The following is a 42,016-nucleotide window of genomic DNA, read 5'->3' as shown; positions in this document are numbered from 1 at the left end:
CCGAAGGGCCCCTTTTTTCGCCGCGACTTGGCCCATTATTGCTCTGCGATTGACAATGTCTTTGTGTCGAGGGGTGAATATGAAAGCAACCCAGTTTAAACTTATCCTGCAAGCGGATGTGAAGGCTTGGCTTGAAGAGGAAGCAGTGCGGAACCTGCGTTCGCAAGGCGCGCAGGTTGTGACCTGTCTAAGAGCCGCAATGTCGCGACAAGAGACGCTGCGCGAGGGGGCTGAGAAATGAGCCTGAGCCAAATCCAACTGATTCCGACGCCGGAACTGGCGCTTTTGTTTGGATACAATGAACCAAGCGCGTCATTCTACGATTTCTGCCGCCGGACGGGCATCGCCCCCGTACCTGGACGACGGGGTTGGTATGATCCGAAACTCATTCGGGCGCGATTGGATGCTGTTCAGGGCATAAGCGCCGCCGAGCGAGAGGCAACTACGCAGCCGAGCCTTGTTGCACAACGGAGAGCGCGCCATGCCCAGAAGTAACCTACCCAAAGGGGTTCACCGTGTTCGGCGCAAAGTCGTGTCTGGTGTTCGATACCATTTTTATGCTTGGCGAGGTGGTCCCAAGTTTTGGGAAGGGACAGAGCCGAATCCTAAAGAGCCAGAATTTTTCCATGCCTTTTCACAGTGCGGCATGCCGATCAGTCCTGCCGAATATCTGACGACCCATTTGGTTGATGATTTTCTCTCCAGTGCGTCTTTGCCTAAAGCCGAGCGCTCCAAAGCAGATATTAGAAAGTGGTTGGAGTTTTTTCGCGAGGAGTTCGGGGCGGATCCTATTGCAATGTTCGAAGAGCGCGCTTCAAGGGGCGAAGTGAACAGTTGGCGCAAGAAATGGCTTCATTCGCCCAAGCAGCACGGCATGGCGGGCACACATGCGACTCGCGTTTTGAATTGGGCGGTGGAGGAGGGGAAGCTTAAAGAGCACCACTGCCATAAGCTCAAGAAGCTCTATCAATCGAACCGGACCGAAATCATTTGGACGAGCGGCGATTTCGCTCAGTTCAAAAGATATGCGCCCGAGTGGGTCCAGAGAATCTTAACCGCAGGATGTGAAACGGGTTTGCGGGCGGCCGATCTGGTTCAGGTCAAGATGGACCAGTTCGAAGACACACCCCACGGTAAACGACTTCGCTTTCGCACCAGTAAGCGCGGGCAAATCGCATATATCCCAGCTACTGCAGCCCTTGAGAAACTAATAGTCGAAACGCCAGAAGATCAGGAAATGCTGCTTGTTTCTGAGTTGGGTCGGCCTTTGACGGCTCGTTGGGCTTCGAACCAAATCACGAAGTGGCGGCGCGAAGCGCAGATACCTCCGTGGATTGATGGTTGTGAAAAAACTCTGTCCGACACACGAGGGACAGCTGCGACAAGACTGCTGAATGCAGATCTGTCTCTGCGCCAAATAGCAGTTCTGATGGGGTGGTCCGTGCGCTACGCCGCGCAGGTTATCGAACATTATGCGCAGGTTAGCCCCGACGAAAGCGATGCCGTTTTGCGCAAGCTGAATCGGGCAAAATCACTGTCTCAAGACACCAAAATGTAAACGCCCCTGTAAACGGTGGGCCCCAAGCATGGGAAGGAATACTCTAAGTGTTTGATTTTATATGGAGGCGAGTAGGAGAATCGAACTCCTGTACACGGATTTGCAATCCGCTGCGTAACCACTCCGCCAACTCGCCGAAGCCACGGGTGTATTAAGGGCTACGCGGCGAAGCTGCAAGGGGGTAAAAAGCGGGTTCTTGCTCTGGGGGCAACTTTCTTGGCTTCTTTACATTACTATGTGTTGGGCCCGTCATTCAGTCGGTTTGTCAGGAGGCTCCAGAAGGGGGCGGGGTTGTGAAGGCGGTTGTGCCCGGCCGCTCGGCACGGTTTGTGAGCAATTAATAGGTAAGCAGGACGCAGTATAGTTGCTTTGTGCTCACAGGTGCAGGGTCTGTTGGCGCTGTGGCAGTATGCGGCGTTGCTGCCCCTTGCGTGTTGTGGCACATTGCCCCGAACAGAATTCTGCAAAGACGAGCATTCCCCCATGACTGATTTTTATAAAAGGCGCACTATGATGGTCGACACTCAGGTGCGCCCTTCGGATGTGACCAAGTTCCCCATTATCGAAGCGATGCTTCATGTCGCGCGCGAAGATTTTGTGCCGGTAGCGCAGCGTGAAGCGGCATATGTTGGAGAGAACATTGATCTGGGGCAGGGGCGTGCGCTGCTGGAACCGCGCAGTTTGGCCAAAATGTTGGATGCACTCGCGATCGACGGCGATGAGCTGGTTCTCGATGTGGGTTGTGGCCTTGGCTATTCTACGGCAGTTATCGCGCGTATGGCTCAGGCCGTTGTGGCGGTAGAGCAGGATGAGGATATGGCACGCGAAGCGCAGGATGCCCTGATGGCAGCTGGTGCTGATAACGCAGTGGTGCATGAAGGTCCCCTGACCGAGGGCGCGCCGCAACATGGCCCCTATGATGTGATCGTTGTGCAAGGTGGTGTTTCGGATGTGCCGGCCTCGCTGACAGACCAGCTTAAGGAAGGTGGCCGGATCGCGGCTTTATTCATGGACAATGCGATTGGCGAAGTCCGTGTAGGTTACAAACGCGAGGGTAAGATCAGCTGGCGTCTGGCGTTTAATGCGAGCGGCCCGGTGCTGCCCGGCTTTGAAAAAGAACTAACGTTCACTTTGTGAACGCCTCCACGCCGCTGCTCGGTGTGAATAGGTATAACTAAAAATGGATCTGCGCGTTTTGTGTCATGATCGGAGGCAATAAGATGATATTGAGTAAGATCAGGAAAACTGCCGAAAAATCCATACGTGTCAGCGGCTTCGCTGCGGTGGTTCTAGTGTCTTTGGGCGGAGTTGCACGAGCTGATACTTTGGCCGATGCACTCGTCAGCGCTTACAAGCACTCGGGCCTGCTGGAGCAGAACCGTGCATTGCTGCGTGCGGCGGATGAAGATGTGGCGGCTGCGGGCGCTGCTTTGGAACCTGTGCTGCGTTGGACGGCTAGCGTCACCCAGTCTTGGGGCCGAACACGCAGCGCAATATCTGGTGGGGCGCAGGATGTTGATAGTCTGGTGGCCAGTGGTCAGTTGATCGCTGAGCTGTTGCTATATGATGGTGGTGCGACGTCGCTGGGTATTGAAGTGGCGAAGGAAACAGTTTTGGCCACGCGCCAGACGCTGATTGTAATCGAACAGCAGGTGATGCTGCGCGGTGTGACAGCGTACATGGGCGTTATCGAGGCCACTGAGTTTGTGCAGCTCCGCCAGAACAACATGCGCGTCCTGACGCAGGAATTGAGCGCTGCACAGAACCGGTTCGAAGTCGGAGAAGTGACGCGCACTGACGTTGCCTTGGCAGAAGCGCAGTTGGCGCAGGCCCGCAGTGGCCTCGCCACGGCTGAGGGCAACCTTGAAATTGCTATTGAAGAATACCGTAACGTGATCGGGCGCAAACCAGGCAGCCTGTCAGCGCCGCCGAATTTGCCAAAGCTGAGCGGTGATATCAATGCGGCCAAAGGGCTTGCTGTGCGCCTGCACCCAAGCATGAAATCGGTTCAGCACCGTGTGGCTGCAGCGGATCTGTCGGTCAAGCGCGCTGAAGCGCTCAAGCGCCCCAATGTGGTCGCGCAGGGCGCACTGACGCTCAGCGATAACCTCGACAGCAGCAATTTCAGCACAGGTGCTAGCGTTGGCATCAACGCAGGTGGCACGATTTATCAAGGTGGCGCGCGGTCATCTGTGGTGCGTGCCGCACAAGCACGGCGTGATGCCGAGCGTGGTAACCTGCATATCGTCCGTAACGATATTCAGCAAAACGTCGGCATCGCCTATGCACAGCTTAGCTCTGCACGGGCTTCCCTCTCTGCGTCCGATGGCCAGATTCGCGCTGCTCGCATCGCCTTCCAGGGTGTGCGGGAGGAAGCGACCCTTGGCGCGCGGACAACGCTGGATGTGCTCGACGCAGAGCAGTCACTGCTGGACGCCGAAGCAGCACGCATCTCTGCGCAGTCTCAGCTGTATAACGCCGCTTACGGTGTTCTGGCCGCTACCGGTAGGCTGACAGCCACTGGCCTGCGTCTGCCGGTCCAGCAATATGATGTGAACGAATACTATAATCTGGTCAAAAACAGCCCCACTTCGACGTCCAAGCAGGGCGCGCAGCTGGATCGGGTTCTCAAGCGGCTGCAGAAAAACTGAAGCATCGCCTGGTTTGTGACGTGCATCGGGCCGCCCTACAGGGGTGGCCCTTTTTGCAACCGCGGCCAAGGACTGCGTGAAGGCAACAGGCTAGTTTTATAATTATTAACGATTTTCCTACCATTGTGAGAATCTGATCTGCACGCTATATTTGCGACTGAGTAGAGAGTGGTGAACAATGTCAAAGCCCGTCACAAACGAAGATGTCGAAGATGTCTTGTCTTCGATCCGCCGGTTGGTATCCGAAGACAAGCGCCCGCTCGCGGGTCTTTCCCGCGCGCCACGAGAGGTGGTGACGCCGACTACAGCCGAGACAAAGCCGGAAGCGGCATCTGGTCGTTTGGTGTTGACCCCGGCCTTACGTGTAGCCGAGGCTCCCCAACAAAAACCTGAACCCGAGACAGCCCCCCTTGATTTGGGTTCTGTTGCGCGCAGAACGTGGATGCAGCCGGATGAGCCTGCGGACACGCCAGACGTTGCCGAAGATCACATCACATCCAAGATAGCCGAGCCAGTCGAGCGTAACGCAGAGCCGGATGCGGCGATGGACGCGCTTGACGCATTGGTGCACGAGACGCTTGAGACACAGAAGCCAGAAGATGACGAACCGCTTGAAGATGGCAATTACAGCGACGAAACCTATTGGAAGGCCGACGATGCTGGGCCTCGGCCAGGTGAGGCTACCGTTGAAGCGCAGTTAGACGCGCATGAGGATGAGGCGCCAATGGCGGAACTCGTCGAAGATCATCACGATGATTATGGTGATGACGTCGATTGGGATGACGGCCTTGAAGCGGAAACCGAACGGTCAGACGCAGCGGAAAAATCGGTCCCGGCCGGGAATACCGCGACCGGCCAGCAGTTTTTTCAGCCGGATCAAGATGATCAGGACACACAGAACATCAATTTCGGGGACCTGCGCGCAGCAAGTATCCCCCTCAAGGCAACAATCGCGGCTTTGGGCGCGGCTATTGGGAAGACCCCTCAGGACTGGGAGCCGGACGGCGAAGAGGGCGATGAGCTTTCAGCGGCCGACGACTCAACCATGGCATGGGAAGATGATCTGGAACTGGATGCTAAAGGCGAGCCGCTGGATTCAAGCGAAGCTGACGCTGCAGACGAAGCCATTACGGCGAAGCCAGAAGCACGCTCCGAAACGCCGATTGGCGCGGCATTTGGGGCCGATGATCAGGTGATGGACGAAGAAGCCTTGCGCGATCTGGTCAGCGAGATCGTCCGCTCCGAGTTGCAAGGCGCTTTGGGCGAGCGGATCACGCGAAACGTGCGCAAACTTGTGCGCCGCGAAATCCACCGTGCTTTGACCGCGCAGGAAATGGAATAAGTCTATTCGATCTCGACTGCCTCATTTAGCAGTTTGTCGAGATCGAAATATGTCTCAATATGCGCAGCCAGCGCATCAAGGGTTTCTTCCACCTGATCTTCGAAAATAACTGATGTAGAAGCACCCAGCGCGCCCAAATAGGTCGCGCGAAAGGCGTCTGATGCGAAGATGCCGTGCAGATAACAGCCCTTAACATGTCCGTCGCGGCTGGCCGCGCCATCATCCACATTGCCAAGTCGCAACCACGGGCGTGCGCAGTCCGGCCCATCCGTCCGGCCCATATGGATCTCATATCCAGCGAGGGGGGCGTCGCTCTCCAGATGGGTTCCTTCGCGCAGCAGCAGATTTTTTACGGGTTCTAATATGGTGTGCACGTCCAAGTGGCCAAGGCCTTCCACCGTGCCGACCGGACCTTCGATGCCGTCCGCATCTGTGATTGTGTGTCCCAGCATCTGGTAACCGCCGCACAGCCCCATGACATGTCCCCCGCGCCGGATGTGGGCCGCGATATCAATGTCCCAGCCCGCAGCGCGCAATGCGGCCAGATCGGCGATGGTGGATTTACTACCCACCAACAGCACCAGATCGGTCTCGGCTGGAATCGCCATGCCGGGGGTTATCATGCGCAAGTCTACAGCAGGCTCGGCTGCGAGAGGATCAAGATCGTCAAAATTGGCTATACGGGGGAGCTGGGGGACAGCAACCACCAATCCTGTTCCCCCGGAACGCGCCCTTGCAGGCAGGTCCATCACGTCTTCGGCTGGCAGGCGGGCAGCTTGGTCAAACCAGGGCAGGACCCCAAGGCTCGGCCAGCCAGTCCGCGTCGCTATGTCATCGCGGCCCGCGTCGAACAGGCTACGATCGCCGCGGAACTTGTTGACGCAAAAGCCTTTGATCAGGGCGTTGTCTTCGGGGCTCAATACGGCTTGGGTCCCTACGATCTGTGCGATCACGCCGCCACGGTCGATATCCCCCATCAGGATCACAGGCACCCCCGCAGCACGGGCGAAACCCATGTTGGCAATGTCGCCAGCCCGCAGGTTCGTCTCTGCGGGGGAACCTGCGCCCTCGATCACTATGAGATCGCACTCACTAGCAAGCCGCCGAAAGCTCTCCAGAACAGCCCGCATGAGGGTCTGTTTATTACGGCCAAAGTCGCGGGCTTCTTGATGACCCGCGACTTGTCCCTGCACGATAACTTGTGCGCCAGTGGCTGTTTGAGGCTTGAGCAGGATCGGGTTCATGTCGGTATGAGGGGCAACGCCGCAAGCGCGCGCCTGTAGAGCCTGTGCGCGCCCGATCTCGCCCCCGTCGGAGGTAACGGCAGCATTGTTTGACATGTTCTGCGGCTTGAACGGGCGGACCTTGATGCCGCGCGCACGAGCGGCGCGCAGAATGCCTGCAACAATCATTGATTTGCCAACATTGCTGCCGGTGCCCTGGATCATGATCGCTTTTGCCATTCTCGGCCCTTCATGTTGATTGGGGGCAAAGTGGCGCAAACGGCCGCCAAGGAAAAGGGCCATTCAACGCCTACATCAAAGCGTTGACCTTATCCATCAGACGAAAAAAAACGCAGCCCGAAAGCTGCGTCTTTTTTTAATCAAACCGTAAGTCGCTTATGCGGCTTCGGCCTGCTGTGCTGCATTGCGGCGCTCGGATTCTTCGCGCGACAGGGCTACGGAAGTTCGTACACCTTTTCCGACAAAATCCATCAGGCCGGTTACAACACGTTCGTTCGGGTCGATCCCAGCGCAGCTGAGAACTTCACGACCATCGCGCGAACGCGCCCAACGGGCGATCTGCTCGGGGCCGTTACCATATTTCTTGTCATCTGCGATTGCATCATCGAGAGCAGCCAGTACTACGGCTGCAAAAAGTTTACGGGCACGGTTGCCTTGTTCGTTATTAAAAGCTGTGCCATCAACGAAATCTTTCAACTCGTCGTCCTCCCTTTATTCTTGCTCTTGTCATTTTCGGCGTTCGCCTCTTCTGACAGATTAAGAGTGATTCGGATACCCCGTTTTCGCATAGCTGCTATGTTCAATTTGCATGGCTTTGTATGCGTGATGAACTAAACTGGGCAGCTTGCTTGTGCATTGTACTCAAGATATAGGGCGGGTCATGATTTGATCAACCTTTTGTCAGAGTTTTGCCACATGCCCAAAATCAACGGAAATGAGATTCGTCCAGGAAACGTACTGGAACATAACGGCGGTTTGTGGGCGGCGGTAAAAGTCGACCACGTCAAACCGGGTAAAGGCGGTGCCTTCGCCCAAGTCGAGATGAAGAACCTGCGTAACGGCTCCAAGCTGAACGAACGCTTCCGCAGCGCCGACAAAGTAGAGCGCGTGCGTCTTGAGCAAAAAGACCAGCAGTTTCTCTATGAGGACGACGGCATGCTGGTGCTGATGGATACAGACACCTACGAGCAGGTGCAGCTTGCTGCCGATTTGCTGGGTGAGCGCCGCCCGTTCTTGCAGGACGGCATGATGATCGTGGTCGAATACCACGAGGCTGAGGCGATCAACGCCGCGTTGCCGCAGAAGGTTACTTGTAAGGTTGTTGAGACGGAGCCAGTGGTCAAAGGCCAGACAGCTGCAAACTCGTTCAAGCCTGCCATCCTAGATAACGGTGTGAAAGTCTCTGTTCCGCCCTTCGTCGGGCAAGATGAAGATATCATCGTGAACACCGAGACAATGGAATACGTTGAACGCGCCTAATGCGTCCGTATTGTCGAAATTCAAAACGCAGCCTTTCGGGGCTGCGTTTTTCGTTCAGGTCATACGTTTTACGTCTGCGCCATCCGCCAGCATAGCACCTTTGGCGCGGTCAAAACGCAGATAGGCCAAAGCTTCGTCACCGGCGCGAGTCAGCAAAGTACCTGCCGGTTTGCCTTCTGCCGTTATCTCGGTGCCAGTGGGGGCGGGGCCTGTGACGTGAACCTTGGCCAACCCTTTGCGCAGCTCCGTCTTATGTTTCATGCGCGCGGTCACTTCTTGACCTACGTAGCAACCTTTGCGGAAATCGACACCGTTTAGATGCTCGAACCCCATTTCCAGAATGAAACTGTCCGGCGTCAGCTCGACCCCGCTTTGCGGGATGAGGTTGGCAACATAAAGCGCGTTCCAATCGGTAGTGTCATCCTCTTGCGGCGCATCGCGATATGTGCGCCAGCCAAGATCTGCGTTTCTCGGATCGCGCAGCGCATCTGCAGGGGCCGGACCCGTTCCGCGGTGCAGGTGAAGATTGGTCTCAGCGATCGAGACATCTGCCCGCAGCTTGTACATCGTGAGGCGTTGGATAAGCATAGCGGCCTGATCTGCATCCGCATCCAGCAGAACCGCATCGCCATCAGCCTTGAGAAAAAAATCTGCCATGTATTTGCCTTGTGGGGTCAAGATCGCGGCATAGACCAATTCCGCATCAATGCGGCCGATATCATTGGTGATCAGACCCTGCAGGAAGCTACGGGTGTCTGCGCCACTTAGGCTCAGGATGCGACGGGAAGATGCGGTCATCGGGGTGTCCTTCTGATGTTGGGTTACATATAACAATTCTGGCTCCGCTTTACAGGGGCGTGACGGGGAGAACGCGATGCCGGCGCAAATTTCAGTGGTGGTACCCACTCTCAATGCCGAGCCCGCGCTTGGCCCCTGCTTTGGTGCGCTGATGGAAGGGCTTGAACTTGGCCTTATCCGCGAGCTGATAGTGAGTGACGGAGGTTCCGAAGACTCCACCAGCGCTCTGGCCCAAGCTTGGGGAGCAGAGGTGCTGCATGGCCCCGCCTCTCGCGGTGGTCAGCTGCAGCGCGGTGTTGTGGCAGCGCGTGGCGAATGGCTGCTAATCCTCCATGCGGACACTGTATTGCGTGCGGGCTGGACGGAGGCAGTGCGCAAACATCTCGAACACCCGCAAGCAGCAGGCTGGTTCCGGCTGTCATTTGATCAAAGCGGGATTGCGGCGGCAATCGTGGCCAGCTGGGCAAACCTGCGTAGCAAGCTTGGGCTGCCTTACGGCGATCAGGGGCTGCTGATACACCGTGATCTTTATCATGCTGTGGGCGGCTTTCCCGATCAACCGCTGATGGAGGATGTCGCACTGGCGCGCGCGCTGCGCGGCAAGCTGGTAGCGCTGGATGCTGTAGCGGTGACCTCTGCTGCAAAATACCGGCGGCAGGGGTGGCTGCGCCGAGGCGGACTTAACCTATGGACGTTGTTGCGCTACGCGACAGGCACCCCGCCAGAGCGGTTGGCGCGGGCCTACAACCGCTAGATATCAGCTTCCAAAAAAGTGCTGGCCGATGCGTTGGAGCAGGTTTGGTTGTTGTTCCGGAAGAGGTGCGTCACGGCGACCAAGAATGCCGCGCCGACGGTCGGATACGGTTTTGCCATCCCTGAATTGAAGCCGGTAGAGATCGGCATAGATGCCGCCACGGGCCAACAGCTCCTCATGGGTGCCCTGATCAACGGCGCGGCCACGGTCCATCACGATAATCTTATCCGCGTTGCGGATGGTGCTGAGGCGGTGCGCGATGACCAGCGTTGTACGGCCCTCTGACAGGCTGTCCAATGCGTCCTGCACCACCTGCTCGGATTGCACGTCCAGCGCGCTCGTTGCTTCGTCCAGCAGCAAAATCGGCGTGTCACGCAGCAGCGCCCGCGCGATCACCACGCGCTGGCGTTGACCACCCGATAAGGCAGAGCCTCGCGGCCCCACATGCGTATCCAGTCCATTTTCAAGCTGTGGCAGAAAGTCAGAGACGAAGGCCGCATCAAGCACCTGTTTAAGCCGCTCTTCGCTAACATCGGTGCGGCCCAGAACAATATTCTCGCGCAAGGTCTCGTCAAACAACAACGCTTCTTGGCTGACCACAGAGAAGAGCGTGCGCAGATCGGGAATTGCCATCTCGGTTGTGGCGACGCCACCAACGCGGACGTGGCCGCTTGTCGGGTCAAGCAGGCGGGTCAGAAGGTTGAAGATCGTAGATTTGCCCGCACCGGATGCCCCGACTAACGCGGTCGTTTGTCCCGCCTGGGCCGTGAGTGACAGGCCATGCAGCACTTCGGTATCGCCAAAGGACAAGGTCACGTCTTCAAGCGTGATATCGGCATCCACTCGCGGCGCGGCTTTCGGTTTTTCTGGCGATGTCAGGCGCAGAGGCGCGTCCATCAATTCCTTGATCCGCTCTAGGGCTGCTGCCGCAACCTGCCACTGGCCACTAATCGATCCAAGACGGCGCAGCGGATTGAAGGTAAAACCCATCGCCGTGAAGAAAGTCATGAACTCGCCAATTGTCTTGTCGCCCGAGATGATCTCGGACCCGCCATAGAGGATGACAGCCATGAACCCGATGCCCGAAATAATGTCGATCATCGCAGGGATGGCGGAGCTGCCAAAGGCTGTGCGCACCTCGGTTGAGACGAACTGCTTTGTGATGTCGCGGTACTGACGCGCCTGGTAGCTTTCCAGCGCGTTAAGCTTGATCTGAACGATGCCATGAAAGACTTCGTCCAGACGGGTAGAAAGTGAAGCGCCCAGATCGCGGGCTTCGCGTGCGCGGCGCCGCACAAAACGTTGTGCAAAGGCGGCGGGCAGCACCATTACCGGAATACCAATGCAAGCCAGCAGCGCCCATACCGGATCAATCGAAATCGCCACTCCCAACAGCACCAGAAGACCAATAAAATCACGCCCTGCGCCGGTGATGATCGCGCGCCAGACGTCGCCCACAGCGTTCACGTCAGATTGGACACGCTGGACCAGAAAGCCCGGCGGGTGGGTTTGGTGAAACGCACCGTCCTGCTGCATCATGCGATCCAGCAGATCAATGCGCATATCCGCGGCAGAGCGTTGGGCGATCCGCGTTAACAGTACCTTTTGCGCAACGCCGGAAATGGCGCGCAACACGAAAATCCCCATCAGCACAAGGCCGACGATCAATAGCCAAGATTGCTCTCCTGCCACAAAGACGCGGTCGAACATCGGTTCCATCAGCTTGGCCATTGCGCCAAGGGTGGACCCTTCTATCACCATGAAAAATACAGCCAGTGCCAGCTTGCCCAAGTGGCGGCGCAGATAGTCATGCCAAAGCCAGCGCATTAATGCGCCCGAAGTATAGGTCTGTCCGCTGCTCATGGGTGTTCCGGCTTTCTGGCTTGGGCGATTGCACGTCCGCCAAGCCTTAATCGTCGCAGGGTGGAGGAGCAAGCAAGAGCCGCAATTGACGGCCCGCGCGCGATGGCTATGGTTTCCGCAGAAACTGGTGGTTTAGCCGCCTGATATACAGGAAAAAGACATATGACACATCGGCCAAACCTGTCCCACGGTCGCGGATATCTTGCCATTCCGGGCCCGTCAGTGATGCCGGATGCAGTTTTGCAGGCCATGCACCGCCCCGCGCCTAACATTTATGCAGGTGAGCTAGTCGACATGATGCCGGGGTTGATGGCTGATCTCAAACGGGTGGCCCGCACAGAGCATTACGCTTCTATTTATATTGGCAATGGCCATGCCGCTTGGGAAGCGGCGCTGAGCAATGTCGTTGCACCCGGAGATCACGTTCTGGTGCCTGCCACGGGGCGGTTTGGCCACGGCTGGGGCGATGTGGCAACCGGTCTGGGCGCGCACGCGCAGGTAATCGATTTCGGTAACGCATCGCCCATGGATTTGGAGCGGATTGCGCAGGCGCTGGCTGAAGACAAGGACCACCGCATCAAGGCAGTGCTGGCGGTGCATGTGGACACGTCAAGCTCTGTGCTGAATGATATCAAGGGGGTACGTGACGCTCTGGATGCAGCCGGGCACCCGGCGCTACTGATGGCGGATTGCATTGCCTCGCTGGGCTGTGACCGTTTTGAGATGGACGATTGGGGTGTCGATGTCATGGTCACGGGCTGCCAGAAGGGGTTGATGGTGCCGCCCGGGTGCAGCTTTGTTTTCTTCAATGATCGCGCGCAATCAGTACGCGATGCGATGCCTCGTGTGAGCCGCTATTGGGACTGGACGCCGCGCAGTACCGCCACCGAATTCTGGCAGTACTTCAACGGGACTGCGCCGACCCACCACCTTTACGGTCTGCGCGTGGCGCTGGATATGATCCATGACGAAGGGATCGAGCAGGTCTGGGCGCGTCACGGCGTTCTGGCGCGTGCGGTCTGGGCGGCCTGTGACGCGTGGGCCGAAGGCGGTGATCTGCGGCTGAATATCTCTGATCCCGCGTGCCGGAGCACGGCTGTGACCTCGCTGCGCCTCGGTCGCAACGGCGGTACCCGTCTTCGCGACTGGGTCGAAACGGAGCTGGGTCTGACGCTGGGCATCGGCCTTGGCATGGCAGAGCCGGGTGACCCCGCACGGGACGCATATTTCAGGTTGGGGCATATGGGCCATGTGAACGGTCAGATGATTATGGGGTTGCTGGGCGGCATGCAGGCAGGGATGCATAATCTAGGTATCGCTCACGGACGCGGGGCGCTGGATGCCGCAGCAGAGGTGATCAGCGGGGCCTAACCGCGCCGCGCCTCAACATAGCTGATCGCGCGGTTGACGCACCATCCGGTGGCGGCCACGGCGATCAGCCCCCATAGGGACCAGAGCACCACGAAAATCCATGCGATATTGACGCCGAACATCACAATACATGCTTTGGTGAAGTCAGGTGCACTGCCTCTTGCGTTGTTCATCTGCTACCTCTTGAGCTGAGACACCAAAGTTAGCGCGCAAACTCGTTACGTCAGCCTTTTTCTGCGTTGGCCAGCGCGCCGGGCAAGGCTGCGGCCAGTACATCCAGCATCTCGGGTGTGCCGCAGCTGATGCGGATGCAGCGGTTTTGTGGTGCAACGAATGGCATGCGCACAAAGATGCCGCGCGTGATCAGCCCGTCTAGGACGGCCTTGGCAAACGTACTGTCGCGGCCGCAGTCTATGGTCACAAAATTCGCTGCCGAGGGCAGAGGCATGAGGCCGTTGTCCTGAGCGATCTGTGCTATCCGCGTGCGGGCTTGCGCGATCTGCTGCTGAATATTCTTCAGGTAAGTCTGATCTCCAAGAGCCGCTAAAGCACCGGCCTGCGCCGCGCGGTTCATGCCGAAATGGTTGCGAACCTTGTGGAAAGACTCGATCAGGTCTGGGTGCCCGATGGCATAGCCCACACGCGCGCCAGCCAGCCCGTAGACCTTGGAGAACGTGCGCATCCGCACCACGCGCGGATCATCTGCTGGCAGCGGAAGAGCCGTCCCTTCGGGCGCGCACTCCACGTAGGCTTCGTCGAGAACCAACAGTGTGCTTTCGGGCAATAATTCCATCGCAGCCGCAATATAGGCACCGCGATGATGGCTGCCCATCGGATTGTCAGGATTGGCCAGATATACCAGCTTGGCGTCCACTTCGGCAGCCTTGGCAAAAAGACTTGCAGGGTCTTCGTGGTCATTCACATAGGGAACCGTATGCAGTGTGCCACCAAATCCGGCCACATGGTAATTGAAGGTCGGGTATGCGCCCGCCGAGGTGACAACCGCATCACCGCTTTGCACCGTGAGCCGCACCAGATAGCCCAAAAGCCCGTCGATACCTTCGCCGACCATAATACTGGCAGGCGTGCAGCGATGATGCGCGGCAAGTGCGGTGCGCAAATCATGGCTCTCCGGGTCGCCGTACATCCATTGCGGGGTCTCTGCCATTGCCTGCACGGCACGGGGCGAGGGGCCAAAGACGTTCTCGTTTGCCCCCAGTCGTGCATCGAACGCCTGACCTCGCACGCGTTCTTGGTTTTCCGGCCCGACGAAAGGGACTGTTGCGGGCAACGATTGGGCGAGCGGGGTGAGGCGTACATGTGTCATGAAGCTCAGTTAATGCAGGGCCTACGGGGAGGGCAAGCCTTGTAAATGCATCAATTTCTAGATATATAAGAATGGTTCTCATAAATGAGAGGCTGACCATGGCCAAACTCACACGACGTGGTTTTATCGGAACGGCAGCAGCCGCAGGGGCACTGCGTGGTGCAGGGGTTTCAGTAGCGCGGCCGCAAATGCGCCGCATCCTAACGCTGGTCTATGACAAGAGCCTTGGTATGATGCGCGCGGTCGAACGGCTTGTCCCGAAGTAAGTAAGTGCCGCCACGTTTTTGTGGCAGGTAGGGCAGGCATCTGTTTGGCTATGCGCAAAGCATACCGGAGGAAAGCCCATGTCCCGCGTTTCAGTTACCTACAAAGACCACATTGCCCACGTGCGCCTGACCCGCGCGGATAAAATGAACGCAGTGGATCAGGATATGATCAGCGCCATCATTGCGGCGGGCGAGGAGGTTGCTGCCTCAAAAGCGCGCGCCGTGATCGTATCGGGCGAGGGCAAGGCGTTTTGCGCAGGTATCGATATTTCCGGCCTTTCCGGCATGATCGGCAAAAATCCTGCCGAGTTGTTGATGCCGCGCACCCATGGCGATGGTACTACAAATCAGTGGCAAGAAGTGGCGATGATATGGTCGCGGATGGACATTCCTGTGATCGCCGCGGTGCATGGCGTGTGCTTCGGCGCGGGCCTTCAGATCGCACTGGGCGCGGATATTCGTATTGCTTCACCGGATGCGCAGTTTGCTGTGATGGAAATGAAGTGGGGCATCTTGCCTGATATGGGTGGCATGGTTTTGCTACCGAAACTGGTGCGCACGGATGTGCTACGCAAGCTGACCTACACAGCGGCGCCGATCAGCGCCGAGCAGGCAGAGCGTTGGGGTCTGGTGACAGAATTGGCTGACGATCCGTTTGCCGCAGCACAGACTTTGGCCGAGACGATTGCGGGCAAAAGCCCGTCCGCTATCTGTGCGGCGAAGCGTTTGATTGCGGTGGCCGAAACCGCAGATGCAAAGACCGTGCTGGATGCAGAATCGCGTGAGCAGGTGGATCTGCTTGGTAAACCACATCAAATGGAAGTTATTGCCGCAAGCTTTGCCAAGCGCCCAGCCGTCTTCGACTAACGAATGCGTTGCGGGGCAGGGGCAAACCCTGCCGCTGCGTAGCTTAGCGCAGGAATTTGCGGCGCGCTTCTACGGCGATATTGTAGCGCAACTCAAGGCTGCTGACCGTTGCCATCTGCTTGGCACGGACCTCTTCGGTCTTGAGGGTTGCGTAGATTTTGAGCGCGGCATCCAGCTCTTTGCGGATCGCGAATTCTTCCGGCACCACGCCCGCTTCAGCCATGATCCGCATCCCGGTTGAGAGGGCGGCTTGCTCGCCCGTCTCGATCGCTTGTTCGGGAAGCGGTTTGCCTTCCCCCCTCAGCCCAGACAGAACGCCAGAGGCACGGGCCTTGGCGATCTGGGATTCAATGAGGCGGGCAAAACTACGCATTCCTTAGTTTAGCCGATTTCTGCCAGCCGGTCCAAAGCGGCCTGCAATTGGCCCGCCTCTTCCTGCCGAGCGGCCAGACTGGCTTGGGCTTCCTCAACAACTTCCGGCGGGGCGGAGGCCGCGAATTTGGGGTTGTTTAAACGCCCGTTCAGACCACCAATTTCCTTGGCCAGCTTATCGAGCGATTTTTGCAGGCGGGCTTTTTCCTCTGCAATGTCGATCAAGCCTTCAAGGGGCAGACCAAAGGTCGCGCCAGCTGCAGCAATGGCCACGGTGCCTTTCGGGAAGCCATCCGCCTTTTCAAGGCTGTCCACCCGTGCAAGGCGCTTGATCATCGTCTCGTTGTTGTCCCAAGCGGCCTGCGCAGCGGCATCCATGCCTGTCACTATCATTGGCACTTTGAGGCCCGCGGGCACATGCATCTGGGCACGCGCAGAGCGGATGTTTTCGATCAATGAGATTACCCAGTTCAGTTCGCGGTCGGCAGCTTCGTCCATTAGATCGGCCGTGGTGTATGTGGGCCAGTCAGCATGGATAAGCTGTTTGCCGCGTGTGGCGGTCTCGCCCCAAAGCTCTTCGGTGATGAAGGGCATGATGGGGTGCAGCAGGATCAGACATTGATCTAGCACCCAAGCCATTGTTTCGCGCGTCTCAGTCGCGACAGGGCCTTTGCCGTCATCGTCTTGCAACAGTGGCTTGGACAGCTCTACGTACCAGTCACAGACCTTGCCCCACACAAAAGCATAGAGAGCGCTGGCGGCATCATTAAAACGGTAGGTGTCGAGGGCGGCATCGACTTCTTCGCGCACCCGTGCGGTTTCACCGATGATCCATTTGTTAAGCGTTGCTTTGGGCGCGGGCATAGCTGCGGGTGTGTCCTGGAACACGCCATTCATTTCGGCGAAACGGTGCGCGTTCCAGATTTTGGTCCCGAAATTGCGGTAACCTGCAATCCGTGCCGCATCCAGTTTCAGCGCTCCACCAAGCGACGCCATCGCCGCATTGGTAAATCGCAGCGCATCCGCACCGTATTCGTCAATGATCTCAAGCGGATCAATCACATTACCTACAGATTTCGACATCTTCTTGCCCTTGGCATCGCGCACGAGGCCGTGAAGGTAGACTGTATCGAAGGGGATTTTGCCCGTAGTATCGAGCTGCATCATCATCATCCGCGCCACCCAGAAGAACAGGATGTCTTGACCGGTGATCAGATCGGAGGTCGGGAAGTACTTGTTCAGCGCGTCCGTCTCTTCAGGCCAGCCAAGCGTACCGATGGGCCAGAGGCCAGAAGAGAACCACGTGTCGAGCACGTCGGGATCACGCCAGACGGGGAAGACGATTTCGGTCGGGTCCTGGCTGAAGGAGTATTTGCCAAGGCTCTCGGACAGTGCGTGCATCGCTTCGGCGCGGGTCGACACTTCGATCACGCGCGCATGGTTGAGCGGCGTGGGCAGGGCAGCGGTGAAATCACTAAAACCGTCACTGGCCGCGTCAAAGTTGGCCGCACATTGCACGTGATCGCCGCCTTCAGGCAGGGATTGATCCATCAAAAGGCGCGAGATTTCGACGAGATCCATCGCTCCGTCGCCTTCGTCATCGACATAGCCGGCAGCTTTGAGGTCCAGACCGTACCAAACCGGGATTTGGTGGCCCCACCAAAGCTGGCGCGAGATGCACCAAGGCTCGATGTTGTCGAGCCAGTTGTAGTACACTTTCTCGCCGCTCTCGGGCATGATTTTCACATCGCCATTGCGGACCGCATCAAGGGCGGGGCCAACGATCTGGTCGGTGTCCACGAACCACTGATCGGTCAGCGTCGGCTCGATCACAACCTTGGAACGGTCACCAAAGGGCTGCATGATCGGTTTGTTTTCGACGTAAGGGATGAAGGCGGGCTCTTCGCCGTCCTCGTCGCCCGCTTTGGGGTTTGGCACCATTACGGCGAGGCCTTCGGCGTTGATGTCAGCCACAACGCGTTTGCGCGCTTCGAACCGGTCGAGACCGCGGTATTCTTCTGGCACAAGGTTCATCGCGGCGATAATCGCCTCGTCGAATTCCTGCTCGCCATTGGCGATGGCTTGGGCAACCGCGGCTTCTTCGGCGTAGGGGCGACCGTCAGCGCGCATGGCGGCTTTGGTGTCCATCAGGCTATAGAGCGGGATGCCACCGCGCTTTGCGACTTGGTAGTCGTTGAAGTCATGCGCACCGGTGATTTTCACTGCGCCTGAGCCGAATTCCTTGTCAGGATATTCGTCTGTGATGATCGGGATCAGGCGGCGATGCTCTTTGGGGCCAACAGGGATTTCGCAGAGTTTGCCTACGATTGGCGCGTAACGCTCATCTGAGGGGTGAACGGCGACAGCGCCATCGCCAAGCATCGTTTCAGGACGCGTGGTGGCGATGGCGATATAATCGCGCGTCTCGCGGAGGGTCTCGTTCCCGTCCTCGTCTTTTTCGATGTACTCATACGTGGCGCCACCCGCGAGCGGGTATTTGAAGTGCCACATGTGGCCGGGGACTTCGATGTTTTCCACTTCGAGATCAGAGATCGCCGTCTCGAAGCGCGGGTCCCAGTTTACAAGGCGTTTGCCGCGATAGATTTTGCCCTCGTTGTACATCTGTACGAAGACTTTGATCACGGCGTCATGGAAATTGGGAGAATTTTCGTGACCAAAACGGGTGTCACCGGGGGCGCCCGACATGGTGAAAGCGTTGCGCGACCAGTCACACGAGGATCCGAGGCGTTTGAGTTGGCCTACAATGGTGTCGGCGGTCTGCTCTTTATAGGCCCATGCTTGTTCTAGGAATTCCGTGCGGGTGAGATCAGTGCGTTTGATGCCTTCTTTGGCGAGCTGGTTTTCCACTGCCAATTGAAGGGCGATGCCTGCGTGGTCCTGGCCAGGCTGCCAGAGCGTGTCGAAGCCGCGCATGCGGTGCCAGCGCGTCAGGATATCCTGAAGCGTGTTGTTGAAGGCGTGGCCCACGTGCAGGGAGCCGTTAACGTTGGGCGGCGGGATCATGACGCAGTAGGTCTCGTCGCGGCTGGCGTTTGCGCCTGCTTTAAAAGCGCCGGCCTGTTCCCAAGCGGCGTAGAGGCGTGCTTCGGCCTCGGTTGCGTCGAAGTTTTTTTCCAGTGCCATGATGGTGGCTCCCGTCTTGTGCATTTGACTTTGATGTAACGGAGGACGGGCCAAAGGGGAAGGGTGTGCGGCGCTCCTGCGGGCCTTTGGCCGCAGAACGCCCCGCCCGCCCTCCCGCAGGGCGTTGATACGTGACGACATCACTAGACAACCGGTGCAGGACCGCTAAGTTTCCCCTCAATGAATGGGACGACCACCGAGGAGTAAGGTCATGGAAAAATTCGGCAAAAGCCAACCGATCAAACGGGTTGAAGATGTGCGCTTCCTGACTGGCGCTGGGCGGTACGTGGATGATATCGCGCCCAAGGAGGCATTACATGCTTTTGTGTTCCGTTCGTCGGTGGCGCATGGGTTGATCACAGAGCTGGATGTGAGCGACGCTGCGACCGCCGACGGTGTGCATCTTGTGTTTACCTGCGCGGACATGGAAGCCGCAGGGGTGAATATCGCCATTGGTGGTGCGATCCTGAAAAACCGTGACGGCAGCGATGGAGCTTCTCCGCTGCGGCCAATGTTGGCCAAAGGTAAAGTACGTTTTGTCGGTGAACCTGTGGCGATGGTTGTGGCTGACACCTATGAGCAGGCGCGCGATGCAGCCGAGCTGATAATGTTTGAAGTGGACGAACTGCCTGCCGCCATGGCGATGGCGCGTGGCGGTGAGACGCTTCACGAAGAATCGGTAGACAATTGCGCCTTTGACTGGGGCATGGGCGACGAGCAAGCCACCGAAGCTGCGTTCAAGTCGGCAGCCAAGACTGTAGAGCTTGAGGTCGGCGACAACCGCATCATCGTCAACTCGATCGAGCCCCGCGGCTGTTTTGCCGAATGGGACGGGACGCGTCTGCATCTGGCCAACAACGGGCAGGGGGTCTGGGTTCACAAGGGCAATCTGGTGAAGGCTTTTGGTCTGGACGAAAGCGCTGTGCGCGTGACCAACCCTGATACTGGTGGTGCCTTCGGAATGAAGGCGATGGCTTACCCTGAGCATTTCCTTGTTAGCCACGCAGCCCGCGCATTGGGCAAGCCTGTGCGCTGGATGTCAGAGCGTACCGAAGCGATGCTCAGCGATAACGGCGGACGGGATCTTGTCTCGGTGGCTGAGCTGGCCTTTGACGAGAACAATAAGATCACTGCATATCGTGTGCGGACCAAGTGTAATCTGGGCGCCTATAACAGCCAGTTTGGCCAGCCGATCCAGACGACTTTGTTTTCCCGGGTGCTGATGGGTGTCTATGATGTGCAGACCACGTGGTTGCAAGTGGAGGGCTACTACACCAACACCGTACAGGTCGATGCCTACCGCGGGGCAGGCCGGCCAGAGGCGATTTATGTGTTGGAGCGTGTCATGGACCGCGCCGCGCGTGAGCTGGGCGTGGACCCGTGGGAGCTGCGCCGGATCAACTTTATCAAGCCTGACCAATTCCCTTATGCGACTGCCACGGGCGAGACGTATGACGTGGGTGATTTCAACAAGGTGCTTACCCGCGGTGCGAGCCAAGCGGATGCGGCCGGTTTTGCAGCGCGTCGCAAAGCGGATGCTGCAAAAGGTCTGCTGCGCGGTCAGGGCGTGTGTTACTATATCGAAAGCATCTTGGGCGATCCAAGCGAGGGAGCGAAGGTCAACTTCCTTGAGGACGGCACTGTTGAAATTCTAGTGGGGACGCAATCGGGCGGGCAGGGGCATGAAACCGTCTATGCCACGTTCCTGAGCGACCAGACAGGCATCCCGCCAGAAAACATCCGCGTTATTCAGGGTGACAGTGACCTCATTGCCAAGGGCGGTGGTACCGGCGGCTCCCGCTCTGTAACAACGCAGAACAACGCGACATTGGCGACAGTGGACAAGTTGGTTGATGCCTTCACAGCCTTCCTGTCAGAAGAGATGGGCGTACCGGCCTCCGAGATCAGCTTTGATGATGACCGCTTCCGTGCCGAGGGTTCCAACCTGACGCCGACCATGCTGGAAGTGGCCGATATGGCGCGCGACAAGGGGCGCGATGATCTGATGACTCATCACGAACGCGCGACACTGCCTGCGCGCAGTTTCCCCAACGGGGTGCATGTTTGCGAGGTGGTGATAGATCCCGAAACTGGTATCGTCACAACAGACCGCTACACGGTGGTTGATGACTTTGGTAATCTTATCAACCCGTTACTGGCAGAGGGGCAGGTGCACGGCGGTGTGGTCCAAGGTATCGGGCAAGCCCTGCAGGAACGTGTTGTCTACGATGAAGACGGCCAGCTGCTCACAGCATCGTTTATGGACTATGCGATGCCACGTGCGATGGATGTTCCATACATTTCGTTTACCAGTGAGCCTGTACCCTCGACGGCGAACATCATGGGTATGAAGGGCTGCGGCGAGGCTGGCACAGTCGGCGCACTGGCCGCGGTCTCGAATGCGGTGCAGGATGCGCTGTGGGATCACGGGGTGCGGCAGGCGGATATGCCCTTCACACCGCACAAGGTTTGGGAGTTGCTGCAAGGTGAGGCCATCGCTGCAGAGTGAACATAAAGACACGTTTCTGATGCGGCTTTTTGGCCGCCTCTGGCGCCGTCCGCCAACCGATTTCGGGCCGCGGCGCGGTCAACAGATTCATCTCGTTATTCTTGATGGCACAATGTCGACCCTTGATCCGGGGTGCGAGACGAACGCAGGGCTTACTTACCATCTGACGCAGGAAATGCGCAGTCAGATATCGGTATATTATGAACCGGGATTGCAATGGGATGACTGGTTATCTTTGCGCGACGTAATTGTCGGGCGCGGTATCAACCGGCAGATCAAGCGGGCGTACGGCTATCTTGCGTCGCGCTACCATCCCGGTGACCAGATATTTTTGATGGGCTATTCGCGTGGCGCCTATGCTGTGCGCTCTCTGGCGGGGGTGATTGCCCGCGTTGGTTTGCTCACCCAAGAGCACGCGACAGAGCGAAACGTCAGGCAGGTCTACAGGCTGTATGAGCGCAGGCTTCAAGGCAAAGCGGCGCACGCCTTCAGCAAGGCCTATTGCCACGATGAAGTGCCGATCGAGATGGTCGGCGTCTGGGATACAGTGAAATCACTCGGCATCAACGCGCCTGGTCTATGGCGGCTGAGTGCAGCGCGACATGCCTTCCACAGTCATGAGCTAAGCGCGTGTGTAAAACGCGGCTGTCATGCGCTGGCGCTAAACGAGAACCGCGTCGTTTACAGCCCGGTGATGTGGGAGTGCAATGACGAGCGGCCCGATCAGGTCCGACAGGTATGGTTCCGTGGCAGCCACGGAGACGTGGGCGGCCAGCTTGGTGGACGTGATTTTGCAAGGCCACTTTCCAACATACCGTTGGTCTGGATGCTGGAGCAGGCTCAGGGGATGGGGTTGCCCATGCCTGATCGCTGGCAACAACGTTTTCAGCAAGACCCCACGGCGCGCTCCATCGGCACTTGGGCGGGGTGGGGCAAGGTGTTTATCCTGAGACGCAAGCGAGTGGTCGGGGCGGACCCGTCAGAGCGCTTGCATGAAACTGTTGATGAAGTGTCCAGTCGAAAACCCGCATTTGCCGCTGCTGGGTCATAGATTCGCCGTTTGAAGGGAGTACGGCTTGGCCGACTTTCAAGGGGATATATGATCATGCGGACCTTTGGTTTTTTTGCGCTTACAGTGGCATTGGTTTGTGCAACGCCCTTGCAGGCGCAGCCTGTCAGCTGGGGCATGGCACAATGCAGTGCGCTGATGGATGTGATGGAGGATCACGTCTCCGGCCAGCCGCAAAAGGGCTATCTGGCGCATGCTGCCGAGGCCATGTTTGTGGCCGCCGAGACGCAATCGCGCGTCGACGGCCGCAATCCGGACGAGTTGACCCGCGTTCATGCCGATAAACACGATGATTGGGTCGCCATGGGCTATACTATGGCGTTCAAGGCTGAATTCCGTGACTGGATCGATTTTTGTCGGTCACTGGCGCGTTCATACGATGTGCCGCTTGATGCAAGCATGTTGCATTAAGGCTTAGCCTATCTTCATCACAATACAGGTCGTTGATCCGGTGGCATAAAGCTTGCCATCTTCCACGCCCCTGATCTCTCCGTGTGATACGCCGGTTGAACGGCCAACGTGGTCGGCCACGCCGATGCAGTCGACGGCCATGCCCAGCGGGATCGAGCGCAGGATATTCACCTTGTATTCGAGCGTCGTATAGACCGATCCGCGCGGTACCAGTGTCATCACAGCGCAAGCCATCGCACTGTCGAGCAGCGTGCCGTACCAACCACCGTGCACGGTGCCCATTGGGTTGGTTACGTTGAATTCCGGCGTGCCGCGAAAGACGCAGCGGCCTGCCTCGACGCTATGCAAGCGGTAGCCCATCGTCCCGCCGATAGGGGGGCCGGAGTTGGAGCCGTCCAGAATTTTCTGCATGAATTCAAGCCCGGACAGCTTAAGTGCTTCGGACTGGCTCAGAAGTTCATCGGGTGAGGAGGCAAGGCGTGGCATGGGCAGCTCCGGCTAAAAAAATTTGCTCAGCCTAGAGCCGCCAAATGCTGTGGCGCAAGGTGTTACGCCACGTTCAAAAGGGTCGATTGCGGTGTCACACCCAACGCGCGGCAAACATCGCGGGTCAGATCAGGACGGTTGAGCGTGTAGAAGTGGAGCGCATCCACGCCTTCTTCCACCAGTTCGCTGCACAATTCAGTGCAAAGCGAGGTCGATAGCAGCTCGGTCCGGCCATCACGCTCTGCCGCGCGGTAAGCTTCGTCCATCCACGCGGGGATTGTGGTGCCACAGGCTGTGGCGAACTTGCGGGCAGAGGTCCAGTTGGTGATCGGCAGGATGCCCGGCACAATGGGCTTGTCGATACCCGCTGCTGCACATTGATCGCGGAAGCGCAGGAAGCTTTCGGCCTCAAAGAAGAACTGCGTGATCGCCTCATCCGCACCAGCATCAAACTTACGCTTTAAGTACTGGATATTGGCGTGCTGGCTCACCGCGTCGGGGTGGGATTCTGGGTAGGCGCCGACACGGATGGTGAATTTGTCCAGCAGGGCCAGTGCCTCGATCAGCTCAACAGAGTTGGCAAAGCCTTCGGGGTGAGGGGTAAAGCGGGTGTCACCTTGTTGCGGATCGCCGCGCAGGGCAACGATATCCGTGACGCCTGCTGCGTGGAATTTCTCGGCCACTTCCATTGTTTCAGCCACGCTGGCACCAACACATGTTAGGTGTGCTGAGACGGGGAGGCCGGAGGTGCGGTGCAGCACGGCGGCGGAATCGTGTGTCAGATCACGGGTGGTGCCGCCGGCGCCATAGGTGACAGAGAAAAACCGTGGCGCAAGTGGGGCGAGCGCCTGCGCTGTGTCCCAGAGTTTGAATGCGGCATCGACGGATTTCGGCGGGAAGACCTCGAAAGAAACGGCTGGGGTTGTCATGGCTGGCATCCTTATTGATTTCACCTCTTGTCGCATAGCGTGTCATATGAGACAAATTCATAACTTTCATCATCAACATGAGTTCCACCTCATAAGGTATTTTTCAATGCACATCGAGTTTCGCCACCTGCGCACCATCCAAGCCATCCACCGTGCAGGCGGTTTGGCGCGGGCCGCTGAGATGATGAATATCACCCAGTCCGCGCTGAGCCATCAGGTCAAAGGGCTTGAGGATCAGGCAGGGGTCGAGCTGTTCGTGCGCCGCTCCAAACCGCTGAAACTGTCGCCCGCAGGCCAACGACTGCTCAAACTGGCAGAGCAGGTTTTGCCCCAGGTCGCGGCCCTGCAAGATGAATTCAGCGGTTTGCGCGATGGCAGTACTGGACGGATGCACATCGCAATCGAATGTCACGCCTGTTTTGAATGGCTGTTTCCGGTGCTTGAGCAGTTCCGCCGCAGCTTTAGCGATGTGGACGTGGACATCCGCCCCGGTTTGGCCTTTGACGCGCTGCCAGCGTTGCTGCGCGAAGAGGTGGATCTGGTGGTCTCTTCCGATCCCGAAGAGATTGCAGGCGTCGAGTTTATCGAATTGTTCGATTACAAGGCGGTCTTTGTGGCTGCCAGCACCCATCCGCTTGCCCAGAAACCCTTTATCGAAGCAGAGGACTTTCGCGGTCAGACCCTGATCACCTATCCGGTAGAGCGGTCGCGTCTGGACGTGTTCAGCCAGCTTTTGATTCCGGCCAAGGTTGAGCCTGCTGTGATCCGGCAGGTAGAGCTTACGGCGGTGATCTTGCTGCTGGTCGCTTCTAATCGTGGGGTGTCGGTGTTGCCCGACTGGGTGGTGCGAGAGGTGAAATACTCCTCTGACTACGTCACGCGGCCACTGACCGAGAAGGGCATCACCCGCAGGCTCTATGCCGCGATCCGGTCGGATGACCGCGAAAAGCCCTTCATGCAAGAGCTATTGGAATTGGCGGGTAAAGAGGCGCGCAAGTTGCAGTCGGTGTGAGACGAAGTGGTTGGTTTTCCGCTTTGCAAACTTCGCTGCCATTCGCTGTGGATACACCAACAGCAGCTTTTACAGCGTATTTATTCGGAGTAAGGAAAATTACCCATATCCTCCGCAATCGACCTTGAGATTGTCAGAACTTTCTTGTCGGTCGTTGAGGCCGCAGTTTGAAATCAGCCGCTGTGTAGATGAACAAAACGCCTACCGCTGTCAGTGAACAAATCAAACGGCTTGAGGATACTCTCGGTAACGGGTCCCGGAGCGCAGAAATCAAGGAACATCCCGTTTGGTTGTGTTGGGCAAGATTGAATTTTGCGAAACCAACTACTGGCAGGGTTAGCGACATTGGATGACGCACATAACCTCGTTCTCAATTCCGCGGCGGGTGCGTCCCGTTACCAGGCGGTTGAGGCTGATTTTTGCCAAGCTTTTCTACCGGTCTCGATCTCAGATGGGCTTGTATGGTCAAAGTCGATCACGACATTTTCCCTAATTCTAACCATTTTTTGCTCATTACTGGTTCGGATTCTGACCCGACTATGCTGAGTGAAACTCGGATAGCTTTGGGCGAACTTTGCGCGATTGAGGGCAAATCCTAGTAGATAATTTGAGGTAATCTATGTCCGTTTTGGGCCGTTTGTGTCATGCTGAGTCCAGAGCTGTTCAGCGAAGGTTGTAGCTGCGCAATGGCCCAGCTCGCTGCACTGCCGAAAGTAGGGCCGCATTTTCCGGCTACTATCTGTCAGTTTCGGTACTATCATTGTCGTTTTGCTCAGCGGATCCTTTTTCGATACGTTAGAGGACGCAAAAACATGTCTGTGGGGCTTGACCCAATCCGCCTGTAACGTTGTCTGAAAAAGATAGAAATCAAATTTTCCGTCAGTATAAAAACCAGAAAGCCTGTACCTGGAATGCCAAACAATAATCCAAACTACGACGCGGTCGAAGACCCAAGGATAGGTGGACTTTCGGCTTGGCTGGTTCAGGAGGGGATTCTCGGCAGTCCTCAAATCGATATGCTTGAAGCATATTGCCAGAAGCTTGTGGCGCTGGGCGCACCCCTAATTAGAGCCCATGTTACGATGAACGCGCTGCACCCAGTTTATGGCGGCGTTGGCTTTGATTGGCTTAATAGTGCAGGCTCGGTGCGGCATGAGTATGAACACGCTAACCAATCCGGTGACGTTTGGCGTGTCAGTCCTTTTTATTACATGCTGTCCCATGGGTTGTCGAACTATCGTGAACGGCTTTGCGAAACGAACGACCCCAGTCGCTTCGCCTTGCTAAACGAGATGAAGGCCGTGGGGGCGACTGACTATTTTGCTGCCGCCGTTGCATTTAGCGGATGGGAAGAAGGAACCCCTGTGGCATTAGAAGATGGAATTGAGGGGGTAATGATGTCCTGGATGTCTCATGCCGCCGAAGGTTTTTCAGAACAGGATATCGGTCTGATCAGGGCTACCTTTCCGGTACTGTGCCTTGCCCTAAAATCTGGATCGAACCGGAAAATGGCAGAGGATCTTTTGGGGGTCTATTTGGGGCGCGACGCCGGTCAGCGAGTGCTCTCAGGGGAAATTCAGCGCGGCTCATCTCATTGGATTGACGCAGTAATTTGTTATTTTGATCTGGCGGACTTTACGAGCATGTCTCAGCAGATCGAGGGCGAAGCTTTACTTGCGCTGCTTAACGACTATTTCGGCACGGTTGTAGAACAGATCGAGGCAAATGGTGGAAATGTTCTGAAGTTCATGGGCGATGGATTGCTGGCGATCTTTGACCGGCACCATCTTTCCGACGCCCCACAGCGTGCTCTGAGAATGACAGAGGCGCTGGAACATGAAATGGCTAACTGCAGTCAGGCGCGCGCAGCCAATGGTTTGCCGACGCTGGAGTACACAATGGCGGTCCATGCTGGACCAGTTCTTTATGGCAACATGGGCGGCGACGAGCGCCTGGATTTCACTGTGATCGGCCCGGAAGTGAATCTGGCGGCCCGGATTTCAGCGATGCACCGATCTTTGGGGCAGCGCATTGTAATTTCAGAAGCGGTTGCCCGAGATGTGTCCTATACCGAGTTCGGCCTTATTTCTTTGGGGCGTTACATGTTGCGTGGCGTCGACCAACCGCAAGAATTATTCACCATTTTTAGGGACTGAGTGCCAAAGGCGATTAACCGCAGCCATGGGCCGGCCGTGTCAGCCCCAAACCGCCTGCTTGTCCATTGAATACCGCAGTGCGGAAGGTTGCTCGGAGCCCTTTGGAGGCATGGTTTTGGTGCGGGAAGCCAGTGTAATACGGGGTGATTTAGCAGTTCGTGACACAGAACGTCGGTAGCTTAACGTAATCAATGGTGAAGCTGTGCTGACTTATGGTCAGATCGCAGACGACGAAGGAATTGCGCGAACACAAGTATTGCAGACCGGGATGCAAGGGCCTGACAGTAGCCATGCCGCATTCCCCTGTGAAAGATTTATTGCTTATCTCGCAGGGTCCTGGGGGTGAGGAAGTGCACAACCGCCGAATGTTTCATCCTTTTGAGAAGGTTGAAACAATCGCCCGGCTGTGCACCCCTCTGGCACCTATACCCGAAGATCAGCCGATCAGAGGAGGAAATCGCTCTCTAGCAGGCTGAACGTTCCTGCCACGTTGATTTGCATATCGGGGGTTCTATTGCCATCGGTATCTACCTGAATAGACAGTCCAAAGGGCCTCTCCACATAGCGCAGTGATGCATCGCCGCCGCCCGAAAATCCGCCTGTGCCGCTGTACTCAAGCTCACCCAGAACAAGCCCGGAAAAGTCAAACTTATCAACACCGCTTTCGAAGTCATTGATAATATCGAGTGGAGCCCCGAATGCGCTGTCGCTTACCTCGTCGAAAACGAAGGTATCCGCGCCTGACCCGCCAAACATGCGATCCTCGTTGGCGCCGCCATCCAGCGTGTCGTCGCCCGCGCCGCCATACATCCTGTCGCTGCCCCCGTCGCCCTCAAGCACATCATCGCCGGTTTCGCCGAACATGACGTCGCTGTCAGCGCCGCCGGAAAGCGCATCATTATCGGCACCGCCAAACAAAACATCATTGCCCGCATCGCCGGCCAAGGTGTCATCGCCGGAATCGGCGCGCAGCGTGTCGTTGTTGGCGCCGCCTTCCATAGAGTCATTGCCGCTTCCGCCGAAGAGGTTGTCGTTGCCGCTTCCGCCAAAGATCAGGTCGTCGCCGGAATCGCCACGCAGGGTGTCGTTATTGTCACCGCCTTCGATGTTATCATCGCCAGAGCCACCCAAAACGATGTCTTCGCCAACGTCGCCCTTCAGGGTGTCATCACCGCCGCCGCCAAACACCCGGTCGTTGTCGGCACCCCCGTTTAAGTCGTCGTCGCCGCTGCCGCCGCGCAGAATGTCATTGCCGGCGCCCCCTAATACTTCACCCGCGACGCTGCCTGCATCAATGCTGGTATAGGCATCCGCGTTGCCGCCAAGTGAGATGGAACCGCTCATCAAACCCTGGTTGAAAATCCGGTCGACGCCATTGTTACCAATATAGGAAAAAGTGCCAGCATTTCCAGTGTTTCCCAGCTCCCCGCCCAAAATCTCGCCTGTGTTTCGCACAATGGAAACGCCGGTGTTACTGGCATTTTGAATGGCGGTCGTTCCGGACGAGATCACGCCACTGTTGATGATTTGAGAAAAACCGTTTGTATTGAGGACGAGGAAAATCGCAGGAAAATCCATCGCGGTCATCACGCCGGCGTTTATGATGTCGTAGTTGACAGGGCTTGTTGCAGAAGACGCCGCTCTTAGATCAAGGGCGGTAATACCACCGGTGATCGTGCCGCTGTTTGAAATTTTGACGGAGCCCGCTACATTTGCGACGATGCCAGAACCATCGGTCAGGATCGTGCCCGTCTCTCCGATAAGCACTAGGAGATCATCTACGGGTTGCGCATTGATGCCGAATCCGAAACCGATAATCGCGCCGTTCAGCAAAAGTGAACTGGAGCCCTGCATGACGAGCGGACCGCTAAAGACCTGAAGCGAACCGGCTGCGCCGATGATTCCGCGTTCACCATCAAGGAGGGTTTGGGAGGAGGTAAAAGTGGAGTTAATGTTAAAATTTGCCATGTGAGATTTTTTCTTTCAGAATTGGGGCCGATACAGACCCGAAAATGATGTAATAGGAAAAGATTGCTTAACCCGTCCCCAGTTACTGCGGGTCTCACCATTCAAGAGGCGTCAATTTTGCAAACAGGTCAAGCCTCTAACGTGCACGCGTCGACATTCTTCTTGGTTTTTCCACGTTTGACTACTATAGATTGAATATATATTATCCAGCGATAAAATATATGGCCTGACACTGGCAAAAAGCTTTTGGAATCAAACGGAAGTATTCGTACCCGAAATCTGGACCAAACCGATCTTGCAAGTTGCAGTTGAGACCGCGCGCACACGGTGCGCGCAGAAAATGGATCAAGGAGATATCGGAGAGGCGCGGGCGCAATGATTGTCGGCGCGCCGGAGGGCCTTGTAATGCAGAAGGGCTGGCGTTTTTTGTTATGCTAGGGCGGTATACTGTGCCGCCATCGTATCTGTGTTAATCGGCAAAATGAAGGAGTGGTCCCGCGCCACGGGGGGCAGCGCGGGGTTTGAGGTTTAGATAACCTTCACGATGGCCTTGCCGGTGTTGCCACCTGTCAGCAGCTTGATGAAAGCTTCGGGCGCGTTCTCAAGACCTTCGGTGATGTCTTCTTGTACTTTGACCGAACCATCGGCGATCATCGGGCCAACAGCCTTGTGGAAGTCGCCCATGCGGTCCCAGTGGTTGGAGATGATAAAGCCGTTCACGCTCAGGAAGTTGACGAGGATCGTGCGCCACAGCTTCGGGGCGGTGAGGGTCTTCTCAATCGCATCAGCACCAAGGCCACCTTCATTGTACCATGCGATCATTCCGCAAATCGGGATGCGGCCGAAGGGGTTCATCAGGGGCATCACTGCCTCAAGAACCTTGCCACCGACGTTTTCAAAGTAGATGTCGATGCCTTTTGGGCAGGCGGCCTTGATCTCTTTGCGCAGGGCGTCGGCGCTATCGAATGCGTAGTGGTCGATGCATTCGTCAAAGCCGAAGTGCTCTTTCGCCAATTTGCATTTCTCTGGGCCACCGGCGATGCCGACGGTCCGCAGACCCATGGATTTTGCGATTTGGCCAACCATTGAGCCAACAGGCCCAGTAGCCGCCGCAACAACCAGTGTTTCGCCCGCTTTTGGTTTGCCCAGTTCGGTCAGGCCGTACCAACCTGTGAGGCCCGGCATGCCAAGCACGCCCAGTGCGTAGGTGATCGGCGCGGCGTTAGGGTCGATCTTGGCCAGACCAGCGGCAGGCGCAACAGAATGCGTGGCCCAGCCGAAGCCACCCATCACGAAATCGCCAACCTCAAAGCCTTTAGCGTTGGAGGCGATGATCTCACCGACAGAGCCACCTTCCATTTTACCATCGACCGGAATGTTGGCAGCGTAGGATTTCGCATCGTCCATCCGTCCGCGCATGTAGGGGTCAAGCGACATGTAATGCACGCGGACCAGTACTTCGCCTTCGCCGGGCGTGGGAATGGCGGCCTCTTCGAGGCGGAAGTTCTCAGGCGTCGGCGCGCCGTTGGGGCGGCTGGCGAGTACAATCTGTTTCATCATTTCGGTCATAGGGTCCTCCATTTGATTCTGTTCACGGTAGTCTCAGTTGATGAAGGCACAAGCGACACGCTGCGTCACGGCCTATTGGCTTTCTGCGTGTCACGTCCTAAGAGGGCGCTGATCCACTCAGAAAAGGCCGCGATGACATGGTAGGCAGTGCAAATCTCAACATTATGATCAAGGCCGCGCGCAGAGCTGGTCGCGCTCTGGTGAAGGACTTCCGCGAAGTCGAGAACCTTCAGGTTTCCATGAAAGGTGCAGGCGACTTTGTGAGTCGTGCCGACATCAACGCCGAGAAGCTGCTTAAAGACGAGCTGCGCAGCGCACGCCCGACCTATGGCTGGATAGCCGAAGAGGGTGGCGCAGAAGAAGGCGAAGACCCCACACGCCGCTGGATCGTTGACCCGCTGGACGGGACCACGAACTTCTTGCATGGCTTGCCCCATTGGGCGGTTTCCATCGCGCTTGAGCATAAAGGTCAGGTTGTCGCTGGTGTGGTCTTTGATGCCGCCAAGGACGAGATGTTCTTTGCCGAAAAAGGCGCCGGTGCATGGCTGAACGAAAGCCGCCTGCGGGTGTCGGGCCGTCACAAGATGATCGAATCGATCTTTGCCACAGGCATCCCTTTCGGGGGCCGTTCCGATCTGCCTACCACTTTGCAGGATCTGGCGCGTCTGGCCCCTGCTTGTGCGGGTATCCGTCGTTGGGGCTCTGCTGCGCTTGATCTTGCTTACGTGGCTGCTGGCCGCTATGACGGCTTCTGGGAACGTCGCCTGAACGCATGGGATCTTGCCGCAGGCGTGATCATTGTGCGTGAGGCCGGTGGTCTGGTTGAGCCGATCAATCCGCAAGGTGACATTCTGGCAAACGGTGAGATCATCGCGTCCAACGAGGCGATCTTTACAGGCTTCTCCAAGATCGTTCGCGGCTAGGTATCGCCTCTGTCGGAGGGATGGTTAACGCCATCCGTCCAACGAACCGGCTCATGCTCCCACGTGTTGACGCCCTCAATACAGCCAAGGTTGATCCCGCATTGTGCGGGGTCTGCGCGGCGCTGGTGGTATAGATAGATGCCACAGGTCTTGCAGAAATAGTGTTTCGCGGTGTGGGTGCCCCAGCTGTACAGCTGTAAGTGATCAGCGCCCTTGGTGACCACGACACTACTGGTGGTCGCTGTAACCGCCGCTGCCTGACGCCTTTTGCAGAATGAACAGGTGCAGCGCGCTGCATCCGACAACCCGAAAGGCAGACTTGCGCGCAGGGCAGTGGCCCCGCAATGGCAGCTTGCCGTGATCTCAAGGCTCATTTACGTTTTACCTTCGGGATCGAGCTTGGCACGGCATACTTTGCCTCGGGGTGGGGCGGCTGGCCATGGGTTGCGCGCCAGAAATCTGGACCGCCACGGCGCAGCCAAAGCGGGAGGGTGAGGATAATGCCAGCAACAAAGCCGCCTGCATGGGCCCAGTAGGCCACGCCGCCAGTGTCTGGCGTCGCACCAATGCCACCAATAAATTGCATGCCAAACCACACCATCAGCATGATCCACGACGGGATCGAGATGATGCGGAAGATAATGATGAAGATCAGAAGAATATCAACTTTTGCCTTCGGGAAAAGCAGCAGATAGCTGCCCATCACACCTGCAATCGCGCCCGATGCGCCCACTGTAGGCACAAGAGAGTTAGGATCAGCCACGACGTGGGCCAGTCCGGACAAGGTACCGGTAGCAAGATAGAAGGCGAGAAACGGCAGATGGCCCATCTCATCCTCAACGTTATCGCCGAAGATCCACAAAAACAGCATATTGCCCGCAATATGCATAAAGCCACCGTGCAAAAACTGTGAGGTGAGCAAGGCGGTGTAGCCATCTGCCTCCATTATGCGGCGCGGGAGCAAGGCCCAGTCATAGTAGAACTGGGCCATGGCGTTCTCATCACCAGAGATGGGCAGCAAGCTGAGGAAAATCCCGATGTTCGCCGCTATCAGCGCGTACGTCACGTAAGGAACGCGGCCAGAGGGGTTATGATCACGGATTGGAAACATCGACGGTTACGTTCTGCCATTCCGGATGGAGCGTCAAGAGGCGCTTGGCCCACAGCACGGAGTTGAGTTCATTGGAAAAATGCAGGGATGGGGGAGGTGCTGCGCGCAGGGAAGACCTGCGCGCAGCATTGGATCAGGATGCGGCGCCAAGCAGGGCCGCGTTGCCACCTGATGCAGTGGTATCTACGCAGACGTGGCGTTCTTGCCGGACGCGGGCTGTATCGGGCAGACCACGCAGCAACGGGATGATCGGACCTGTGCGTTTTGCCAGCGCCTGTTCATATCTGCGGGCCGTGTCGATATCGCCCCACCACAGGACGCCGCCATAGGCGGGACCGCCGGTAAGGTCCTCTGGCGGGATTGCACCTGCGACGGTGACCGCGACGCCGCCCAAAGCCTCGACCGCGCGCTTTTGCGCATCAGCTGTGTCGGCGGTGGGGCCAAGGCACAGGATCGCGGATCGCGGCAGCGTGGACAAACGGTTGCTTTCGCCGGTGGGGCCGGGCAGCGACTGGGTGTCGGTAAAGCCTTCCTTCTGCTCAGGCACAGCAGGCAGGGTGCCCGACTTCTCCCATGCGGGGGATACCTCTGCCAGATCAGGGGCGGAGAAGCGCGGCAAATAGTTCGGGCCACCCGCTTTGGGGCCAGTGCCCGAAAGGCCTTCGCCCCCAAAGGGCTGTGATCCCACAATCGCACCAATCTGGTTGCGGTTGATGTAGATGTTGCCCGCTTCGATCCTCTCGGAGACATGCTGCACCCGGTCGTCAATACGCGTGTGCAGGCCGAAGGTCAGGCCATAACCTGTGCCGTTGATCGCATCAATCACCTTGTCCAACTCGCGGGATTTGAAGGTCGCAATATGCAGCACGGGGCCGAAGATTTCACGCTCCAGATCACCGATGCCTGCCACGCGCAGGATGGTCGGCGCAATGTAGGTGCCGGTGTCAGGGGTTGGCATCTCTGCAATCAGGCGGCCTGCCGCGCGGGCTGCGTCGACATGCGTTGCAATGCCTTGGCGCGCCATCTCGTCGATAACAGGGCCAACATCAGTGCTAAGAAGCCAAGGGTCGCCCATTTTTAACGACTGCATTGCGCCTGTGAGCATTTTCAAGAAAGGCTCGGCAATGTCTTCCTGCACGTAAAGGCAGCGCAGAGCAGAACAGCGCTGGCCTGCGGATTGGAATGCACTCTCGATGATGGATTGCACGGCCTGCTCGGGCAAGGCTGTGCTGTCGACGATCATAGCGTTTAGTCCACCCGTCTCTGCAATCAGCGGGGTGCCAGGGGCGCAGTGATCAGCCATGGCGCTGCGGATGCGCAGGGCGGTGGTGGTGGAGCCAGTGAAGGCCACACTGCCGATGCGCGCGTCCGATGTGACAGCCGCCCCAATGTCGCCGCCACCGGGCAGTAGTTGCAGCGCTGTCATAGGAACGCCTGCTTCATGAAGGACCTGAATTGCCAGATAGGCAATCAGCGGTGTTTGCTCGGCCGGCTTAGCCAGTACAGCGTTACCAGCGGCAAGGGCCGCACTGATCTGGCCAAGGAAAATCGCAAACGGGAAGTTCCATGGAGAGATACAGGTGAACACACCTACCGGAGGCGTGTTGGTCGCTTGGGCTGCGTAATAGCGCAAGAAATCAACGCCTTCGCGCAGTTCTGCCACGCAATCGGGCAGGCTTTTGCCCGCTTCACGCGTGAGCAAGGCAAAGATCTCGCCATAGCGTTCTTCGTAGATGTCAGCGGCGCGCAGCAGAGCCGCACAGCGATCATCCAGTGGTGCGTCCCAACGGGCGGCCGCGTCCAGTGCCTTTGCCACATCCGCGGGTGTCGCATTGCGTACCGTGCCGGGGCTGCTGAGACCCGCAGGGTTCTGCACAGGCTCTGGGGTGCTGCCTTTGGCCCCCCCCGCAACCAGCGGAGCGGCAGTCCACGTGTGATCCGCGAACGGCGCGCGGGCGGCGTCGATGGCGGTCAAGGTAGGGGTGTGGTTGAGGTCAAATCCGCGTGCATTTGCCCGCATCGGGCGGAAAATTTCGGGGCCTGTGGGAATGTAGGGAACGCTGTCTTGCAGCTTTGCAAAGGGGTCGGCTGCGACTTCTTCTGGGGCCACGTCTTCGTCCACGATCTGGTTGACGAAGCTGGAGTTCGCGCCGTTTTCCAGCAAGCGGCGCACGAGATAGGCCAGCAGGTCTTTGTGTGCGCCAACGGGGGCGTAGATACGGCAGTGGCTGCCGTGGTTTTTCAGTACGATTTTGTGCAGCGTCTCGCCCATGCCGTGCAGACGTTGGAATTCGTAGGTCTCTTTGTCCTGCCCCATGTGCAGCACGGCGGCGACCGTGTGGGCGTTGTGGGTGGCGAATTGTGGATAGATGCGGTCGGTCATGCCCAACAGCTTGCGTGCGTTCGAGATATAGCTGACGTCGGTCGCCGCTTTGCGTGTGAACACCGGAAAGCCGTCCACGCCCTCGACCTGCGCGCGCTTGATCTCTGTGTCCCAATAGGCGCCTTTGACCAAACGCACCATGATGCGGCGGTCGTTGATTTGCGCCATTTCATAGAGCGCGTCGATCACGTCAGCGGCGCGGGGGCCATAGGCCTGTACCACTATGCCAAAGCCATCCCAACCGGCCAGTGCAGGCTCAGCCATGACAGCGTCGATCACATTAAGCGAGAGGCTAAGGCGGTCGGCCTCTTCGGCGTCCACGTTCAGGCCCATGCCAGCGGATTTCGCTAGCAGGCACAGCGCGCGCAGGCGTGGCACCAGATCGGTCATCACAGCCGCTTCCTGCGCCACTTCATAGCGGGGGTGTAGGGCCGACAGCTTGACCGAAATGCCGGGGTTTTTGCGGATATCGTCATGAGTACAGCCGCGCGCGATGGAAGAGATCGCATCGGAATAGCTTAGGTGGTAGCGGCGCGCGTCGGCTTCGGTGCGCGCAGCTTCGCCCAGCATGTCATAGGAATATGTAAAGCCTTTGGCCTCCATCCCTGCGGCGCGTTTCATGGCGCCTTTGATGTCTTCGCCCAGCACGAACTGGCGGCCCATTTCCTTCATGGCACGGGCCACAGCGGTACGGATCACCGGCTCCCCCAGACGTTTGATGGCGGCGCGCAGGTGGCGCACGGGGCCGGGCTGTTCATCATCCAGCACACGCCCTGTCAGCATGAGCGCCCAAGTTGACGCGTTCACCATCGTTGAGGTGGAATGCCCCATGTGGCGGCCCCAGTCAGACGGCGCAATCTTATCCTCGATCAGCGCGTCCATCGTATCTGGATCTGGCACACGCAGCAGTGCTTCGGCCAGACACATCAGGGCAACGCCCTCATCTGTGGAAAGACCGTATTCGGCCAGAAAGACCTCCATCATGCCGGGGGCAGTGGCGCCGCGGATATCACGGACGAGGCCTGCAGCCGTGTCGCTGATCGCGGCACGGTCGGCATCGCTCAGCGCGGCTGTCTGGATCAATGTCGCCAGAACGCTATCGGCGTCCCGATATGTGCCGGTATCAATAGATGCGCGCAGAGAAAGAGAGGTATCACGTGCCATTTGGTCGCTCCATGCATGGTTTTGCCTAGCATAGCGCAAGCTGTGCAGGCATATTGACTGAAGATGTCCCATACGCTGGGCGAAATGCTTTATTTAGGGCGAGAAATATGGCGCAAAACACTTTGGAGCTCGACCAGTTCGATCAGGCGATTCTCAGCACACTGGCTGAGGACGGGCGCATAAGCATTACGGACCTCGCAAAGCGGATCGGCTTGTCCAAGTCCCCCACTCAGGCACGGTTGCGCAGGCTTGAGGAAAATCGTGTTATTTTGGGTTACCGCGCGATGCTGAACCCGATCCGTCTGGGCCTGGATCATGTCGCCTTTGTTGAAGTGCGGCTGACCGACACGCGCGAAAGCGCGCTGACTGCGTTCAACAACGCCGTGGCGAAGGTGCCGCAGATCGAACAGGCCCATATGATTGCGGGTAACTTTGATTATCTGCTAAAAGTACGGACCCGCGACATGGCAAGCTACCGTGCGTTTTTGGGCGATACAATTTCGGCGCTGCCGCATGTCGGGTCGACCTCGACCTATGTCGCGATGGAGGCGGTGAAAGAAGTGATGTTGTCAGAAGGGACTTGACGTAGCGTCGTCTTGCGCCACTTTTGTTGGCATGCGTAACCTTCTTGCTCTTACCCTGATCGCCAGTCCTGCTTTTTCGTCCTTTGCTTTTGCGCAGGACTGCCCTGCGCCCGCCGACGTGGGCGTTGAGTTGGAAGGCCTCTTTGGACAGGCGCGGGAAGCTGAGGATTTTAAGCAGGGGCGTTCGGTGTCGGACGCGATGTGGCAGGTCTGGTTGCGTGCTCCCGACGAAGCGGCGCAGGCGGTGTTGGATCGCGGCATGGCTGCGCGCGGCAGCTTTGACTTTGCAGGAGCGCACCGCGAATTCACCCGCCTCATCGACTATTGCCCTGACTATGCCGAGGGCTGGAACCAGCGCGCCTATATCAGTTTTCTGCGCGAGGATTACGAGGCGGCGCTCAGCGATCTGGATCGTGCGCTGACCTTGCAACCGCGCCACGTGGCGGCGCAATCGGGCAGGGGGCTTACGTTGATGAACATGGGCCGCACCGCTGAGGCACGCGCGCAAATGCTACTGGCGGTGGCGAACAATCCATGGCTCTCCGAGGCAGCTTTGTTGGCCAAAGGCGCACCTCTGGGTCCTGTAGGTGAGGATATCTGAAAACAGCGCCGCTTCGCCCATTTACACTGCGGAGCGGCAAGCTATTGTACCGCGCAAGGGGCAACCCTGCACGTGCGGGCGTGATGGAATGGTAGACATACCAGACTTAAAATCTGTTGGGCGTATGCCCGTGTGGGTTCGACTCCCACCGCCCGCACCATTTTTAAATCACTACCCTTCAGATAGTCTAAGGCCTTGAAGGGTAAGGTAGTATTTAGAGTTCGAACACCTTCTTTTCGATCATATTCCACAGGGCTGGCAAAAACCAACCTAAGGACGACCCGCTTCAGTGTGCAATTGGCTTTCTCCCATATTTTATAGGGGCTTGATAGAAAGTGCATGGCGAGTTCGAACATTTCGTCGAAGGAACGCTCCGGGAAGGTCATTCGATCAATTTCTGCTTCCATTTTTGCGGTCTCGGACTGTAGCTCGTTTGCCTTTGCTTCGTATGCAGTAGCGACCGCGTCGCTTTGAGTTTGAACTGCGCGGTTAAGAACGTTTGAACTCTCTTTCTTAAGCTGAGTGACGCGCTGCCTCTGTCTGCTGGTTTCTTGTTTGGCCCATGCCCCCCTGCGATCCCAAGCATCGCGAAAGACAGCCTCGGCCAGGTCTAGCGTTGCTGGTGATGGCTCGATTGACTGTAAAAGCGTTTCGAACTGACGTTCAAGCCGGTCACGAGGAACTGACTTTCCTTTTTGTGAACATGACCGATACTGACAGAGGTAGTAGGGATAGCGCACTCCGGTACCGCTTCGCGACCAACAAGAGGTCAGTTTTCTGCCGCACGTCGCGCATTTGACAAAGCCCCGTAGGGGGAACTCAAAGTCGATGTCTTTCCGTGCGGGAGCGACAGCGGTAGAATTGAGGCGGTCTTGATTTATCAAATAGGTTTCGTAGGTAATGAGCGGTTCATGCACAGCTCTGGTAAATGGAATGTTCCGCTCTGGCCTTTCTAAATGGCCCGCGTACAACAAATTGGTCAGAAACTGCCTCACGCGATCAAATCTGACCTCGGTACCTCTGTAGTCCTTCGGGAACTCGTTCTTGGAATCTAGAAACCGCTTAACTTCGGCTTGGGATTGAAAACGACCGGTTGCAAAACCGTTGAGCGCCTCTGCTAGGATCGAAGCCACAGGCTCTGTGCGTACCAGTACCTTGCCCTCTGATCCGCGTCTGTAATACTCGTAGCCAACAGGGGCCGAAAACGTCCAATAGCCTGTCTGAAGGCGTGCGATGACCCTGTCTCGGGAACGTTCCTTGTTTTTGCCAACCTCCAATTCTCCCAACAACACGCGAAGCTTCAGTTCGAACACCGAATGTGCTTCGTCGGACATCTTGAACTTTGGGCTTTCAAGGCGGGCACCCGCTGCAACGATTTGCTTATGCAAATCGCTATAAACCGAAACGTCGCGCGCAAACCGATCAATATCATCGACCACTACGACAATTTTCTCGGACCGATGCGCCTTGAGGTATCGAACCAACGCTTTCGTGCCAGTACGTTCTCCTTCCGTGCCCGAAACAACGTCGCTAAAGACCTGTGCTACTTCATATCCGTTCGCTTCCGCGTATACGCGGCAACTTTGTTCCTGACTGGATAAACCAGAGCCTTCATTGACCTGTTTGATCGATGACACACGGACGTAGATCGCGCATTTCTGTGATGGGCCTTTTTGAGCTTTTTCTAACATAACTTATTTAATCCTTTAGAAATGAGCAGCGGGCGACGCCCGTTGCTCGGATAAAGTTTTTACTTTTAGAGGGGGAGATTAAGCAGCCTTTGCAAAATGTTGTTCAACGGTTTGCAGGACAACCGCGTCCAGACCATCTGGCACTTGACGGAATTGGGTCGGATGCACGCCATACCCCAAATCGATGAAACCAGAGATGAGAACCCAGAGTGCCCCAAGGAACTCTTGTTGCTCCTTGGGAAGCAACCCAAATTCTTTGAGCCGATCTTCATATTGGGTGAGATTGGGTAGGTGGTTGCGACCATTTTCGTCGTCGTGACGAAATGGGACGACATTGGGAACGTTTGCTGGATTTGACATGTTCGAACTCTCCTTATGTTTTGGCTTCGAATTCTCTCAGTTGAAATTCGAGGAACACCATCAGGTTAGTTCGGAAGTTAAGTGTCTGAAAAGGATATAGTAAATGACATCATCTAAATAAAAAGGCACATCTTATGAATATGAAAATAGCACAACTTGAGGGTTCGAGCTCAATGCACACTGTCTAGGTGGAAACGTGAAAAAAAATAGCACATCTTTAGGTTTGGAAAATAGCACAACTGCCGTTCTAGAACTTGGCGCTGTCATTCTCCGTGACATCCGAAATCAAGATAATCGCTAACCTTTTGAATGCCGATTCTCAATTCGGCCCAAACCAATATCCAGCGACTAACTCGGACGCTGAGGTGCGGTCCGTCGAAGGATATATTTGTGGTGATCAACCGTCAGATACAAGTTCATTCACGGCCCAAAACTGCCGTTCATGTGAAACACGTCTAATGACCACTTCCAGCCCAAAGCGGACATGGCCGAACGACATCTTGGGCGGAGAGCGGCCATTCGCTGCAAGTGCGCGCTGGTCGTGCCCAAATGCAAAAGCTGACATCCAAGTGAGCTTTACACGAGAGTTTTCTGTGCCATACACAAAATAGCTTACCGCTACTCCTTGGGAAACCAGCTACAGGCGCGGCCAATATTTAGATGGTCAGATTTCAGGGCAGAATTTCAACAGGAGACTGATAAGATGACCGATACATCAGAAAACGAAACCCCGCCCGCAGGCCCGCCGTGGATTCAACCCGACATTCAACAGAAAATCGAATGGCGCGATGGCGATGTCGTCGTTTCGGTGCCCCTGAAAAGCGGCACAACATGGACGATGAATATCGTTCACCAGTTGGTAACCGGTGGGACCTCTGATTTTCAAGATATATACGAGGAAGTGCCGTGGATCGAATTCCTGGGCTTCCCTGAGCAGCCCCATCAGGATGTTGTTGACCGTGTGAGCGCGATGCCTGCCAATGTCCGCCGTGCCTTCAAGACGCATTCCCCGCCTCCCGCCGTGCCATTTCAGGCGGCTGGGTCGGGCAAGGACGTGAAGTATGTCGTCGTGTTTCGTAACCCGGAAGAGGCGTTCGTGTCATTCTGGCCATTCGTTAACAAGCATTCGGACGATTGGTTCGGCCTGTGGGGTATGCCACGCGAGGCTATGTGCCGATCGGACTTCCCATCGTTCTATTCCGATGTCATTGACGCGAATGGCATGCAGGGTGCTGTGTTTGGCTTTCTGGCCGCGTGGTGGCCGCTGCGCAATGAACCGAACGTCATGTTCCTCCACTATGCGGACATGAAAAAGGACCACGAAGGATCGGTGCGGAAGATAGCCGACTTCATTGGTGAAGCGCCAAGCGAAGATCAGTGGGCGAACATCCTTGAATACACGTCGTTCCCGTGGATGAAGCAGAACGAGAGAAAGTTTGAAGCGAACACCGCTGGAAAGGTCCCGATCCTCAAGTCTGGCGCGATGATGCGTCAGGGCGAAGTTGGGAAGGCAAAGGCAGACGGCATGACATCCGAAATTTCGCAACACCTACGCGAAGTGGGCAGCCAGATCTGTCCCGACGCTGACGCCGTGAAATGGCTTTATGAAGGCGGAAAACTTCCCGGATAGGTTTCGCTTACTCGCTTTGATGAACTCCAAGGATGCGGATCCGGTCTTGATCGAGAGCTGGGTCTGCATCATCCAGGACAGCACGGCCAACGCACCGGTTCTTCAAGGTCTCCATGACAAATCAGGAGCGGCGAATGGCCGCTTCGACGTGGCACACCTCAGCAATGGAAAGTCGTGTTCGATGGCGGCTCAGGGCCGTGAGCCACAATAGATTATTGGTATGGTAGCAGTGTTACCGCAGGGCAGAGAACAGCAGGCCCGGGCCTGCGCCCTACGCGGCATCCGCCTTGTTCGTCCTGCTGTCCGTGGCCCCAGCCCAGCACGCGCGCCTCCACAGAAGGTATCAATTGACTGCCCGCTATTTGCGCACTGCGCCCGCAAATCAAATTGGGAAATTGAAGAAAGCGGACGCTCGGGACTGTGA

General features: G+C 57.1%; 36 protein-coding genes, 2 tRNA genes and 1 pseudogene. 20 read left to right on the top strand and 19 right to left on the bottom strand.

Annotated elements, in window-relative coordinates; translation table 11 throughout:
• Both V7730_RS14515 and V7730_RS14510 read left to right on the top strand, forming a co-directional pair.
• On the top strand, positions 1 to 241 hold a 241-nt coding region (locus V7730_RS14515; protein ID WP_335748317.1), incomplete at its 5' end, for a hypothetical protein.
• Positions 242 to 532: 291 nt separating this feature from the next.
• Positions 533 to 1,558: a tyrosine-type recombinase/integrase gene (locus V7730_RS14510; RefSeq protein ID WP_335748316.1), complete on the top strand. Its 1,026-nt coding sequence runs from the start codon at positions 533 to 535 to the stop codon at positions 1,556 to 1,558.
• Between the two features lie 62 nt (positions 1,559 to 1,620).
• Here the strand turns inward: V7730_RS14510 and V7730_RS14505 are convergent.
• A tRNA-Cys gene (locus V7730_RS14505) sits at positions 1,621 to 1,694 on the bottom strand.
• A gap of 347 nt (positions 1,695 to 2,041) precedes the next feature.
• On the opposite strand from V7730_RS14505, the gene V7730_RS14500 reads away from it, so the two are divergent.
• From V7730_RS14500 to V7730_RS14490, 3 genes are all read left to right on the top strand, one after another.
• On the top strand, positions 2,042 to 2,695 hold the full coding sequence (locus tag V7730_RS14500) for a protein-L-isoaspartate O-methyltransferase family protein (RefSeq protein WP_335748315.1): 654 nt from the start codon (positions 2,042 to 2,044) through the stop codon (positions 2,693 to 2,695).
• An 83-nt stretch (positions 2,696 to 2,778) separates the two neighbouring features.
• A complete protein-coding gene (locus V7730_RS14495; protein ID WP_335748314.1) occupies positions 2,779 to 4,209 on the top strand; it encodes a TolC family outer membrane protein in 1,431 nt (476 codons plus the stop codon).
• 178 nt (positions 4,210 to 4,387) lie between these two features.
• On the top strand, positions 4,388 to 5,551 hold the full coding sequence (locus V7730_RS14490) for a hypothetical protein (protein ID WP_335748313.1): 1,164 nt from the start codon (positions 4,388 to 4,390) through the stop codon (positions 5,549 to 5,551).
• Positions 5,552 to 5,553: 2 nt separating this feature from the next.
• Here the strand turns inward: V7730_RS14490 and V7730_RS14485 are convergent, their stop codons facing one another.
• Positions 5,554 to 7,014 (bottom strand): cobyric acid synthase, encoded by a 1,461-nt coding sequence (locus tag V7730_RS14485; RefSeq protein ID WP_335748312.1) that lies wholly within the window; start codon positions 7,012 to 7,014, stop codon positions 5,554 to 5,556.
• Positions 7,015 to 7,170: 156 nt separating this feature from the next.
• Entirely contained in the window at positions 7,171 to 7,491 is a 321-nt protein-coding gene (locus V7730_RS14480; RefSeq protein WP_008228933.1) for a DUF6280 family protein, read from the bottom strand.
• Positions 7,492 to 7,710: 219 nt separating this feature from the next.
• On the opposite strand from V7730_RS14480, the gene efp reads away from it, so the two are divergent.
• Positions 7,711 to 8,274, top strand: a complete 564-nt coding sequence (gene efp / locus V7730_RS14475) for an elongation factor P (protein WP_335748311.1) — start codon at positions 7,711 to 7,713, stop codon at positions 8,272 to 8,274.
• Positions 8,275 to 8,328: 54 nt separating this feature from the next.
• On the opposite strand, the gene ygfZ is transcribed toward efp, so the two are convergent.
• Positions 8,329 to 9,072, bottom strand: a complete 744-nt coding sequence (gene ygfZ / locus V7730_RS14470) for a CAF17-like 4Fe-4S cluster assembly/insertion protein YgfZ (RefSeq protein ID WP_335748310.1) — start codon at positions 9,070 to 9,072, stop codon at positions 8,329 to 8,331.
• A 76-nt stretch (positions 9,073 to 9,148) separates the two neighbouring features.
• Between ygfZ and V7730_RS14465 the strand changes: the two genes are divergently transcribed.
• Complete coding sequence (locus V7730_RS14465; protein ID WP_335748309.1) at positions 9,149 to 9,826, top strand: TIGR04283 family arsenosugar biosynthesis glycosyltransferase; 678 nt, start codon at positions 9,149 to 9,151, stop codon at positions 9,824 to 9,826.
• Between the two features lie 3 nt (positions 9,827 to 9,829).
• On the opposite strand, the gene V7730_RS14460 is transcribed toward V7730_RS14465, so the two are convergent.
• Entirely contained in the window at positions 9,830 to 11,689 is a 1,860-nt protein-coding gene (locus tag V7730_RS14460; protein ID WP_335748308.1) for an ABC transporter ATP-binding protein, read from the bottom strand.
• 162 nt (positions 11,690 to 11,851) lie between these two features.
• On the opposite strand from V7730_RS14460, the gene V7730_RS14455 reads away from it, so the two are divergent.
• Positions 11,852 to 13,060, top strand: coding sequence for a pyridoxal-phosphate-dependent aminotransferase family protein (locus V7730_RS14455; protein ID WP_335748307.1), 1,209 nt, complete (start codon positions 11,852 to 11,854; stop codon positions 13,058 to 13,060).
• Here V7730_RS14455 and V7730_RS14450 read toward each other — a convergent pair.
• Together V7730_RS14450 and V7730_RS14445 are read right to left on the bottom strand one after the other, a co-directional pair.
• A complete protein-coding gene (locus V7730_RS14450; RefSeq protein ID WP_335748306.1) occupies positions 13,057 to 13,233 on the bottom strand; it encodes a hypothetical protein in 177 nt (58 codons plus the stop codon). The genes V7730_RS14455 and V7730_RS14450 overlap by 4 nt on opposite strands.
• A 50-nt stretch (positions 13,234 to 13,283) precedes the next feature.
• Positions 13,284 to 14,387, bottom strand: a complete 1,104-nt coding sequence (locus V7730_RS14445) for a pyridoxal phosphate-dependent aminotransferase (protein WP_335748305.1) — start codon at positions 14,385 to 14,387, stop codon at positions 13,284 to 13,286.
• A 98-nt stretch (positions 14,388 to 14,485) separates the two neighbouring features.
• On the opposite strand from V7730_RS14445, the gene V7730_RS14440 reads away from it, so the two are divergent.
• Positions 14,486 to 14,653, top strand: a complete 168-nt coding sequence (locus V7730_RS14440) for a twin-arginine translocation signal domain-containing protein (RefSeq protein ID WP_335748304.1) — start codon at positions 14,486 to 14,488, stop codon at positions 14,651 to 14,653.
• Positions 14,654 to 14,731: 78 nt separating this feature from the next.
• The gene (locus tag V7730_RS14435) at positions 14,732 to 15,520 is read left to right on the top strand and encodes a crotonase/enoyl-CoA hydratase family protein (RefSeq protein WP_335748303.1); all 789 of its coding nucleotides are present in this window, start codon (positions 14,732 to 14,734) and stop codon (positions 15,518 to 15,520) included.
• A 43-nt stretch (positions 15,521 to 15,563) separates the two neighbouring features.
• Here the strand turns inward: V7730_RS14435 and V7730_RS14430 are convergent, their stop codons facing one another.
• Positions 15,564 to 15,893 carry a DnaJ family domain-containing protein gene (locus V7730_RS14430; protein WP_335748302.1) on the bottom strand — a complete coding sequence of 110 codons (330 nt, stop codon included), beginning with the start codon at positions 15,891 to 15,893 and terminating at the stop codon, positions 15,564 to 15,566.
• Between the two features lie 8 nt (positions 15,894 to 15,901).
• Entirely contained in the window at positions 15,902 to 19,036 is a 3,135-nt protein-coding gene (locus tag V7730_RS14425; protein ID WP_335748301.1) for a valine--tRNA ligase, read from the bottom strand.
• 211 nt (positions 19,037 to 19,247) lie between these two features.
• On the opposite strand from V7730_RS14425, the gene V7730_RS14420 reads away from it, so the two are divergent.
• The 3 genes from V7730_RS14420 to V7730_RS14410 are packed head-to-tail and all read left to right on the top strand — an operon-like array spanning position 19,248 to position 23,025.
• Positions 19,248 to 21,545, top strand: coding sequence for a xanthine dehydrogenase family protein molybdopterin-binding subunit (locus V7730_RS14420; protein WP_335748300.1), 2,298 nt, complete (start codon positions 19,248 to 19,250; stop codon positions 21,543 to 21,545).
• A gap of 19 nt (positions 21,546 to 21,564) precedes the next feature.
• A complete protein-coding gene (locus tag V7730_RS14415) occupies positions 21,565 to 22,596 on the top strand; it encodes a DUF2235 domain-containing protein (RefSeq protein WP_335748299.1) in 1,032 nt (343 codons plus the stop codon).
• Positions 22,597 to 22,644: 48 nt separating this feature from the next.
• Complete coding sequence (locus V7730_RS14410; protein WP_335748298.1) at positions 22,645 to 23,025, top strand: hypothetical protein; 381 nt, start codon at positions 22,645 to 22,647, stop codon at positions 23,023 to 23,025.
• Between the two features lie 3 nt (positions 23,026 to 23,028).
• Here the strand turns inward: V7730_RS14410 and V7730_RS14405 are convergent, their stop codons facing one another.
• Both V7730_RS14405 and metF read right to left on the bottom strand, forming a co-directional pair.
• Positions 23,029 to 23,511 (bottom strand): PaaI family thioesterase, encoded by a 483-nt coding sequence (locus V7730_RS14405; protein ID WP_335748297.1) that lies wholly within the window; start codon positions 23,509 to 23,511, stop codon positions 23,029 to 23,031.
• Between the two features lie 62 nt (positions 23,512 to 23,573).
• Complete coding sequence (gene metF / locus V7730_RS14400) at positions 23,574 to 24,440, bottom strand: methylenetetrahydrofolate reductase [NAD(P)H] (RefSeq protein ID WP_335748296.1); 867 nt, start codon at positions 24,438 to 24,440, stop codon at positions 23,574 to 23,576.
• A gap of 106 nt (positions 24,441 to 24,546) precedes the next feature.
• On the opposite strand from metF, the gene V7730_RS14395 reads away from it, so the two are divergent.
• Positions 24,547 to 25,452: a LysR family transcriptional regulator gene (locus V7730_RS14395; RefSeq protein ID WP_335748295.1), complete on the top strand. Its 906-nt coding sequence runs from the start codon at positions 24,547 to 24,549 to the stop codon at positions 25,450 to 25,452.
• A 911-nt stretch (positions 25,453 to 26,363) separates the two neighbouring features.
• Positions 26,364 to 27,608 carry an adenylate/guanylate cyclase domain-containing protein gene (locus V7730_RS14390; RefSeq protein ID WP_335748294.1) on the top strand — a complete coding sequence of 415 codons (1,245 nt, stop codon included), beginning with the start codon at positions 26,364 to 26,366 and terminating at the stop codon, positions 27,606 to 27,608.
• A 444-nt stretch (positions 27,609 to 28,052) separates the two neighbouring features.
• Here V7730_RS14390 and V7730_RS14385 read toward each other — a convergent pair whose 3' ends face one another.
• Both V7730_RS14385 and V7730_RS14380 read right to left on the bottom strand, forming a co-directional pair.
• Entirely contained in the window at positions 28,053 to 29,576 is a 1,524-nt protein-coding gene (locus tag V7730_RS14385) for a calcium-binding protein (RefSeq protein ID WP_335748293.1), read from the bottom strand.
• A gap of 528 nt (positions 29,577 to 30,104) precedes the next feature.
• Positions 30,105 to 31,145, bottom strand: a complete 1,041-nt coding sequence (locus tag V7730_RS14380; protein ID WP_335748292.1) for an NADP-dependent oxidoreductase — start codon at positions 31,143 to 31,145, stop codon at positions 30,105 to 30,107.
• A gap of 137 nt (positions 31,146 to 31,282) precedes the next feature.
• On the opposite strand from V7730_RS14380, the gene V7730_RS14375 reads away from it, so the two are divergent.
• A complete protein-coding gene (locus V7730_RS14375) occupies positions 31,283 to 32,068 on the top strand; it encodes an inositol monophosphatase family protein (RefSeq protein WP_335748291.1) in 786 nt (261 codons plus the stop codon).
• On the opposite strand, the gene V7730_RS14370 is transcribed toward V7730_RS14375, so the two are convergent.
• The 3 genes from V7730_RS14370 to putA form a co-directional block, all read right to left on the bottom strand.
• Positions 32,065 to 32,442, bottom strand: coding sequence for a GFA family protein (locus V7730_RS14370; protein WP_335748290.1), 378 nt, complete (start codon positions 32,440 to 32,442; stop codon positions 32,065 to 32,067). The two genes, V7730_RS14375 and V7730_RS14370, sit on opposite strands and share 4 nt — an antisense overlap.
• Positions 32,439 to 33,179 (bottom strand): rhomboid family intramembrane serine protease, encoded by a 741-nt coding sequence (locus V7730_RS14365; RefSeq protein ID WP_335748289.1) that lies wholly within the window; start codon positions 33,177 to 33,179, stop codon positions 32,439 to 32,441. Before V7730_RS14365 ends, V7730_RS14370 begins: the two co-directional genes overlap by 4 nt.
• 133 nt (positions 33,180 to 33,312) lie before the next feature.
• Complete coding sequence (putA, locus tag V7730_RS14360) at positions 33,313 to 36,726, bottom strand: bifunctional proline dehydrogenase/L-glutamate gamma-semialdehyde dehydrogenase PutA (RefSeq protein WP_335748288.1); 3,414 nt, start codon at positions 36,724 to 36,726, stop codon at positions 33,313 to 33,315.
• 107 nt (positions 36,727 to 36,833) lie between these two features.
• Here putA and V7730_RS14355 point away from each other — a divergent pair, with 107 nt between their 5' ends.
• The 3 genes from V7730_RS14355 (at position 36,834) to V7730_RS14345 (ending at position 38,071) form a co-directional block, all read left to right on the top strand.
• Positions 36,834 to 37,310: an Lrp/AsnC family transcriptional regulator gene (locus V7730_RS14355; RefSeq protein WP_335748287.1), complete on the top strand. Its 477-nt coding sequence runs from the start codon at positions 36,834 to 36,836 to the stop codon at positions 37,308 to 37,310.
• A gap of 31 nt (positions 37,311 to 37,341) precedes the next feature.
• A complete protein-coding gene (locus V7730_RS14350) occupies positions 37,342 to 37,911 on the top strand; it encodes a tetratricopeptide repeat protein (RefSeq protein ID WP_335748286.1) in 570 nt (189 codons plus the stop codon).
• 74 nt (positions 37,912 to 37,985) lie between these two features.
• Positions 37,986 to 38,071, top strand: a tRNA-Leu gene (locus V7730_RS14345).
• A 493-nt stretch (positions 38,072 to 38,564) separates the two neighbouring features.
• On the opposite strand, the pseudogene V7730_RS22665 reads toward V7730_RS14345, so the two are convergent.
• From V7730_RS22665 to V7730_RS14335, 3 genes and pseudogenes are all read right to left on the bottom strand, one after another.
• Positions 38,565 to 39,602 (bottom strand): annotated as a pseudogene (locus V7730_RS22665) (recombinase family protein); the annotation flags it as partial.
• Between the two features lie 78 nt (positions 39,603 to 39,680).
• Positions 39,681 to 39,962 carry a hypothetical protein gene (locus tag V7730_RS14340; RefSeq protein ID WP_335748285.1) on the bottom strand — a complete coding sequence of 94 codons (282 nt, stop codon included), beginning with the start codon at positions 39,960 to 39,962 and terminating at the stop codon, positions 39,681 to 39,683.
• Positions 39,963 to 40,359: 397 nt separating this feature from the next.
• Positions 40,360 to 40,527 carry a hypothetical protein gene (locus V7730_RS14335; RefSeq protein WP_335748284.1) on the bottom strand — a complete coding sequence of 56 codons (168 nt, stop codon included), beginning with the start codon at positions 40,525 to 40,527 and terminating at the stop codon, positions 40,360 to 40,362.
• Positions 40,528 to 40,665: 138 nt separating this feature from the next.
• Here V7730_RS14335 and V7730_RS14330 point away from each other — a divergent pair, with 138 nt between their 5' ends.
• Positions 40,666 to 41,592 carry a sulfotransferase domain-containing protein gene (locus tag V7730_RS14330; RefSeq protein ID WP_335748283.1) on the top strand — a complete coding sequence of 309 codons (927 nt, stop codon included), beginning with the start codon at positions 40,666 to 40,668 and terminating at the stop codon, positions 41,590 to 41,592.
• The last annotated feature ends 424 nt before the right edge of the window (positions 41,593 to 42,016 follow it).

The sequence above is a fragment of the Sulfitobacter sp. genome, from assembly GCF_036961165.1.
Taxonomy (GTDB): Bacteria; Pseudomonadota; Alphaproteobacteria; order Rhodobacterales; family Rhodobacteraceae; genus Sulfitobacter.
The sequence above is the reverse complement of the archived record's forward strand: the minus strand, read 5'-3'. Positions and strand labels throughout refer to the sequence as shown.

Coding starts and splice junctions, on each gene's coding strand:
- V7730_RS14415 (WP_335748299.1), top strand. CDS start 21,565: ATGCGGCTTTTTGGCCGCCTCTGGCGCCGTCCGCCAACCGATTTCGGG.
- V7730_RS14380 (WP_335748292.1), bottom strand. CDS start 31,145: ATGACCGAAATGATGAAACAGATTGTACTCGCCAGCCGCCCCAACGGC.
- V7730_RS14385 (WP_335748293.1), bottom strand. CDS start 29,576: ATGGCAAATTTTAACATTAACTCCACTTTTACCTCCTCCCAAACCCTC.
- V7730_RS14420 (WP_335748300.1), top strand. CDS start 19,248: ATGGAAAAATTCGGCAAAAGCCAACCGATCAAACGGGTTGAAGATGTG.
- putA (WP_335748288.1), bottom strand. CDS start 36,726: ATGGCACGTGATACCTCTCTTTCTCTGCGCGCATCTATTGATACCGGC.
- V7730_RS14395 (WP_335748295.1), top strand. CDS start 24,547: ATGCACATCGAGTTTCGCCACCTGCGCACCATCCAAGCCATCCACCGT.
- V7730_RS14500 (WP_335748315.1), top strand. CDS start 2,042: ATGACTGATTTTTATAAAAGGCGCACTATGATGGTCGACACTCAGGTG.
- V7730_RS14460 (WP_335748308.1), bottom strand. CDS start 11,689: ATGAGCAGCGGACAGACCTATACTTCGGGCGCATTAATGCGCTGGCTT.
- ygfZ (WP_335748310.1), bottom strand. CDS start 9,072: ATGACCGCATCTTCCCGTCGCATCCTGAGCCTAAGTGGCGCAGACACC.
- V7730_RS14425 (WP_335748301.1), bottom strand. CDS start 19,036: ATGGCACTGGAAAAAAACTTCGACGCAACCGAGGCCGAAGCACGCCTC.
- V7730_RS14355 (WP_335748287.1), top strand. CDS start 36,834: ATGGCGCAAAACACTTTGGAGCTCGACCAGTTCGATCAGGCGATTCTC.
- V7730_RS14465 (WP_335748309.1), top strand. CDS start 9,149: ATGCCGGCGCAAATTTCAGTGGTGGTACCCACTCTCAATGCCGAGCCC.
- V7730_RS14390 (WP_335748294.1), top strand. CDS start 26,364: ATGCCAAACAATAATCCAAACTACGACGCGGTCGAAGACCCAAGGATA.
- V7730_RS14485 (WP_335748312.1), bottom strand. CDS start 7,014: ATGGCAAAAGCGATCATGATCCAGGGCACCGGCAGCAATGTTGGCAAA.
- metF (WP_335748296.1), bottom strand. CDS start 24,440: ATGACAACCCCAGCCGTTTCTTTCGAGGTCTTCCCGCCGAAATCCGTC.
- V7730_RS14455 (WP_335748307.1), top strand. CDS start 11,852: ATGACACATCGGCCAAACCTGTCCCACGGTCGCGGATATCTTGCCATT.
- V7730_RS14410 (WP_335748298.1), top strand. CDS start 22,645: ATGATCATGCGGACCTTTGGTTTTTTTGCGCTTACAGTGGCATTGGTT.
- V7730_RS14375 (WP_335748291.1), top strand. CDS start 31,283: ATGGTAGGCAGTGCAAATCTCAACATTATGATCAAGGCCGCGCGCAGA.
- V7730_RS14365 (WP_335748289.1), bottom strand. CDS start 33,179: ATGTTTCCAATCCGTGATCATAACCCCTCTGGCCGCGTTCCTTACGTG.
- V7730_RS14335 (WP_335748284.1), bottom strand. CDS start 40,527: ATGTCAGCTTTTGCATTTGGGCACGACCAGCGCGCACTTGCAGCGAAT.
- V7730_RS14430 (WP_335748302.1), bottom strand. CDS start 15,893: ATGCGTAGTTTTGCCCGCCTCATTGAATCCCAGATCGCCAAGGCCCGT.
- V7730_RS14445 (WP_335748305.1), bottom strand. CDS start 14,387: ATGACACATGTACGCCTCACCCCGCTCGCCCAATCGTTGCCCGCAACA.
- V7730_RS14435 (WP_335748303.1), top strand. CDS start 14,732: ATGTCCCGCGTTTCAGTTACCTACAAAGACCACATTGCCCACGTGCGC.
- V7730_RS14440 (WP_335748304.1), top strand. CDS start 14,486: ATGGCCAAACTCACACGACGTGGTTTTATCGGAACGGCAGCAGCCGCA.
- efp (WP_335748311.1), top strand. CDS start 7,711: ATGCCCAAAATCAACGGAAATGAGATTCGTCCAGGAAACGTACTGGAA.
- V7730_RS14330 (WP_335748283.1), top strand. CDS start 40,666: ATGACCGATACATCAGAAAACGAAACCCCGCCCGCAGGCCCGCCGTGG.
- V7730_RS14340 (WP_335748285.1), bottom strand. CDS start 39,962: ATGTCAAATCCAGCAAACGTTCCCAATGTCGTCCCATTTCGTCACGAC.
- V7730_RS14490 (WP_335748313.1), top strand. CDS start 4,388: ATGTCAAAGCCCGTCACAAACGAAGATGTCGAAGATGTCTTGTCTTCG.
- V7730_RS14450 (WP_335748306.1), bottom strand. CDS start 13,233: ATGAACAACGCAAGAGGCAGTGCACCTGACTTCACCAAAGCATGTATT.
- V7730_RS14350 (WP_335748286.1), top strand. CDS start 37,342: ATGCGTAACCTTCTTGCTCTTACCCTGATCGCCAGTCCTGCTTTTTCG.
- V7730_RS14370 (WP_335748290.1), bottom strand. CDS start 32,442: ATGAGCCTTGAGATCACGGCAAGCTGCCATTGCGGGGCCACTGCCCTG.
- V7730_RS14495 (WP_335748314.1), top strand. CDS start 2,779: ATGATATTGAGTAAGATCAGGAAAACTGCCGAAAAATCCATACGTGTC.
- V7730_RS14405 (WP_335748297.1), bottom strand. CDS start 23,511: ATGCCACGCCTTGCCTCCTCACCCGATGAACTTCTGAGCCAGTCCGAA.